This window comes from Georgenia yuyongxinii, from assembly GCF_006352065.1.
Classification (GTDB): Bacteria; Actinomycetota; Actinomycetes; order Actinomycetales; family Actinomycetaceae; genus Georgenia; species Georgenia yuyongxinii.
On the sequence record NZ_CP040915.1, the window covers coordinates 1,310,490 to 1,366,759 of the forward strand.

At 73.3% G+C, this 56,270-nt stretch carries 56 protein-coding genes (2 of these 56 cut by a window edge); 47 read left to right on the forward strand and 9 right to left on the reverse strand.

Annotation, left to right across the window (positions count from 1 at the left end):
* From FE374_RS05970 to FE374_RS05990, 5 genes are all read left to right on the forward strand, one after another.
* Positions 1-1,519, forward strand: the 3' portion of a protein-coding gene (locus tag FE374_RS05970) for a bifunctional folylpolyglutamate synthase/dihydrofolate synthase (protein ID WP_139927675.1). It extends 161 nt beyond the left edge of the window; 1,519 of the gene's 1,680 nt are visible here — the last part of the coding sequence; its start codon lies off the left edge, out of view; it ends in the stop codon at positions 1,517-1,519.
* Positions 1,520-1,831: 312 nt separating this feature from the next.
* Positions 1,832-2,833, forward strand: coding sequence for a dihydroxyacetone kinase subunit DhaK (gene dhaK / locus FE374_RS05975; protein WP_139927676.1), 1,002 nt, complete (start codon positions 1,832-1,834; stop codon positions 2,831-2,833).
* Positions 2,834-2,977: 144 nt separating this feature from the next.
* On the forward strand, positions 2,978-3,613 hold the full coding sequence (dhaL, locus tag FE374_RS05980; RefSeq protein ID WP_139927677.1) for a dihydroxyacetone kinase subunit DhaL: 636 nt from the start codon (positions 2,978-2,980) through the stop codon (positions 3,611-3,613).
* A complete protein-coding gene (gene dhaM, locus FE374_RS05985) occupies positions 3,610-4,359 on the forward strand; it encodes a dihydroxyacetone kinase phosphoryl donor subunit DhaM (protein WP_139927678.1) in 750 nt (249 codons plus the stop codon). Before dhaL ends, dhaM begins: the two co-directional genes overlap by 4 nt.
* 23 nt (positions 4,360-4,382) lie before the next feature.
* Positions 4,383-4,814: a DUF4233 domain-containing protein gene (locus tag FE374_RS05990; protein WP_223173655.1), complete on the forward strand. Its 432-nt coding sequence runs from the start codon at positions 4,383-4,385 to the stop codon at positions 4,812-4,814.
* A gap of 9 nt (positions 4,815-4,823) precedes the next feature.
* Here the strand turns inward: FE374_RS05990 and FE374_RS05995 are convergent, their stop codons facing one another.
* On the reverse strand, positions 4,824-5,525 hold the full coding sequence (locus FE374_RS05995; protein ID WP_139927679.1) for a DUF998 domain-containing protein: 702 nt from the start codon (positions 5,523-5,525) through the stop codon (positions 4,824-4,826).
* 14 nt (positions 5,526-5,539) lie between these two features.
* Positions 5,540-6,304, reverse strand: a complete 765-nt coding sequence (map, locus tag FE374_RS06000) for a type I methionyl aminopeptidase (protein WP_139927680.1) — start codon at positions 6,302-6,304, stop codon at positions 5,540-5,542.
* Between the two features lie 150 nt (positions 6,305-6,454).
* On the opposite strand from map, the gene ndk reads away from it, so the two are divergent.
* Positions 6,455-6,892 carry a nucleoside-diphosphate kinase gene (gene ndk, locus FE374_RS06005; RefSeq protein WP_456319089.1) on the forward strand — a complete coding sequence of 146 codons (438 nt, stop codon included), beginning with the start codon at positions 6,455-6,457 and terminating at the stop codon, positions 6,890-6,892.
* Positions 6,893-6,898: 6 nt separating this feature from the next.
* Here ndk and FE374_RS06010 read toward each other — a convergent pair whose 3' ends face one another.
* Positions 6,899-7,507: a hypothetical protein gene (locus FE374_RS06010; RefSeq protein WP_139927681.1), complete on the reverse strand. Its 609-nt coding sequence runs from the start codon at positions 7,505-7,507 to the stop codon at positions 6,899-6,901.
* A 311-nt stretch (positions 7,508-7,818) separates the two neighbouring features.
* On the opposite strand from FE374_RS06010, the gene smc reads away from it, so the two are divergent.
* The 8 genes from smc to FE374_RS06050 all read left to right on the forward strand — a co-directional run bounded on the left by smc (position 7,819) and on the right by FE374_RS06050 (position 19,953).
* A complete protein-coding gene (gene smc / locus FE374_RS06015; protein ID WP_179957351.1) occupies positions 7,819-11,445 on the forward strand; it encodes a chromosome segregation protein SMC in 3,627 nt (1,208 codons plus the stop codon).
* A 45-nt stretch (positions 11,446-11,490) separates the two neighbouring features.
* Positions 11,491-11,802 (forward strand): hypothetical protein, encoded by a 312-nt coding sequence (locus FE374_RS06020; protein WP_139927683.1) that lies wholly within the window; start codon positions 11,491-11,493, stop codon positions 11,800-11,802.
* Positions 11,803-11,915: 113 nt separating this feature from the next.
* Positions 11,916-13,094 carry a signal recognition particle-docking protein FtsY gene (ftsY, locus tag FE374_RS06025; protein WP_139927684.1) on the forward strand — a complete coding sequence of 393 codons (1,179 nt, stop codon included), beginning with the start codon at positions 11,916-11,918 and terminating at the stop codon, positions 13,092-13,094.
* 227 nt (positions 13,095-13,321) lie between these two features.
* Positions 13,322-14,632, forward strand: a complete 1,311-nt coding sequence (locus tag FE374_RS06030; RefSeq protein ID WP_139927685.1) for an ammonium transporter — start codon at positions 13,322-13,324, stop codon at positions 14,630-14,632.
* Positions 14,629-14,967, forward strand: a complete 339-nt coding sequence (locus FE374_RS06035) for a P-II family nitrogen regulator (RefSeq protein ID WP_139927686.1) — start codon at positions 14,629-14,631, stop codon at positions 14,965-14,967. The genes FE374_RS06030 and FE374_RS06035 overlap by 4 nt, the downstream gene beginning before the upstream one ends.
* A 23-nt stretch (positions 14,968-14,990) precedes the next feature.
* On the forward strand, positions 14,991-16,796 hold the full coding sequence (locus FE374_RS06040; RefSeq protein WP_139927687.1) for a [protein-PII] uridylyltransferase family protein: 1,806 nt from the start codon (positions 14,991-14,993) through the stop codon (positions 16,794-16,796).
* A 42-nt stretch (positions 16,797-16,838) separates the two neighbouring features.
* On the forward strand, positions 16,839-18,389 hold the full coding sequence (gene ffh, locus FE374_RS06045; RefSeq protein ID WP_139927688.1) for a signal recognition particle protein: 1,551 nt from the start codon (positions 16,839-16,841) through the stop codon (positions 18,387-18,389).
* A 469-nt stretch (positions 18,390-18,858) separates the two neighbouring features.
* The gene (locus FE374_RS06050) at positions 18,859-19,953 is read left to right on the forward strand and encodes an amidohydrolase family protein (protein WP_139927689.1); all 1,095 of its coding nucleotides are present in this window, start codon (positions 18,859-18,861) and stop codon (positions 19,951-19,953) included.
* A 6-nt stretch (positions 19,954-19,959) separates the two neighbouring features.
* Here the strand turns inward: FE374_RS06050 and FE374_RS06055 are convergent, their stop codons facing one another.
* Positions 19,960-20,640 carry a GOLPH3/VPS74 family protein gene (locus tag FE374_RS06055; RefSeq protein WP_139927690.1) on the reverse strand — a complete coding sequence of 227 codons (681 nt, stop codon included), beginning with the start codon at positions 20,638-20,640 and terminating at the stop codon, positions 19,960-19,962.
* A gap of 165 nt (positions 20,641-20,805) precedes the next feature.
* Between FE374_RS06055 and FE374_RS06060 the strand changes: the two genes are divergently transcribed.
* The 13 genes from FE374_RS06060 to FE374_RS06120 all read left to right on the forward strand — a co-directional run bounded on the left by FE374_RS06060 (position 20,806) and on the right by FE374_RS06120 (position 30,758).
* Complete coding sequence (locus tag FE374_RS06060; RefSeq protein WP_139927691.1) at positions 20,806-21,177, forward strand: GntR family transcriptional regulator; 372 nt, start codon at positions 20,806-20,808, stop codon at positions 21,175-21,177.
* Entirely contained in the window at positions 21,174-22,076 is a 903-nt protein-coding gene (locus FE374_RS06065) for an ATP-binding cassette domain-containing protein (protein ID WP_139927692.1), read from the forward strand. Before FE374_RS06060 ends, FE374_RS06065 begins: the two co-directional genes overlap by 4 nt.
* Positions 22,073-22,810, forward strand: coding sequence for a hypothetical protein (locus FE374_RS06070; RefSeq protein WP_139927693.1), 738 nt, complete (start codon positions 22,073-22,075; stop codon positions 22,808-22,810). Before FE374_RS06065 ends, FE374_RS06070 begins: the two co-directional genes overlap by 4 nt.
* A 1-nt stretch (position 22,811) precedes the next feature.
* A complete protein-coding gene (locus FE374_RS06075) occupies positions 22,812-23,918 on the forward strand; it encodes an ABC transporter ATP-binding protein (RefSeq protein WP_230978479.1) in 1,107 nt (368 codons plus the stop codon).
* A 3-nt stretch (positions 23,919-23,921) separates the two neighbouring features.
* On the forward strand, positions 23,922-24,539 hold the full coding sequence (locus FE374_RS06080; RefSeq protein ID WP_139927694.1) for an ABC transporter permease: 618 nt from the start codon (positions 23,922-23,924) through the stop codon (positions 24,537-24,539).
* A gap of 220 nt (positions 24,540-24,759) precedes the next feature.
* Positions 24,760-25,224 carry a 30S ribosomal protein S16 gene (rpsP, locus tag FE374_RS06085; RefSeq protein ID WP_139927695.1) on the forward strand — a complete coding sequence of 155 codons (465 nt, stop codon included), beginning with the start codon at positions 24,760-24,762 and terminating at the stop codon, positions 25,222-25,224.
* Positions 25,225-25,229: 5 nt separating this feature from the next.
* A complete protein-coding gene (locus tag FE374_RS06090) occupies positions 25,230-25,469 on the forward strand; it encodes an RNA-binding protein (protein ID WP_098482761.1) in 240 nt (79 codons plus the stop codon).
* Between the two features lie 176 nt (positions 25,470-25,645).
* Positions 25,646-26,269 carry a ribosome maturation factor RimM gene (gene rimM / locus FE374_RS06095; RefSeq protein ID WP_139927696.1) on the forward strand — a complete coding sequence of 208 codons (624 nt, stop codon included), beginning with the start codon at positions 25,646-25,648 and terminating at the stop codon, positions 26,267-26,269.
* A 1-nt stretch (position 26,270) separates the two neighbouring features.
* On the forward strand, positions 26,271-27,752 hold the full coding sequence (gene trmD, locus FE374_RS20385; RefSeq protein WP_139927697.1) for a tRNA (guanosine(37)-N1)-methyltransferase TrmD: 1,482 nt from the start codon (positions 26,271-26,273) through the stop codon (positions 27,750-27,752).
* A 178-nt stretch (positions 27,753-27,930) separates the two neighbouring features.
* Positions 27,931-28,287 (forward strand): 50S ribosomal protein L19, encoded by a 357-nt coding sequence (gene rplS / locus FE374_RS06105; protein ID WP_139927698.1) that lies wholly within the window; start codon positions 27,931-27,933, stop codon positions 28,285-28,287.
* A gap of 136 nt (positions 28,288-28,423) precedes the next feature.
* The gene (gene lepB / locus FE374_RS06110) at positions 28,424-29,389 is read left to right on the forward strand and encodes a signal peptidase I (protein ID WP_230978480.1); all 966 of its coding nucleotides are present in this window, start codon (positions 28,424-28,426) and stop codon (positions 29,387-29,389) included.
* Positions 29,386-30,459, forward strand: coding sequence for a ribonuclease HII (locus FE374_RS20180; protein WP_139927699.1), 1,074 nt, complete (start codon positions 29,386-29,388; stop codon positions 30,457-30,459). Before lepB ends, FE374_RS20180 begins: the two co-directional genes overlap by 4 nt.
* The gene (locus FE374_RS06120) at positions 30,456-30,758 is read left to right on the forward strand and encodes a DUF2469 domain-containing protein (protein ID WP_139927700.1); all 303 of its coding nucleotides are present in this window, start codon (positions 30,456-30,458) and stop codon (positions 30,756-30,758) included. The genes FE374_RS20180 and FE374_RS06120 overlap by 4 nt, the downstream gene beginning before the upstream one ends.
* Before the next feature lie 25 nt (positions 30,759-30,783).
* Here FE374_RS06120 and FE374_RS06125 read toward each other — a convergent pair whose 3' ends face one another.
* Positions 30,784-31,341 (reverse strand): dihydrofolate reductase family protein, encoded by a 558-nt coding sequence (locus FE374_RS06125; RefSeq protein WP_139927701.1) that lies wholly within the window; start codon positions 31,339-31,341, stop codon positions 30,784-30,786.
* 186 nt (positions 31,342-31,527) lie between these two features.
* Between FE374_RS06125 and FE374_RS06130 the strand changes: the two genes are divergently transcribed.
* Genes FE374_RS06130 through FE374_RS06145 form a run of 4 tightly spaced genes read left to right on the forward strand, consistent with a single transcriptional unit; the run spans position 31,528 to position 35,653 of the window.
* A complete protein-coding gene (locus tag FE374_RS06130) occupies positions 31,528-31,890 on the forward strand; it encodes a YraN family protein (RefSeq protein ID WP_139927702.1) in 363 nt (120 codons plus the stop codon).
* Positions 31,891-33,441, forward strand: coding sequence for a YifB family Mg chelatase-like AAA ATPase (locus tag FE374_RS06135; RefSeq protein WP_139927703.1), 1,551 nt, complete (start codon positions 31,891-31,893; stop codon positions 33,439-33,441).
* Entirely contained in the window at positions 33,434-34,654 is a 1,221-nt protein-coding gene (dprA, locus tag FE374_RS06140; protein WP_230978481.1) for a DNA-processing protein DprA, read from the forward strand. The genes FE374_RS06135 and dprA overlap by 8 nt, the downstream gene beginning before the upstream one ends.
* Before the next feature lie 57 nt (positions 34,655-34,711).
* Positions 34,712-35,653, forward strand: coding sequence for a tyrosine recombinase XerC (locus tag FE374_RS06145; protein WP_139927705.1), 942 nt, complete (start codon positions 34,712-34,714; stop codon positions 35,651-35,653).
* A gap of 7 nt (positions 35,654-35,660) precedes the next feature.
* On the opposite strand, the gene FE374_RS06150 is transcribed toward FE374_RS06145, so the two are convergent.
* A complete protein-coding gene (locus tag FE374_RS06150) occupies positions 35,661-36,455 on the reverse strand; it encodes a M23 family metallopeptidase (RefSeq protein ID WP_230978482.1) in 795 nt (264 codons plus the stop codon).
* Between the two features lie 516 nt (positions 36,456-36,971).
* Here FE374_RS06150 and rpsB point away from each other — a divergent pair.
* The 11 genes from rpsB to FE374_RS06205 all read left to right on the forward strand — a co-directional run bounded on the left by rpsB (position 36,972) and on the right by FE374_RS06205 (position 48,341).
* Positions 36,972-37,967: a 30S ribosomal protein S2 gene (gene rpsB / locus FE374_RS06155; protein ID WP_139927706.1), complete on the forward strand. Its 996-nt coding sequence runs from the start codon at positions 36,972-36,974 to the stop codon at positions 37,965-37,967.
* Between the two features lie 30 nt (positions 37,968-37,997).
* The gene (gene tsf, locus FE374_RS06160) at positions 37,998-38,837 is read left to right on the forward strand and encodes a translation elongation factor Ts (RefSeq protein ID WP_139927707.1); all 840 of its coding nucleotides are present in this window, start codon (positions 37,998-38,000) and stop codon (positions 38,835-38,837) included.
* Between the two features lie 198 nt (positions 38,838-39,035).
* A complete protein-coding gene (pyrH, locus tag FE374_RS06165) occupies positions 39,036-39,791 on the forward strand; it encodes a UMP kinase (protein ID WP_139927708.1) in 756 nt (251 codons plus the stop codon).
* Entirely contained in the window at positions 39,788-40,345 is a 558-nt protein-coding gene (gene frr / locus FE374_RS06170) for a ribosome recycling factor (protein ID WP_139927709.1), read from the forward strand. The genes pyrH and frr overlap by 4 nt, the downstream gene beginning before the upstream one ends.
* Before the next feature lie 4 nt (positions 40,346-40,349).
* Complete coding sequence (locus FE374_RS06175) at positions 40,350-41,297, forward strand: phosphatidate cytidylyltransferase (protein ID WP_230978483.1); 948 nt, start codon at positions 40,350-40,352, stop codon at positions 41,295-41,297.
* Positions 41,298-41,313: 16 nt separating this feature from the next.
* Entirely contained in the window at positions 41,314-42,519 is a 1,206-nt protein-coding gene (rlmN, locus tag FE374_RS06180) for a 23S rRNA (adenine(2503)-C(2))-methyltransferase RlmN (protein WP_230978484.1), read from the forward strand.
* Positions 42,516-43,097, forward strand: a complete 582-nt coding sequence (locus FE374_RS06185) for a DivIVA domain-containing protein (RefSeq protein ID WP_139927711.1) — start codon at positions 42,516-42,518, stop codon at positions 43,095-43,097. The genes rlmN and FE374_RS06185 overlap by 4 nt, the downstream gene beginning before the upstream one ends.
* A 35-nt stretch (positions 43,098-43,132) precedes the next feature.
* Positions 43,133-44,557 (forward strand): 1-deoxy-D-xylulose-5-phosphate reductoisomerase, encoded by a 1,425-nt coding sequence (locus tag FE374_RS06190; protein WP_139931418.1) that lies wholly within the window; start codon positions 43,133-43,135, stop codon positions 44,555-44,557.
* Between the two features lie 174 nt (positions 44,558-44,731).
* Positions 44,732-46,048 (forward strand): M50 family metallopeptidase, encoded by a 1,317-nt coding sequence (locus tag FE374_RS06195; protein ID WP_139927712.1) that lies wholly within the window; start codon positions 44,732-44,734, stop codon positions 46,046-46,048.
* A gap of 261 nt (positions 46,049-46,309) precedes the next feature.
* Positions 46,310-47,461 (forward strand): flavodoxin-dependent (E)-4-hydroxy-3-methylbut-2-enyl-diphosphate synthase, encoded by a 1,152-nt coding sequence (gene ispG, locus FE374_RS06200; RefSeq protein ID WP_139931419.1) that lies wholly within the window; start codon positions 46,310-46,312, stop codon positions 47,459-47,461.
* Between the two features lie 43 nt (positions 47,462-47,504).
* Positions 47,505-48,341: a GNAT family N-acetyltransferase gene (locus FE374_RS06205; protein WP_230978485.1), complete on the forward strand. Its 837-nt coding sequence runs from the start codon at positions 47,505-47,507 to the stop codon at positions 48,339-48,341.
* Positions 48,342-48,550: 209 nt separating this feature from the next.
* Here the strand turns inward: FE374_RS06205 and FE374_RS06210 are convergent, their stop codons facing one another.
* Complete coding sequence (locus tag FE374_RS06210; protein WP_139927714.1) at positions 48,551-49,438, reverse strand: DNA-formamidopyrimidine glycosylase family protein; 888 nt, start codon at positions 49,436-49,438, stop codon at positions 48,551-48,553.
* Positions 49,439-49,638: 200 nt separating this feature from the next.
* Here FE374_RS06210 and FE374_RS06215 point away from each other — a divergent pair, with 200 nt between their 5' ends.
* Positions 49,639-51,435 carry a proline--tRNA ligase gene (locus FE374_RS06215; protein ID WP_230978551.1) on the forward strand — a complete coding sequence of 599 codons (1,797 nt, stop codon included), beginning with the start codon at positions 49,639-49,641 and terminating at the stop codon, positions 51,433-51,435.
* On the opposite strand, the gene FE374_RS06220 is transcribed toward FE374_RS06215, so the two are convergent.
* A complete protein-coding gene (locus FE374_RS06220; RefSeq protein ID WP_139927716.1) occupies positions 51,432-51,623 on the reverse strand; it encodes a hypothetical protein in 192 nt (63 codons plus the stop codon). The two genes, FE374_RS06215 and FE374_RS06220, sit on opposite strands and share 4 nt — an antisense overlap.
* Before the next feature lie 175 nt (positions 51,624-51,798).
* Entirely contained in the window at positions 51,799-52,839 is a 1,041-nt protein-coding gene (locus FE374_RS06225) for a DUF4439 domain-containing protein (RefSeq protein WP_139927717.1), read from the reverse strand.
* A 103-nt stretch (positions 52,840-52,942) separates the two neighbouring features.
* Here FE374_RS06225 and FE374_RS06230 point away from each other — a divergent pair, with 103 nt between their 5' ends.
* The 4 genes from FE374_RS06230 to infB form a co-directional block, all read left to right on the forward strand.
* The gene (locus FE374_RS06230) at positions 52,943-53,428 is read left to right on the forward strand and encodes a ribosome maturation factor RimP (RefSeq protein WP_139927718.1); all 486 of its coding nucleotides are present in this window, start codon (positions 52,943-52,945) and stop codon (positions 53,426-53,428) included.
* 10 nt (positions 53,429-53,438) lie between these two features.
* Positions 53,439-54,518 carry a transcription termination factor NusA gene (gene nusA, locus FE374_RS06235; RefSeq protein WP_139927719.1) on the forward strand — a complete coding sequence of 360 codons (1,080 nt, stop codon included), beginning with the start codon at positions 53,439-53,441 and terminating at the stop codon, positions 54,516-54,518.
* Between the two features lie 34 nt (positions 54,519-54,552).
* Positions 54,553-54,918 carry a YlxR family protein gene (locus FE374_RS06240; RefSeq protein WP_230978486.1) on the forward strand — a complete coding sequence of 122 codons (366 nt, stop codon included), beginning with the start codon at positions 54,553-54,555 and terminating at the stop codon, positions 54,916-54,918.
* 72 nt (positions 54,919-54,990) lie between these two features.
* Positions 54,991-56,270, forward strand: the 5' portion of a protein-coding gene (infB, locus tag FE374_RS06245; RefSeq protein WP_139927721.1) for a translation initiation factor IF-2. Its footprint extends 1,711 nt past the window's final position; 1,280 of the gene's 2,991 nt are visible here — the first part of the coding sequence; it begins with the start codon at positions 54,991-54,993; the stop codon falls past the right edge of the window.

The window sequence follows — 56,270 nt, forward strand, 5'->3', positions numbered from 1 at the left end:
CCCAGTCTCGGACACGACCACGGAGGAGGACGAGCACGCGGCCGGCCTGCGGGCCCTCCTCGGCTCCGCCCTGTTCACCGGGCCCGACCCGGACGTGGCGGAGGAGGTGCTGCACGAGGAGGAGGCGGAGCCCTCCGACGCGCAGAAGCACGCCGTCGCCGTCGCCCACGCCCAGGCGGAGGAGCAGGTCCGGGGCATCTACCTCGACATCCTCGCCCGGGCGCCCGAGCACGACGTCCAGCCCAGCCTCCAGCGGGTCGCGGACGTGCTGGAGCTGCTGGGCGACCCGCACCGGGCCTATCCGGTCATCCACCTGACCGGCACCAACGGCAAGACGTCGACCGCGCGCATGATCGAGCGGCTGCTGCGCGAGAAGGGCCTGCGCACGGGCCGGTTCACCTCCCCGCACCTGCACTCGGTGCGCGAGCGCATCGCCCTGGACGGTGCGCCGATCAGCCCCGAGGCCTTCGTGGCCACCTGGGAGGACGTCAAGCCCTACATCGAGATGGTCGACGCCCGGTCCCAGGCCGACGGCGGTCCGCGGCTGAGCTTCTTCGAGGTCTTCACCGTCATGGCCTACGCCGCGTTCGCCGACGCCCCGGTGGACGTCGCCGTCGTCGAGGTCGGCATGGGCGGGCGCTGGGACGCGACCAACGTGGCGGACGGGACCGTGGAGGTCCTCACCCGCATCGACCGCGACCACGAGCGGTGGCTCGGCCACACCCTGGAGGAGATCGCCGGGGAGAAGGTCGGCATCATCACCGACCGGTCCACGGTGCTCTCCGCCGCACAGCAGGAGGAGGTCGAGAGCGTCATCATGTCCGCTGCCGCCCAGCACGGGGCCCGGCTGCTGCGCGACGGGCAGGACCTCGCCGTCGTCGACCGCCAGCTCGGCGTGGGCGGGCAGCTGCTCACCCTGAGCACGCCCGCCGGCGTCTACCAGGACGTCTTCCTCCCGCTGCACGGCGAGCACCAGGCGCACAACGCGCTGCTCGCGCTCGCGGCGGTGGAGACCTTCTTCGGCGGCGCCGCCCTCGACGGCGGGGTCGTCGAGCAGGGCTTCGCCGGGGTCGACTCACCCGGTCGGCTCGAGCTCGTGCGGCGCAGCCCCACGGTGCTGGTCGACGCCGCCCACAACCCGGCCGGCATCGACGCGCTCCGCGCCGCCATCGAGGAGGCATTCCCCTTCTCCCACCTCGTCGGCGTCGTGGGGGTCATGGCCGACAAGGACGCCGAGGGCATCCTCGCCGGCCTAGAGCCGCTGCTCGCCGAGATCGTCGTCACCCGGGCGACCACGGACCGTGCGATGGACGTCGAGGAGCTCGCGGAGATCGCCGCCGACGTGTTCGGCGAGGAGCGGGTCCACGTGGCCGAACGCCTCGACGACGCGATCGACAAGGCCGCCACGCTGGCCGAGGCGGACCCCGAGGAGGTCGTGACGAGCACCGGGATCCTCGTGGCCGGCTCCGTGATCCTGGCTGCGGAGGCCCGGGCGCTGATGGGCAGGAAGACCGCCTGAGGTCGCCCGCCACCTCCTTCTCCTCCTTCCCGTGAGATGTCAGGTTCTCGGCGAGATGTCATGGCGCCCTAGCCGGTCCGTGAAATCTCACCGAGAACTTGACGTCTCGGTGAGGAGTTGACGTCTCACCGCGAACTTGACGTCTCGGTGAGGAGTTGACGTCTCACCGCGAACTTGACATCTCGGCCGCGTTGAAACGAGGCGGCGGTCGGTGATCGGGCGAAACCTGGCCGATCCGGGCGGGAAGGCGCAAGGATGAGCCCGTGGTCCGTGTGCGTCCTGGACCCTCCCGGCTACCGAAGGAGCACGTCGGTGAAGAAGCTCATCAACAACCCCCAGAACGTCGTCGCCGAGTCACTGCGGGGCTTCGGCCTCGCCCACCCCGAGCACGTCCGGGTCAACGAGGACCCGCTCTTCGTCTCCCGCGCCGGCGGCGCCGTCCAGGGCAAGGTCGGCCTGGTCTCCGGCGGCGGCTCCGGGCACGAGCCCCTGCACGCCGGCTACGTCGGCGTAGGCATGCTCGACGCCGCCGTGCCCGGGCCCATGTTCACGTCGCCCACGCCCGAGCCCATCCTCGAGGCCACCAAGGCGGCCGACGGCGGCGCCGGCGTGCTGCACATCGTGAAGAACTACACCGGCGACGTCCTCAACTTCGAGACGGCCGCCGAGCTCGCCGAGGCGGAGGACATCACCGTCAAGGCCGTGATCGTCAACGACGACGTCGCGGTCGAGGACTCCCTCTACACCGCCGGTCGGCGCGGCGTGGCCGGCACCGTGCTGGTCGAGAAGATCGCCGGGGCGGCCGCCGAGCGCGGCGACGACCTCGACGCCGTCGTCGCCGTCGCCCAGAAGGTCATCGACAACGTCCGCTCGATGGGCGTGGCGCTGTCCGCATGCACCGTGCCCCACGCCGGCAAGCCCTCCTTCGACCTCGAGGAGGACGAGATCGAGATCGGCATCGGCATCCACGGCGAACCCGGCCGCCACCGCATCGCCATGGCCGGCGCCGACGAGATCACCGAGCGCCTGCTCACCCCGGTGCTCGAGGACCTCAAGGTGACCGACGGCGAGGAGGTCCTGCTCTTCGTCAACGGCATGGGTGGCACGCCCCTGTCCGAGCTCTACGTGGTCTACAACCACGCCCGGGACCTGCTCGACCAGCGCGGGCTGAAGGTCACCCGCTCGCTGGTGGGCAACTACATCACCTCGCTGGAGATGCAGGGCGCCTCGGTCACCGTGCTGCGCCTGGACGCGGACCTCACCGCGCTGTGGGACGCTCCGGTCGACACCCCCGCGCTGCGGCGCGGGCTCTGAACCACCCGGCCGCGGCGGGACGGTCCCGCCGCGGCCGGCGAGCCCGCACCACGGGCGCCGAGAACCGGCACGCCCAGCCCGCACCACGGGCGTGGAGAAGCCGGCACACCCCGCCCGCTCCACGGGCGCCGAGAAGGAGGACGCATGACCGCCACCCTGGGGACCGAGTGGGCGCTGGACTGGGTGGCCCGCGCGGCCACAGCAGTCTCCGAGCACCGGATCGACCTCATCGAGCTGGACCGGGCGATCGGCGACGGCGACCACGGCGAGAACATGGACCGCGGTTTCACCGCCGTGACGGCCAAGCTCGCGGCGACCCGGCCGGAGTCGGCGGGGGAGGTGCTCAAGACGGTCGCGACCACCCTGATGTCCACGGTGGGCGGGGCCGCCGGGCCGCTCTACGGCACCGCGTTCCTCCGCGGTGCCAAGGCGGCCGACGGCGAGCTCGACGCCGCCGGGGTGGCCGCCGTGCTGGAGGCCGCCCTGGAGGGCATCAAGGCCCGCGGCAAGGCCGAGACGGGGGAGAAGACCATGGTGGACGCCTGGACCCCGGCCGCGGAGGCCGCGCGCGCCGCGGCGGACGCCGGGCGCAGCCCCGTCGAGGCCCTACGCGCCGCCGCGGATGCCGCGGCGGCGGGCGCGGACGCCACCGTGCCGATGGTCGCCACGAAAGGCCGCGCGAGCTACCTCGGCGAGCGCTCCGCCGGTCACCGTGACCCCGGCGCGGAGTCGTCCTCGCTGCTCCTCGCCGCAGCGGCAGAGGCGGCCGAGGCGCGGTGACGGCGAAGGCCGGCCTCGTCGTCGTCTCCCACTCGGTCCGGCTCGCCGAGGGGGTGGTCGAGGTGGCCGCGCAGATGGCGCCCGACGTCCCGATGCGAGCGGCGGGCGGGACCGAGGACGGCCGTGTCGGCACCAGCTTCGACAAGGTCGAGGCTGCGGTCTCCGCGCTGCTGGGGGAGGTGGAGCAGGTGGTCCTGCTCACCGACCTCGGCTCGGCCACGATGACGGCCGAGTCGGTGCTGGACGTGCTCGACGCTGACGTCGCCGACCGTGTGGTCCTCGCGGACGGTCCGCTCGTCGAAGGGGCGGTGGCCGGCGCGGTCGCCGCCCAGTCCGGGGCAGACGCCGCCGCGGTGGCCCGCGCCGTCGCCGAGGCGGCCAGCAGCTTCGCGGGTGCGGCTGGTGGCCCTGGTGACGCCGGGGCGACGGGGCAGCCCGGGACGGCACCGGCGCAGCAGCGGGCCGCAGGGAACGGCGCCGGCGACGGCGAGGCCCTCACCGCCACGCTTACCCTGCGCAACAAGGTCGGTCTGCACGCCCGGCCGGCGGCGCTGCTCGCCCGGCTCGTGGCGGGGTTCGACGCCGAGGTGACCGTCAACGACGTCGAGGCGGCCAGCGTGCTCGCCCTGATGGGACTCGGCCTGGAGCAGGGCGACGAGATGCACGTGCGGGCCCGCGGCGCGCAGGCTTCGGACGCCCTCGAGGCCGTCACCGTGGCGGTCGCGGACGGCTTCGGGGAGGAGTAGCCGCGCCTGGGTAACCTGAGGTGGTGACCGACCAGCCCTCCGCCACCCCGACGCCCCACGCGCCGGCGGCGCCGCCACGCCCCCCCGGGTCCGCCCGGCGCATGTTCGCGATGACCGTCCTCGTCAGCGAGGTCTTCATCGTGCTGTTCGCCTCGCTGGTCGCCCACGGACTGCGGCTGGCCGACCTCGGCCTGATCTGGGGTGTGGGCGGTGCCGCGATGCTCGCCTGCGCGGTGTGCGCCGGTCTGCTGCGCCACCGCGCGGGCTACGTGCTCGGTTCCGTGGTGCAGGTGCTGCTGCTCGCGGCGGGATTCCTGCTGCCGATGATGTTCGTCATCGGGGTGATCTTCGGTGTGCTGTGGGTGGCGTCCGTCCAGCTCGGCGGGCGCATCGACGTCGAGCGCAAGCAGCGATACGCCGCCGAGGTGGAGCACTTCCGCTCGCAGTCGGCCTGAGCCAGGAGCTCACCTGGGCCGAAGTTCCGACTGCGGCGCGTGGTCCACGACCACCCCGCGCAGCCTGGCGGAGACCAGCGCGACCCACACCATCAGCACGAGCGACACGAGCACCAGCCGGACGCTGGTCGCGCCCCACGGCCACCACGCCAGGACGGCGCCGACCACAGCGGTGCCCGAGCAGTAGCCGGCCCAGCCGCGCCGGCCGGACCGCGCGAACCGACGGGCGAGAAGCACGCACGCGACGAGCGCGGCGTTGATCGCCAGGGCGGTCCCGACGTCGTGCAGCACACCCTCCGTGCCGTGCAGCACGCCGTGCGCGCTGTGCAGCACGCGCTCTGCGCCGCCTGGCCGCGCTCCCGCGTCGTGCACGAGACCGGGCGGGAAGTCGCCGTACGCGTCGACCCGGAACATCCCCGCCAGGATCAGGCCGACGCCCGCGGCACCCATCGCCTGGGCAGGTCCGGCCCCGCCCCACCGGTCCGGCGCCAGGTGGAGCCCGACGGCGAGTCCCTCCACGAGCAGGCCTGTCACCACGAAGGTGCTGATCTGGACCCAGCCGAGGTCCCCGTGACTGAGCAGGCTCAGGCCGTGCCGACGCACGTCGAAGCCGTCGCGGAGCAGCATCTGGGCCCCGACGGACCCCAGGAAGAGCGGGCCGGCGACGACGCCGCCCGCCAGGAGCCGGCGGGCAGCCGCCCTCGCACCCATTGGAGCCGCCCGGCCTACCGCCCGGTCAGGACGACCGGGCCGCACTCGGTCACCGCGACCGTGTGCTCGCTGTGCGCCCCCCGCGATCCGTCCGCGCTGCGCAGCGTCCACCCGTCCGCGTCGGTGTAGATCTCGTCGGTGCCGGCCAGGAACCACGGCTCGATCGCGATGACCAAGCCCGGCTGCAGCGGGTAGCCACGGCCCGCGCGACCGTCGTTGGGCACGTGGGGCTCACCGTGCATGGTGCGTCCGACGCCGTGCCCGCCGAACTGGGTGTTGACGAGGTAGCCGTGCTCGCGTGCCACGGCACCGATCGTCGCCGAGATGTCCCCGACCTTGTTGCCGACCACGGCGACCTCGATCGCCCGGGCCAGCGCCTCCTCGGTGGCGGCGATGAGCTGCAGGTCCTGCTCGCGCGGCGTCCCCACCACCAGGCTCAGCGCCGAGTCCGCCACCCATCCGTCGACGCTCGCGGCGAAGTCCACCGACAGCAGGTCGCCGTCACGCAGGCGGTAGTCGGAGGGGAGCCCGTGCAGCACGGCGTCGTTGATCGATGTGCACAGCACGTGACCGAAGGGGCTCCCGCCGAACGAGGGGTGGTAGTCGACGTAGCAGGATTCCGCACCCACCTCGCGGATCATCTGGTGCGCGAGGGTCTCCAGGTCGAGGAGATTGACGCCGACGTCGGCCGCTTCGCCCAGGGCGCGCAGGACGTCGGCAACGAACGCTCCGGCCGGGCGCATCGCGTCGATCTCGGTCGGCGCCTTCAGATCGATCACCGCCTCAGGTTAGAGGTCGAACCCGGCCCGGCACCTTCGCGGCGGTGCGGCGGTGCGGCGGTACGGCGTTAAGGCGGTGAGGTCGGCGGTGGGAGTGCCGCGCTCCGCCGACCGTGGGCGGCCGGCGGTGGGCCGGTAGGGTGCCTGGACGTGACCACATCTGACATCGCCACCGAGCGCACCCTCGTCATCGTCAAGCCCGACGGCGTCGCCCGTCACCTCATCGGTGAGGTGCTGCGCCGCGTCGAGGCGAAGGGGTACCGCACCGTCGCGCTCGAGCTGCGCACCGCGGACGCGGACCTGCTGGCCCAGCACTACGCCGAGCACGAAGGCAAGCCGTTCTTCGCGCCGCTCATTGAGTTCATGATGTCCGGCCCAGTCGTCGCCGCCATCGTGGAAGGGCACGGCGTCATCGAGGGCTTCCGTTCCCTCGCTGGCACGACGAACCCCACGTCCGCGGCCCCGGGCACCATCCGCGGCGACCTCGGGCGCGAGTGGGGCACCGCCGTCGTGCAGAACCTCGTCCACGGCTCGGACTCGCCGGAGTCGGCCGCCCGTGAGATCGGGCTGTGGTTCCCGGGGCTCTGAGCCTGCTCACGACCGTTCCCCGACGCCCGGGTCCGGCCACAGCGGCCGGGCTCGGGCGGCGGCGTCGCGGATGACGTCGGCGTCCAGGTCCCCAACGGTCGTCTCGATGTCGCGTGCCGGCCAGCGGCACACGACCCGCAGTGGCCCCGGCGGAGGCAACGGCCACAGCCAGTAGTCCCGCTCGGCCCGGTCGGCGTGGCTCACCCCGCTGCGGCGCGCGAGGACCGGATGGTCCGGCGCCCAGTCGACGCTCCCGCGGCCGTGCTCGATCAGCTGGCGGTACGGGTCCGGGCCCGCGCTGGTGACGCGGCGCCCGTCCGCCAGCTCCATCTCCCACACCAGCCGCGCCGCGCGCCACTCGGCCGCGGCGGCGGGGCCGGTCGGGCCGTCCACGTCGACGCCGGTTTCGGGCCCGTCCATGTCGAGGAGCGTGTCCGGGCTGTCCGGGCTGCCCGGGCGGTCCGGGCTGTTGCGGGCGCCGCGCGGCGCGTCACGGTGCAAGCGCACACCGACGGCGAGCCCCACTCCGGTCGGGTAAGCCCGCATCTCGGTCAGCACCACGACGGCCTGTGCGGACCGTCCCAGCACCAGCTCCACCGGCACGACGCCCGGCATGAGGTCACCTGGAGGCCATGCCCAGACCGGACGGGGTGCCCGTCCCGCTCGGGGTTCGACGGGCCCGGGCGACTCGGCGGTGGTCGGCATGTACGGCCTCTTTCCGGACGACGTGCCACGAGCCTGGTACTGGGCCGGCCGGGTCCGTCCGATCTTCCCGGGTGGGGTCGTGCGACCACCGTGGATTTGCGGCACCAGGTTTCGTCCGACTCCGGGTGGCCAGCGCGCCAGACTGGTATGTCGGCATTCCGGCGCGCGGCCTGTGGACGACCTGACGTTCACCGTCCTCGCGGGGCCATATGCTGCCGTTCGTGCATCTAAAGACGCTGACGCTGCGAGGGTTCAAGTCCTTCGCGTCTGCGACGACGCTGCACCTCGAGCCGGGCATCACCTGCGTGGTGGGCCCCAACGGCTCCGGCAAGTCCAACGTGGTCGACGCCCTCGCCTGGGTGATGGGGGAGCAGGGCGCCAAGACCCTGCGCGGCGGGTCCATGGCGGACGTCATCTTCGCCGGCACGTCCTCCCGCGCCCCGCTGGGCCGTGCCGAGGTCTCCCTCACCATCGACAACACCGACGGCCTGCTGCCCATCGAGTACACCGAGGTCACCATCTCCCGGACCCTGTTCCGCTCCGGCGGGTCCGAGTACGCCATCAACGGCACCCCGTGCCGGCTGCTGGACATCCAGGAGCTGCTCTCCGACACCGGCATGGGCAAGGAGATGCACGTCATCGTCGGCCAGGGCCGGCTCGACTCCGTCCTGCAGGCCAGCGCGGAGGAACGGCGCGGCTTCATCGAGGAGGCCGCCGGCGTCCTCAAGCACCGCCGCCGCAAGGAGAAGGCGCTGCGCAAGCTGGAGGCGATGCAGGCCAACCTCGCCCGGGTGAACGACCTGTCCGCCGAGATCCGCCGTCAGCTCGGGCCACTGGCCCGGCAGGCCGACGTCGCCCGCCGCGCCCAGGTGGTCCAGGCCGACCTGCGCGACGCCCGCGCCCGCCTCCTCGCCGACGACCTCGTCCAGCTCACCGCCGCCCTCGCCCAGGACGTGGCCGACGAGACGGCGGTGCGTGAGCGCAAGGCGCACGTCGAGGCGGCCCAGGCCGACGCCCGGGCCCGGCTCGCCGTGCTCGAGCAGGCCGCGGCCGCCGCCGCGCCCCGCCTCGGGCAGGTCACCGACGTGTGGTACCAGCTCTCCGGGCTGCGTGAACGGCTGCGCTCGCTGGGGAACGTCGCCTCGGAGCGCTGCCGGCTCCTCGGTGCCCCCTCCACCGCCGAGCCGGCCCCGGGCCGTGACCCCGCCGAGCTCGACGCGCGGGCCGCCGCAGCCCGCGAGGAGGAAGAGGCCCTGCAGGCCCGGCTCGAGGAGGCGCGCGCCGCGCTCGAGGCCCGCACCGCCGAGCGGACCACCGCCGAGGAGGCGGAGCGGGAAGCCGAGCGGGCGCTGGCCGCCGTGCACCGCGGTGTGGCGGACCGCCGCGAGGGGCTGGCCCGGCTCACCGGCCAGGTCAGCGCCCGCCGCTCCCGGCTCGAGGCCGGCGAGGCCGAGCTCGGCCGCCTGCGCGCCACGCTCACCGCCGCCCAGGAGCGCGCGGCCACCGCCCACGCGGAGTTCACCGCGCTCGAGCAGCAGGTGGCCGGCGTCGAGGAGGGCGAGGAAGGGCTGGACGAGGCCCACGAGGCCGCCACCGCCGAGCTGGAGGACGCCGAGCAGGCGGTGACCGCCCTCGTCGAGGCGGAGCGCGCCGCCGAGGCCGAACGGGCCACCGCGGCCGCCCGCCGCGACACCTTCGCCCTGTCGTTGCGCCGCAAGGACGGCACCGGGGCCCTGCTGGACTCGGGCCTGCCCGGCCTGCTCGGCCCGGTGCCCGAGCACGTCAGCGTGACACCCGGGTGGGAGAACGCGCTCGCGGCCGCACTCGGACCGCTCGCCGAGGCAGCGGTCGCCGAGTCAGTGGACGTCGCTGTCGACGCCGTCCGCCAGGCACGTGACCGGGACGGGGGGCAGGTGCGCCTGGTCCTCGCCGGCGCCCCCACGCCCGCGGACGACGGCGCCCCCACGCCCGCGGACGACGGCGAAGCCCCGCCCGCCGGCGCGACGTGGGCCGCCGAGCTCGTCACCGTCCCCGACCCCGCAGTGCGGGCGACGCTGATGCGGCTGCTGGCCGGCGTCGTCGTCGTCGAGGACCTCGCCGACGCCCGTCGGGTGCTCACCGACGCCCCCACCCTCACCGCCGTGACCCGGGCCGGGGACGTCCTCTCGGCGACCGCGGCGCACGGCGGGGCACCCGGGGCACCGAGCGTCCTCGAGCTGCACGCGGCCCATGAGGAGGCCGTCGCCGCGGTCGACGACGCCGCCGCCCGAGTCGAGCGCGCCCGCTTCGCGCTCGGGCCTGCCCGCGAACGGGTGGACGCCGCCCGAACCGGTGCCCGGGCCACCCTGGAGGACCTGCACGCCTCCGACGCGCGGCTCACCGCCGTCGCCGAACGGCTCGGCCGACTGGGCTCCACCCTGCGCGGCGCCGAGGCCGAGGCCGAGCGCACCCGGCCGGCCATCGCCCGCGTCGAGGGGGAGGTCACCGAGCACGCCGCCGAGCTCGCCGCGCTCGCCGAGCGGCTCGAGATCGCCCAGCGTGAGCCCGAGCAGGCCGAGGACGACCTCACCGGTGCCACCGCGGCCCGCGACGCGGCCACCGAGATCGCCCGCTCGGCCCGCACCGCCGAGACCGACGCCCGGCTGGCGCTGCGCACCCTCGAGGAGCAGGCCAAGGCGCTGTCCGGCCGGGCGGCCTCGCTGGCCGCCGCGGCCCGCGCCGAGCGCGAGGCGCGCCGCCGGGCCGCCGAGCGGGAGGCGCGCCGGGTGGCGCAGGCGCGGGTCGCCGCCGAGGTCCGGGAGGGGGCCGGCCGGGCGCTGGCCGCCATCGAGGGGTCCGTGGCCGCCGCGGCCGCGTCGCGCGAGGACGCCGAGCACGAACGCGCCGAGCGTGAGGAGACCCTCACCGCCGTCCGCACCGAGCTCGAGGAGATCGCCGCGGACCTCGCCACGCTCACGGACGCCGCGCACCGCGACGAGGTGGCCCGGGCCGAGCAGCGGCTGCGCATCTCCCAGCTGGAGGAACGCGCCGTCGCCGACCTCGGGCTCGATCCTCAGGTGCTCGTCGACGACTTCGGGCCGGACCGGCCCGTGCCGGCCACCGCTCCCGTGGCAGACGGTGAGGAGCCGGCGGAGGCGCGTCCCTATGTCCGCGCGGAGCAGGAGAAGCGGCTGCGGGCCGCCGAGCGTGACCTGACCCGGCTGGGCAAGGTCAATCCGCTCGCCCTGGAGGAGCACGCCGCCCTGGCCGAACGGCACAAGTTCCTCACCGACCAGCTCGCCGACCTCAAGAAGTCCCGCGCCGACCTCATGCAGATCGTCAGGGAGGTCGACGACCGGGTCGAGCGGGTGTTCGCCGAGGCCTTCGCGGACACCGCGGCCCAGTTCGAGCAGGTCTTCCCCCGGTTGTTCCCCGGCGGCGAGGGACGCCTGGTGCTCACCGACCCCGACGACCTGCTCACCACCGGCATCGAGATCGAGGCCCGCCCGGCCGGCAAGAAGGTCAAGCGGCTCTCGCTGCTCTCCGGCGGGGAGCGGTCGCTGACCGCCGTCGCGCTGCTCGTGTCGATCTTCAAGGCCCGGCCCAGCCCGTTCTACGTCATGGACGAGGTCGAGGCCGCCCTCGACGACGTCAACCTCGGCCGGCTGCTGGAGATCTTCACCGAGCTGCGGGCGAGCTCTCAGCTCATCGTCATCACCCATCAGAAGCGCACGATGGAGGTGGCCGACGCGCTGTACGGCGTGACGATGCGCGGCGACGGCGTCACGACGGTGATCTCCCAGCGTCTCGAGCGGGAGCCCGAGCCGGCCGGCGGTGAGCAACCTCACCGCCATGTGAGCGGATCGTGACCGGCCCCGTCTCGCACCCGGCCGCCGTCCGGCGATACTGGAGGCATGACGGGGGCAATGCTTGCGATGGTCGGGGCCGCGCTGTGCGCGGTCGTAGTTCTTCTGCTCGTGCTCGGCGAGCGCCGACCTGACGGTGGTTGGTACGCCTGGTTGCGCGACAGCGTGCAGGCCTGGCGGTCTGACGAGCTCGCCGCCGCCAAGCTGCAGCCGCAGGGGTCCGCGGTGCGCGACACACCGTTGGAGGACCTGTTCTCCCTGGGGGCCGCCCGGGACCAGCCGGCGTACGCCCGCCCCGAGGAGCTGCGCGACCGGCTCGACCAGGCGCGTCAGCAGGCCCGCTCGCTCGCCCGGCGCTGATCCGGCGCCGACCCGGCGCTGATCCGGCGCTGACCCGGCGCTGAGCCGGCCGGCGGCGACGCCGTGTGCCCCGCCGGTCGTGCCCGCACCGGGGAGTGCGACAGACTAGGGCAGTGACCGACCAAGCCTGGATCCTCATTGCCGTTGCCGTCGTAGTGGTCGTGGTGGCCGTCGTCGGGGTCATCGCCCTGACCAGCGGCCGCCGGGCCTCGCGTGGCCCCAGCACCACCCTCCCGCCCGCCGAGGTCAGCCCCTACGAGGTGGACCAGGCGCCCGGCGCCGGGGCGAGCGCCCCGGAGGCACCTGCCTCGGAGACCGAGGCGCCCGCCGTCGCGACGCCCACGCTCGAGCGCCCCGCCCCGGCGGCCGGCCGCATGCAGCGCCTGCGCGCCCGGCTCGCCCGCTCCGGTGCCCTTGGCCAGACCCTTCTCTCGATCCTGTCCCGCGGTGAGCTCACGGAGAGCGACTGGGAGGAGATCGAGGAGACGCTGCTCCTGGCGGACGTCGGTGTCGGCCCGACCACCGAGCTGATGGACAAGCTGCGCACCGAGACGAAGGTGCTCGGCACCACCGACCCCGAGCACGTCCGCGACGTCCTGCGCCGCGAGCTCCTCCAGCTCGTCGACCCCACCATGGACCGCGAGCTGCACCTGGAGCCGGTGGTCGGCGACGACGGCGAGCCGCACCCCGTGACCATGCTCGTGGTCGGTGTCAACGGCACCGGCAAGACGACCACGGTCGGCAAGCTCGCCCGCGTCCTGGTCGCCGAGGGGCACCACGTCGTCCTCGGTGCCGCCGACACGTTCCGCGCCGCCGCGGCCGACCAGCTCAGCACCTGGGGCTCGCGCGTCGGCGTGCCGGTGGTGCGCTCGGACCGGGAGGGCGCGGACCCCGCCGCCGTCGCATTCGACGCGGTCAAGGAGGGGCGCCGCACCGGTGCCGACGTGGTGCTTGTGGACACCGCCGGCCGCCTGCAGAACAAGGCCGGCCTGATGGACGAGCTCGGCAAGATCAAGCGGGTGATGTCCCGCGAGGCACCCGTGCGCGAGGTGCTGCTCGTCCTGGACGCCACGACGGGCCAGAACGGTATGCGCCAGGCGCAGGTGTTCGCCGAGGCCGTCGACGTCACGGGCATCGTGCTGACCAAGCTGGACGGCACCGCGAAGGGCGGGATCGTCGTCGCCGTCCAGCGCGAGCTGGGTGTGCCGGTGAAGTTCGTGGGCCTGGGGGAGGGGCCGGACGACCTGGCGCCGTTCGTCGCCGAGGAGTTCGTGGACGCGCTGCTGTCCTGACCGGCGGGGCGGCCGCCCCGCCCGGCTGCCACCAGTGGTTCGGGCGCGAAGGCTGACAGTTGGCTGCACGAAAGAGGCACCGAACGGCGTCCGGAAGGCCTCCGCAACACAAACTTCACATCCACGGACCTCTCGTCACACGGGCGAAACACCCGGGTGCACCCGATGAAACGTGCCACGGGGAATCTGGAGCCCGGCCAGCCGATCGAGCTGGTGGAGGAGGAACCATGGAGCTGGATACCGGAGCCACCGCCTGGATGCTGATGTCAGCGTCCCTCGTGCTCCTCATGACACCCGGGCTGGCGCTGTTCTACGGCGGCATGACCCGGTCGAAGTCCGTGCTGAACATGATGATGATGTCCTTCGGTGCGATGGCCGTCATCGGCGTCGTCTACGTGCTGTGGGGCTGGTCGATGTCCTACGGCGGCAGCGTCGGCGGCATCGTCGGTAACCCGTTGGAGCACTTCGGCCTGGCCGGGTCCATCTACGACGCCCAGGGGAACTTCCTCATCGACGACTACGGGGTGCCCACCGTGGTCGGGGTCGCGTTCCAGGTCACCTTCGCCATCATCACCACCGCGCTCATCTCCGGGGCCATCGCCGACCGCACGAAGTTCTCCACCTGGATGGTCTTCGTCGCCCTGTGGGTCACGCTCGCCTACTTCCCCATGGCGCACATGGTCTGGGGCGGCGGTCTGCTCAGCGGGGACGGCCCGTTCGCGTCCATCGCGACCCCGGTCGACTTTGCCGGCGGCACGGTCGTGCACATCAACGCCGGTATGGCGGGCCTCGTGCTCGCCCTGGTCATCGGCAAGCGCAAGGGCTTCGGCAAGGTCCCGATGAAGCCGCACAGCCTGCCGCTGACCATGCTGGGCGCCGCCCTGCTGTGGTTCGGCTGGTTCGGCTTCAACGCCGGCTCGGCATTCACCGCCGACGGCGTCGCCGGCCTCGCGTGGGTCAACACCACCTCCGCCACCGCGGCCGCCGTCCTGGGCTGGCTCGTGACCGAGAAGATCCGCGACGGGCACGCCACCTCGCTCGGAGCCGCATCGGGTGTGGTCGCCGGGCTGGTCGCCATCACTCCGGCGGCCGGTGCGCTCAGCCCCGTCGGCTCACTGATCCTGGGTGCGATCGTCGGCGCGCTGTGCGCCCTGGCGGTCGGCCTGAAGTACCGGCTCGGCTACGACGACTCCCTCGACGTCGTCGGCGTCCACCTCGTCGGCGGCCTCGTCGGCACCGTCGCGATCGGCTTCCTCAGCACCACGACCGGCCTGTTCTACGGCGGCGGCGCCGCCCAGCTGGTCGTCCAGCTCATCATCGCCGCCGTGGCGATGCTCTTCTCCGGCGTGATCACTGCCATGATCGCAACCGTGCTCAAGGCGGTCATGGGCTGGCGCGTCGGCGAGGATGTCGAGGTCGCCGGGATCGACCAGGCCGAGCACGGTGAGTCCGCGTACGAGGCACTCGGCGTGGGCCGGTTCAGCAGCGACACTAGTGTGGGCGGCGCGGTCCGCACCACGACGGAGGCGAAGGCATGAAGCTCGTGACAGCAATCGTCCAGCCGCATCGGCTCGACGACGTCAAGAAGGCTCTGGAGGCGGCCGGGGTGCACGGCATGACCGTCTCGGAGGCCAACGGCTACGGCCGCCAGCACGGCCACACCGAGGTCTACCGCGGCGCCGAGTACACCATCGAGCTGGTGCCCAAGGTGCGGGTCGAGATCGTCGTCGCCGACGAGGACGGACCGGCCGTGGTCGACGCCGTCGTGGGGGCCGCCCACTCGGGGCGCATCGGCGACGGCAAGGTCTGGACCGTCCCCGTGGAGGACGTCGTCCGGGTGCGCACCGGGGAACGCGGGCACGACGCCCTCTGACTCACGGTCCGCAGGAGCACGGCATGACGGGCCTGGCGCCGCCCCCCACGGTGGGGGAGCTGCGTCAGGCTCGTCTGGCCGTCCCGGGGCCGGACGGGCGTGAGCCGGGTGCCGGGGCCCGCTACCGCCGTCGGCTCGCCGACCTCACCGACGCCGCGCTGGCCGGCCTGTGGGCCGACGCCGCCCGCCGCAACGGGCTGGACCTCTCCCACGGCGCCGCCCTGACCGCCGTCGGCAGCCTCGGACGCCGCGACGGCGGCCCGCTCTCCGACCTCGACCTGCTGCTCGTTCACGACGGCCACACCCTCGGTCGGGCCGACGTCGCCGCGCTCGCGGACGCGCTGTGGTACCCGCTCTGGGATGCCCACCTCGACCTCGACCACGCCGTGCGCAGCCTGGCGGAGTGCCGGTCCGTGGCCTCCCGGGACGTGCCGGCCGCGGTCGGGCTGCTGGACGTGCGCGCGGTCGCGGGCGACGCCGCGCTCGCCGAGGCCGCGTCGGCCGCCGTGCTGGCCGACTGGCGCCGCGCCGCCCGCCGGCGCCTGCCCGAGCTCCTGGACTCGGTGACCGAGCGGGCCGAGAGGGCCGGGGAGCTGGCCTACCTGATCGAGCCCGACCTCAAGGAGGCGCGCGGGGGCCTGCGCGACGCCGTCGTCGTCCATGCGCTCGCTGTGTCATGGCTGACCGACCGGCCGCACGGCGAGTTCGACACCGCCTGGGCCCACCTGCTCGACGTGCGCGACGCCCTCTCCCTCGTGACGGGGCGCCGCGCCGCCCGCCTCCTCCTGCCCGAGCAGGACGACGTCGCCCACCGGCTCGGCCTCGGCCACCCCGGCGCCACGGCCGCCGCGGTGGTCTCCGACGCGGCGGACGACCTGCTCGCCTCCCTTGCGCAGGCCGCCCGGGTGGTCTCCGCAGCCCTGGACGCCACCGTGCGCCGCGCCCGGCGCGCCACGCGGCCGTCGCGGTTCGTCCGCCCGCTGGTGGCCGGTGGGCGGGCACTGCCGCCGCGGCTGCCCTCGTTGGGCGAGGGCCTGGCCGAGCACGACGGCGAGCTCGTCCTGGCGGGCGACGCGGACCCGGTGACGGACCCACTGCTGGCGCTGCGGGCCGCTGCTACCGCGGCCCGCACCGGGCTGCCGCTCTCCCCGGTCACCCTGGACAGCCTCGCGGCCACCGCCCCGGTGCCCGAGCCGTGGCCGGCCGAGGCCCGGGCGCTGCTGCTCGACCTGCTCGCCCGGGGGGAGGCGCAGGTGCCGGTGTGGGAGGCGCTCGACCTGGCCGGCGTGGTCACCCGCTGGTTCCCCGAGTGGGCGGCCGTGCGCAACCGGCCCCAGCGCAACGCGCTGCACCGGCACACCGTGGACCGGCACCTGGTGCAGACGGCGGCCCTGGTCCCCGCGACGGCGCCGCCAGCGGGGGGCACGGCCCGGGACGGGGATTCCCGCGAGGACCTCCTGCTCCTCGCCGCCTTCTTCCACGACATCGGCAAGGTGCCCGGCGGGCACGACCACAGCGCCACCGGCGCACGACTGGCCGGCCCGCTGCTGGACCGGCTCGGTCTGGCGCGCGGGGACCGCAACCTCGTGGTCCTGCTCGTGCGCGAGCACCTGCTGCTGCCGGCCGTGGCCACCACGCGGGACATCGCCGACCCGCAGGTGCTGCGGGAGGTGGCCACCGCCGTCGGCTCCCGCGAGGCGCTGGGCCTGCTGCGCCGTCTGACGGAGGCGGACGCCCGCGCGGCCGGTCCGCAGGCATGGACGGCGTGGCGGGCGAGCCTCGTGGACACCCTGACCGCTCGGGTCGCGGCGCTGCTGGCATTACCCTGATCCTCAGTCCCTGCACCTGAACAGCTGAGCTGAGGTACCGCCTTGTTCGCCAACCTGTCCGACCGGCTCACCGCCTCCTTCAAGCAGCTTCGCGGCAAGGGGCGGCTATCCGAGGCCGACATCGACGCGACGGTCGCGGAGATCCGCCGCGCCCTGCTCGACGCCGACGTTGCGCTGCCCGTCGTGCGCACCTTTGCCGCCAACGTGCGCGAGCGGGCCAAGTCCGCCGAGGTGTCCCAGGCGCTGCGCCCGGCGCAGCAGGTCATCAAGATCGTCAACGCCGAGCTCGTCGAGATTCTCGGCGGCGAGGCGCGCGACCTGCGCTTCGCCAAGCACCCGCCGACGGTAATCATGCTCGCCGGTCTGCAGGGTGCCGGTAAGACCACCCTGGCGGCCAAGCTCGGCCGGTGGCTGCGCGAGCAGGGCCACACCCCGCTGCTGGTCGCCTCCGACCTCCAGCGCCCCAACGCCGTCACCCAGCTGCAGGTGGTCGGTGAGCAGGCCGGCGTGCCGGTGTGGGCGCCCGAGCCGGGTAACGGCGTGGGCGACCCGGTCGCCGTCGCCCGTTCCGGCGTCCAGCACGCCCGGGACAAGCAGTACTCCGTGGTGATCGTCGACACTGCCGGCCGTCTCGGCGTGGACGCCGACATGATGCAGCAGGCCGCCGACATCCGCGACGCCACGTCGCCGGACGAGATCCTCTTCGTCCTGGACGCCATGATCGGTCAGGACGCGGTCACCACGGCCAACGCCTTCGCCGAGGGCGTGGGCTTCACCGGTGTCGTCCTGACCAAGCTCGACGGCGACGCCCGCGGTGGCGCGGCGCTGTCCGTGCGCGGGGTGACCGGCAAGCCGGTGATGTTCGCGTCCACCGGCGAGAAGCTCACCGACTTCGAGCGCTTCCACGCCGACCGGATGGCCTCGCGCATCCTGGACATGGGCGACATCCTCACGCTCATCGAGCAGGCCGAGAAGGCCTTCGACGCCGAAGAGGCCGAGGAGATGGCCGCGAAGCTCGCCGGCGACGGCGACTTCACCCTCCAGGACTTCCTCGGCCAGCTCAACCAGCTCAAGAAGATGGGCTCGATGAAGAAGATGCTCGGCATGCTGCCGGGCATGGGCCAGATGCGCGAGCAGCTGGAGAACTTCGACGAGCGCGAGGTCGACCGCGTCGAGGCGATCGTGCACTCGATGACCCCGGCCGAGCGCACCAACCCCAAGATCCTCAACGGCTCCCGGCGCCAGCGCATCGCCAAGGGCTCGGGGACCACGGTCGCCGAGATCAACTCGCTCGTCGAGCGCTTCGACCAGGCCAAGACGATGATGCGGCAGATGGCCCGCGGCGGCGGCAAGGGCATGCCGGGCATGGGCATGATGCCGGGCGGCGGGAAGAAGGCCAAGGGCCGCATGCAGGCCCCGCCCAAGAAGGGCAAGAAGGGCAAGAGCGGCAACCCCGCCAAGCGTGCGCTGCAGGAGCAGCAGTCCGCGAACCGCACCGCGCAGGAGCCGGCCGGCTCGGCGTTCGGTCTCGGCCAGCCGCAGGCGAAGCAGGAGATGCCGGACCTCGAGGAGCTCCAGAAGTACCTCCGCTGACCCGCCGCCGCTCCCCCCAACCCACCCCTCCCCGTGAGATGTCAACTTCTCCGCGAGATGTCATCCCAACGGGCGATGGTCATCCCAACCGGCGCCGGCCTGACGCGAGGAGCCTGATGTTTGCCTCCAGGCCCGAGCTGCTTGCCACGTCCACCCGAGCCCGACGAGCGGCGGACCGGTACCTGGAGGAGCGTGCCGGTCCGGCCCAGGACCGCGCCGACGGGGCTCGCCGACCGGCGGTCTCAGGCGAAGCCGTCGGGGATACCCGGCGCCGACCCGGCCCGCGCGTGGGCTCTGCAGCTCGCCGCGCGTGGCGGGTGAGCCGGGACGGCGGCCGAGCGGCACCGAACCTGCCCGGCCTGGATCCCGCCGCGCCTCGGCGGTTACGACATCTCGCGGAGGAGTTGACATGTCGCGGAGGAGTTGACATCTCGCGGGGGTGACGGGCCGGCGTGAGAACGTAGGCCCCATGACGGACGTGCTGCACCTGACCGGGACGGTCGTCGTCGACGACGCCACCGAGCTGATCGACGCCTGGGTGGTCGACGGCCGCCTCACCCTCACCGCGCCCGCCGGCGCCGACAACGCCCGCACCCTCACCGGTTGGGTGCTCCCGGGCCTGGTCGACGTCCACTGCCACGTCGGCCTCGGCCCGCACGGCGAGGTGGACCACGAGGAGGCGCTCGTCCAGGCGAAGGCCGACCGCGACGCCGGCACCCTCCTGATCCGCGATGCCGGCTCACCCATGGACAACCGGTGGGTCCAGGAGCGCGACGATCTGCCCCGGCTCATCCGCGCCGGCCACCACCTCGCCCGCCCCAAGCGCTACCTGCGCCACTACGGCCTCGAGCTCGACGACGTCGCCGACCTGCCGGAGGCGGTGGCGGAGCAGGCCCGCTTCGGGGACGGCTGGGTGAAGATCGTGGCCGACTGGATCGACCGCTCCGAGGGCGCCGACTCCGACCTCCGGCCCCTGTGGCCGGCCGACGTCCTGACGGACGCCATCGCCGCCGCGCACGAGAACGGCGCCCGGGTCACCGCGCACACCTTTTCCCGCGAGGCCATAGACCCGCTGCTCGACGCCGGTGTCGACGGCATCGAGCACGGCACCGGGATGGACGCCGACCAGATCGCCGAGGTGGCCCGCCGCGGCATCCCCGTCACCCCCACGCTGCTCCAGGTGGGACATTTCGGCACCTTCGCCGAGCAGGCGGGGGAGCGGTACCCCCTCTTCGGCGAGCGCATGCGGCACATGCACACGCGGCGCTACGAGCAGGTCCTCGCCTTCCACGACGCCGGGGTGGCGCTGCTGATGGGTTCTGACGCGGGCGGGACCATCGCGCATGGTTCGCTGCCCGGCGAGCTCAACGAGGTGGTGCGCGCCGGTGTCCCGACCCGCGACGTCGTCGCCGCGGCGAGCTGGCGGGCCCGGCGGATCCTCGGCGTGCCGGGCATCGAGGAAGGGGCGAGCGCCGACGTCGTCGTCTACGACGCCGACCCCCGGACGGACGTGACCGTCACTGCGCGGCCCACCGCCGTCGTCCTGCGTGGACAGCTGGTCTGAGAAGGCTCAGCTCGAGCCCGCGGTGGCCACGGTCGTGGCCGTGATGGCCGCCATCGTCGCGGCGTTGACTGCCTCCACCGCCTTGCGCACCGCCGTCCCGGCGAACTCGCCCTCGGCGATCTCCTTGGCGCGGCGGCGCAGCTGACGGCGGTCGGACCCGGGTCCGCCGACAAGCTTCGGGACCTGGTCGACGGCGTGCAACAGCGAGATCAGTGCGCCCTCCCGGGGCGCCGGCGTGCGCCCGAGGACCAGCACGTCGTGCAGTGCGCGGCGCAGCGACTCCTCGTGCGCGGAGTCGGCCGCCGGCCACGAGCGGGTGGGGAAGATGCCGAGCACTCGCCCTTCTTCGGCCCGCAGGATGCCGCGGCCGACCAGGCGGTCGAGCAGCGTCGCGCGCAGGCCCCTGCCGAGCCCGCCGAGCACGTCCTGCGGCCTGCCCGGCCGGCGCGCGGCGAGGTGGCCGAGCGACTGGTCCAGCACCGGGTCACCGGTCGGTGTCGCGTCGCGGACCACGAGCCGCCCGGCCCGCACTTCCTCGCCCGGCCCGCTCACGTCCACCCGGCCCTCGGTCGCCAGCTCCAGGACGACGGCGCCCGCGAGTGCCAGGGAGAGCTTGGTGCCGTCGGTGGTCGCCTTGCCGGTGTGGTCGTCGGTCAGCAGGAGCAGCAGGTCCTCGGCGAGCAGCATGACGCCACGCTACCCAGGATGCCGCCGGCCCCGGCCCCGATCGCATGGGGTGGCCCGTGGGGCCCGGCCCCGATCGCACCAGAGCCGTGGCGAATGACCTTGCCTCCAACGGAGGTTATATGGTTCATTAGTCGAGTAATGAACCGCAGGACCAGGAGGGGCAGCATGTTCGAGGGACGAGAGCCCATCTACGTGCAGATCGCCCAACGGATCCGTGCCGAGATCCTGGCCGGAACGCTCCCCGAGGAGGGGCAGGTCATGTCCACCACCCAGTACGCCACGACCTTTCGCATCAACCCGGCCACGGCGGCCAAGGCGTTCGCCGAGCTGGTCAACGAGGGCCTGCTCTACAAGCGACGCGGCGTGGGCATGTTCGTCGCCACCGGCGCCCGTGAGCGCCTGCTGGGCCAGCACCGCCACACGTACTTCACCGACGTGCTCGACCCGGCGCTCGCCCAGGCCGACCTGCTCGGCATCGGCGTCGAGGAGCTGATCGAGCACATCACCCGCAACCACCCGAGGGGGACCGCGCGATGAGCGCACCACTGCACACCCGTACGGCCGGGTTCGACGTCGCCGTCCGCGACCTGACCGTGCGCTACGGCCGTACCACCGCGCTCGAGGGCGTCACCTTCGATCTGTCCGCCGGCGGCATCTACGGCCTGCTGGGCCGCAACGGCTCGGGCAAGACCACGCTGCTGTCCGTGCTCGCCGCCATGCGGCGGGGCGCGTCGGGCCTGGTGCGCGTGGACGGGGAGGAGCCCTTCGAGAACGCCCGCGTCATGGGCGGCACCGCCATCGTCCGCGAGGGCGGCGACGTGCTGACCACCGAAAAGGTGGCCGCCAACCTCACGTTCGTCGCCGGCATGCGCCCGGGGTTCGACACCGCCTGGGCCGAGGAGCTCCTCGACGCCTTCGCCCTCGACCGCCGCAAGACCGCGGACAGCCTCTCCCGCGGGCAGCGCTCCGCGCTCGGCGCGGTCATCGGGCTGGCCACGCGGGCGCCGCTGACCATCTTCGACGAGGTCTACCTGGGCATGGACGCACCATCGCGGCAGCGCTTCTACGACGAGCTCCTCGCCGACGTGATCGCCCACCCGCGCACGGTGATCCTCTCCAGCCACCTCATTGGGGAGATCGAGCATCTCCTCGAGCGCGTCGTGATCCTCGACGCCGGCCGTGTGCTCCTGTGCGAGGGGACCGACGCCCTGCGCGCCAAGGGACTGACCATCACCGGCCCCGCCGCACGGGTGGACGCCGTCGTGGCGGGCCTGCAGGTGGTGGGCTCACGCGACCTGGGCCACACACGACAGGTCACCGTCTTCGACGACCTCGACGACGGCACGCTCGCCCGGGCCACCGAGGCCGGCCTCGAGCTCGGCGGCGTCCCGCTGCAGGACCTGTTCATCCACCTGACCGCGAAGGAGTCCCGATGACCGCGCCCACTACCACCTCGCCGGCCCGCGCGCCCTGGCTGCGTGCCGCTCGCTGGTTGCTGCGCGCGCAGGTGACCATCGTCGCGTGGCTGTGGATCACCATGGCCGTGGTCGGCGCGGTCGTCATCACCCTCCTCAACCGCTTCGCCGCGGTCGAGCTCTCGATCTTCCAGTTCAGCCGTCACGGCGCCCTGTGGACCGGTTTCGCGCTGGCCATCATCCTCGTCACGGGCACCCTGGCCGTCCACGTGGCCAACGGACTGACCCGCCGGGCCTTCTTCCGGGCCACCGTCGCCATGGCCGTCGTCGTTGGTGTCGCGTACGCCGTCCTCGCCGCGGTCGGGCTCCAGATCGAAGGGGCCGTGTACCAGGCGAACGGCTGGAGCCACAGCGCGGGTCTCGACGACGGCAGCTTCGATCCGGGTGCCGGGTTCGTGACGACATTTCCCGCGCTCGCCCTGTCCTTCGTGGCTGGTCAGCTCAGCGGGCTGCTGGTGGGGATGGGGTACTACCGGCTGGGCGGCTGGTGGGGCACCCTCGCCCTGCCGCTGACCCTGGCGCCCATCTACCTCGTCGGCTCCCGCAGCCTCGACACCGGCCAGTTCCTGCTGCTCGGGCCGCTGAACCTGTCGGCCCTGGTGACGGCCGTCGTCTCTGTGTCGGTCCTGGCGCTCGCCGCCCTCGCGTACTACCTGCTCGTCCGTGACGTGCCGATCCGAAAGGTGAGCTCCTGACATGGTCCCCGTCGTGGAGGTTCGCAACCTGCGCAAGTCCTACGGCCATGTCGCCGTCGCCGATGTCTCCTTCGCCGTCGAGCGCGGTGAGATCTTCGGGATCCTCGGCCCCAACGGGGCGGGCAAGTCCACGACCGTCGAGATGCTCGCCGGGCTCCGGCAGGCCGACGGCGGCACCGCCGTCGTCCTCGGCGTGGACACCCAGCGCGACCCCGCCGCGGTGCGTCCCCACCTCGGTGTACAGCTCCAGGAGTCCGAGCTGCCCGCGCGCATGACCGTGGGGGAGGCGATGGCGCTCTACGCCTCCTTCTACCCCGACCCCGCGGACGTCGACGAGCTGCTCGCCCTGCTCGGGCTCGCCGAACAACGGCGCACCGCGGCCGGGGACCTCTCCGGCGGGCAGCGGCAGCGCCTGTCGATCGCCCTGGCGCTGGTGGGCAACCCTCAGGTGGCCATCCTCGACGAGCTGACCACCGGGCTCGACCCGCAGGCCCGCCGGGAGACGTGGGCTCTCATCGAGCAGGTCCGCGACGTCGGCGTCACCATCGTCCTCGTCACCCACTTCATGGACGAGGCCGAGCGGCTGTGCGACCGCCTCGTCATCATCGATGCCGGCCGCGTGGTCGCCGCCGGGACTCCCGCGGACCTCATCGCTGCCGGGGAGGACCGCCGCACCTTCCGCATGCGGCTGCCCGCCGGTGCCGACCCGGCGCTGGCCACCGGTCTGGAAGAGCTCGCCGAGGTCGACGCCGTCGTCCCGGCCCACGGCGGCCTCGAGGTCACCGGTGGACGGCGGGTGCTGCCCGCCGTCGTCCTCGCCCTCGCTGAGCGGGACGTCGTGTCGGACGAGATCCGCACCATCTCCCGCTCCCTCGAGGACGTCTTCGCGGACGTCACGGGGCCCGTCCCGCCGAAGGGAGCGCATCATGACCGTGCTCAGCCCCGTCTCGACCCGGCGCCGCGGCGGCGCGTCCGCCCGGGCCTGGCGCACCCTCACGCGCACCGAGGGCCGCCTCTTCCTACGCGACCGCGGCTCGGTGTTCTTCGCCCTCGTCTTCCCGACCGTGCTGATGGTCGGGGTCGGCTTCGCCATCCCCGGCATGCGTGACGTATGACCGGCGTCCCCGAGGCGTGGGGCGGGCTGCGTCCCGTCGACGTGTACGTCCCGGTGGCACTCGCGGCGGCCATCGCCAGCCCCGCGCTGACGACCCTGCCCGTGGCGCTGGCGACGTACCGCCAGCAGGGTGTCTTCCGGCGGCTGTCGACCACGCCCATGCGTCCGCAGGCCGTCCTCACCGCGCACGTGGTCATCAACGTCGCGGCCCTGGCGCTGGCGGCGGTGCTGGCGCTCGCGGTCGCGGGGATGGTGTTCGCCACGCCCGGCCCCGGCCAGGTGGCGACGGCCGTGCTGGCGTTCGGGCTCGGCGCGGCCGCCATGTTCGGCGTCGGCCTGCTGGTCGCGGCGCGGGCGCGCAAGGGTGCCACGGCCGCCTCGATGGGCATGCTGCTGTACTTCCCGATGCTGTTCCTGGCGGGTATGTGGACACCCGGGCCGGCCATGCCCGCCGCCGTCGCCGCCGTGGCCGCCTGGACACCGCTCGGGGCGGCCACCCAGGCCCTGACCGCCGCCTGGTTCACCGACTCCTTCCCCGCGCTGCAGCTGATCGTGCTGGCGGGGTGGGTGGTGGTGCTCTACCCGCTGGCGGCCCGGCTGTTCCGCTGGTCGTGAGCGGGGGAGCGGGTGTGGCGCAGACGTGGCGGACGGCACGCTCACGCCCGGCTCGCCCGGGTTTCGGCGAGGCCCACGGATCTGGCAGAATGACCCGCTGTACTCGGCCCGGCCGGCCCCTCTCACCGACCGACGCCGTGTCCTGCGACCAACCGAGACGCCGAAACCCACCGGGGTCCCGCGCGGTCCAACCCTTTACGAAACCAGGAGCGACCACCTAGTGGCAGTCAAGATCCGTCTCAAGCGCATGGGCAAGATCCGCGCGCCGTACTACCGCGTCGTCGTCATGGACTCGCGCAAGAAGCGCGACGGCCGTGCGATCGAGGAGATCGGCAAGTACCACCCGACCGAGGAGCCTTCGCTCATCGACATCGACTCCGAGCGCGCGCAGTACTGGCTCTCGGTGGGTGCACAGCCCTCCGAGCAGGTTGCCGTGCTGCTCAAGGTCACCGGCGACTGGCAGAAGTTCAAGGGCCTGCCGGGTGCCGAGGGCACGCTGCGCACCAAGGAGACCTCCACCGAGGTCCTCGCCGAGGCGAAGGCCGCTGCGGTGAAGGCCGCCGAGGACGAGGCCGAGAAGCGCAAGGCGCGCGCCGCCGAGGCCAAGGCGTCCGCCGAGGCCGAGGCCCCGCAGGCCGAGGCCGCGGAGTCGGCCGACGCCGAGGCCCCCGCCGAGGAAGCCTGATCTCAGTGCTGGCTGACGCTCTCGAGCACCTCGTGCGCGGCATCGTCGACCACCCGGACGACGTGCGTGTCTCCAGCCGCTCCCTGCGCCGCGGGGAGCTGCTCGAGGTCCGCGTGCATCCCGAGGACCTCGGCCGGGTCATCGGGCGCTCGGGTCGCACCGCGCGCGCCCTGCGCACCGTCATCGGGGCGCTGTCCACCTCCGGCCCGGTCCGGGTCGACGTGGTGGACACCGACCGGCGCTGAGCCCAGCACCACCCGCAGACCCGGTCCGCACCCGCGGGCCGGGTCTGCGTGCACCCGGGCCCGGGCACACGGGTCCACCTCACCCCGGCCCGCATGTGCGGGTCCACCCCACCTGGCCCCACGTGCGGGTCCACCACCGCCCCGGCAACGGGGCCACGACAACCCAAGGAGCCGGCGTGCTGCTGACCGTCGCCATCATCGGAGGGCCCCACGGGCTCAAGGGGGAGGTCCGCCTCGACCTGCGTACCGACGATCCCCAGCGGCGCCTGGCCGAGGGCAGCGTCCTGGAGACCGAGCCCGCCGACGCCGGACCGCTCACCGTGGTACGGGCGCGGCGGTCGGCTGAGGCGACCTACGTGATCTTCGACGAGGCCCGCGACCGCACCGCCGCGGAGTCGCTGCGCGGGGTACGCCTCGTCGTCGAGAGCGATGAGGACGAGGACGACGACGACGAGGGCTGGTACCCGCACCAGCTCGTGGGCCTGCGTGCGGTGCACGTCGACGGCCGTGAGCTGGGCACCGTCGCCGACCTCGAGCACCTGCCCGCCCAGGACGTCCTCGTCATCACCGAGCCCGACGGCGCCGAGGCGCGCGTGCCGTTCGTCGCCGAGCTCGTCCCGGCGGTGGACCCCGACGCCGGCACGGTCACCCTCGACCCGCCCCGCGGGCTCTTCGCTGCCGACCCGGCCGACGAGGACGAGCCGGTCGCGGACGACGCCGGCGAGGACGAGCCGGTCGCGGACGCCGCCGAGGACGAGCCGGTCGCGGACGACGCCGAGGACGCCGGCGGCCGGCCCTGAGATGCGCATCGACGTCCTGACGATCTTCCCCGCCTATCTCGACGCACTCGACCTCTCACTCGTGGGCAAGGCACGCCGGGACGGTCTGCTGGACCTGCGCGTCCACGACCTGCGGGCCTGGACGACCGACCGCCACCGCACCGTCGACGACACACCCTTCGGCGGCGGCGCCGGCATGGTCATGCGGCCAGACATCTGGGGCAAGGCGCTCGACGACGTCCTCGCCACCGGAAGCGTGCCTGCTCCTGCCACCGAGACTCCCGCCGTCGGACTCGACCACCCCGCCCCGGCCGCCGCCGTCACGCTCACCCCCGCCCCTCGTCAGGTGCTGCTCGTGCCCACCCCGTCGGGCGAGCGGTTTACCCAGGCCATGGCGGAGGACCTCGCCCGCGCCGACCAGCTCGTCCTCGCCTGCGGCCGCTACGAGGGCATCGACGCGCGCGTCGCCGAGCACTATGGCGCGTCCTCCTCCGTCGAGGTGCGCGAGGTCTCGCTCGGCGACTACGTGCTCAACGGCGGAGAGGTGGCCGCACTCGTCATCGTCGAGGCCGTCGCCCGTCTCCTGCCCGGTGTCCTCGGCAACCCGGACTCGCTCGTGGAGGAGTCCCACGGTGCGGCCGGCCTGCTCGAGTACCCGGTCTACACGAAGCCACCGGTCTGGGCCGGGCTCGAGGTCCCGGAGGTCCTGACCTCCGGACACCACGGAAAGGTCGCGCGCTGGCGGCGCGACCAGGCCCTGGTCGGGACCGCGCGGCGGCGCCCCGACATGGTGGCCGCCCTCGACCCCCACCAGCTCGACCGCGCCGACCGGGTCGTGCTCGCCGGTCAGGGCTGGTTCGTCCCTGCCGGGGGCCGCCCCGCCCGGGTGACGGTGCGCCACGGGCGCGCCGAGGACGCCGCGGCGCTCGCCGAGCTCGCAGCGTTCACCTTCCCGCTGGCCTGCCCGCCCCACATGGCGGTCCAGGACATCCAGGCCTTCATCAGCGAACACCTCACGTCCGCGCACTTCGACGCGTACCTCGCCGACGCCGCCCGCTACCAGGTGCTGACGGCGGAGTCCGCCGACGGCGTGCTGGTCGGGTACACGCTCACGGTCCTCCCGCTCAGCGCCGACGAGCCGCCGTACGCGGACGACGTGGCCGCGCTCGTGACGGCACGGCCCGCCGCCGAGCTCAGCAAGGTCTACGTCCTGCCCGACTACCAGGGCTCCGGCGTCGCCGGGGTGCTCTTGGAGGCCACCGCCGCGGACCTGGCCGTTCGGGTGGTCGACGGGGTGGCGCCCGCGGCGTTGTGGCTGGGCACGAACAAGGCGAACCGCCGGGCGCAGCGTAGCTACCAGCGGGCCGGGTTCACCGTGGTCGGCACCCGCCGCTTCCGGGTGGGGGACAGCCTCGAGGAGGACCTCGTCATGGTGCGCGACCTGCGCGCCGGCGAGGCGGCGGAGGTGGGGGAGACCACAGGGCCGACGTCCGGCACGCGTTAGGCACGCCGTCGGCGGTGTGGCAGACTAGGACGGCCGCGCGCCGCGGCATCCTGCCCGTCCGACCTGCCTCAGGGGGTCTCCAGGGCTCGCGAGCGCCGAGCACCCACGACCGAACGCGGCGGCATCGAGCCGCCCTGACAGCGCGCGTGACCTGTGGCACGAGCGGGAAGAGATCATCATGCAGACTCTGGACATCGTCGACGTCGCCTCGCTGCGCGACGACATCCCCGCCTTCCGTGCGGGCGACACCGTCAAGGTCAACGTCAAGGTCGTCGAGGGCAACCGCTCCCGCATCCAGGTCTTCCAGGGCATCGTGATCGCCCGCTCCGGCTCCGGCGTCCGCGAGACCTTCAAGGTCCGCAAGGTCAGCTTCGGCGTGGGCGTCGAGCGCACGTTCCCCGTGCACTCCCCGTCGATCGACTCCGTCGAGGTCCTGACCCGCGGTGACGTGCGCCGCGCGAAGCTGTACTTCCTGCGCGAGCTGCGCGGCAAGAAGGCCAAGATCAAGGAGAAGCGCGACACCGTCGCCCGCTGATCGACCTGCGCCTCCACCGTCTGCCCGGCACACTCAGGTGTGCCGGGCAGCGGTGCCTGACGGCGCGGTTAAGGTCGTGCTTGGCCCGTACACGATGCTGGCCCGAGCCGGTATCGACGAACGAGGGAGACGAGGCGTGACCACCCACAGCGCCGGGACGCCCGACCCCGCCACGCCGCTCCCGGCGCACCGGCGGCGCCTTCGTGGCGACGCCGCCAGCACGGCCAACGCCACGCCCGAGGAGATCCTCCCGGCCACCCCGGAGACCCCCACGGCGCACGAGGACCCGCTCCCGCCGAGCTTCCCGCCGTCCGACGGCGTCCGTGCCATGCCCCCGCGGCCGGAGGTCGCCGGCGGTGCCGCGCCGACGGTGCGGGGTGCCGCCACGAAGGGGCACGGCGCGGCCCCGCACTCCAAGGTCACGAAGCCGGTCAAGGGCGGCTGGCTGCGCGAGAGCGTCACCGTGATGGTGTGCGCGCTCGTGCTCTCCATCCTCATCAAGACGTTCCTGGCCCAGGCGTTCTACATCCCCTCGGGCTCCATGGAGAACACCCTCGCCGTGGGTGACCGGGTGATGGTCAACAAGCTCGCGCCGGGCCCCTTCGACCTCGACCGCGGCGACATCGTCGTGTTCGTCGACCCCGGCGGCTGGCTCGGTGACCTGCCGCCGGACGCGCGCCCCGAGTGGCAGCAGACCATGACCGAGGTCCTCACGTTCGTGGGTCTGCTCCCGCAGGACGCCGGGCACCACCTGATCAAGCGGCTCATCGGCCTGCCGGGCGACACCGTCGCGTGCTGCAACGACGCCGGTCAGCTCACCGTCAACGGCCAGGCGATCGAGGAGCCGTACCTCAAGCCCGGCACCGACCCCAGCGACGTGGAGTTTAAGACGACGGTCGACCCGGACAAGATCTGGGTGATGGGGGACAACCGGTCGAACTCCGAAGACTCCCGCGCCCACATGGGGCAGCCCGGCGGGGGGATGGTGCCGATCAAGAACGTCGTCGGGCGGGCCTTCGTGGTCCTGTGGCCGGCCGAGCGCATCAAGATCCTCAACAACCCCGAAACGACCTTCGCCAACGTGCCGGAGCCCGCTCTATGACGAGCCCAGCACGAATCCGCACGACGGGGGAGGGCACCGCGACCGCCCGCACGACGGCGGAGCGCACCGCGACCGCCCGCAAGACCACCGCAAGGGGCCGGACCCGGCCCTCGCGGAGCCTCGAGAACTCGCTGCTGGGCGGGCTCGGCCCCGGCGCGCTGGTGGCCGGGATGGACGAGGTGGGGCGCGGTGCGCTGGCCGGGCCCGTCACGGTGGGCGTCGCCGTCGTCACGGAGCAGACCTCCCGCCGGATGCCGCCCGGGCTGGCCGACTCCAAGCTCCTCACGCCCCAGGCGCGCCAGGATCTCGTCTCGCCCGTACGTGGCTGGTGCACCGGCTGGGCCGTCGGGCACGCCAGCCCGGACGAGATCGACGAGCTCGGCATCATCGCGGCCCTGCGCCTGGCCGGGCGACGCGCGCTCGCCGACCTCGCCGCCGCCGGGCTGTCGCCGGGCGTGATCATTCTCGACGGCGTCCACGACTGGCTGAGCGAGCCGGCCCAAGGTGAGCTGTTTGCGCCGGAGCCGCCGCCGGTGCACATCCCCGGCACGGACCTCGAGCCGGTGGTCCCGCCGGTGCGCACGCAGGTGAAGGCCGACATGACCAGCGCCGTGGTCGCGGCCGCAAGCGTGCTGGCGAAGGTCGAGCGCGACGCGATCATGGTCAAGCTGGACCCGGAGCACCCCGAGTACGGCTGGGCCGCCAACAAGGGGTACAGCTCCGCAGAGCACATCGCCGCCCTGCGCGAGCACGGCGCCTGCGCGCTGCACCGCCGTTCGTGGCACCTGCCGGGCATCGGCGACGACGTCGGCACCGGCGACGACGCGGACGTCGAGGTGACGGTGCACGCCTCGGGCGAGGTCGGCTTCGGGTCCGCGGAGGCGGGGCTCGACCCTGACGGCGGTGGGGTGGGTTCGGACGACCATGACCCCCGCACACAGGACGCGGCCGACCTGTTCGGCGCGTACGACCACGACCCGTACGCCGGGTCTGTCGAGGAGGTCGTCACAGCTCTCGAGCCGGCCGGCGTGGTCGGCCGTCCCCGCGGGCAGGGGATGATGGTCCCGTGAGCGCAGAGGACCTGGAGAACTACGAGACCGAGCTCGAGCTGGACCTGTATCGCGAGTATCGCGACGTCGTGGGCCTGTTCTCGTACGTCGTCGAGACCGAACGGCGGTTCTACCTCGCCAACAACGTCGACGTGCAGGTGCGCTCGACGGGTGGAGAGGTCTTCTTCGAGCTCACCCTCTCCGACGCCTGGGTCTGGGACGTCTACCGCTCGGCCCGGTTCGTGAAGTCGGTGCGGGTCGTGACGTTCAAGGACGTCAACATCGAGGAGCTCGCGAAGCGCGAGCTCGAGCTGCCGTAGCGACGTCGTTCCCGCGGAGGCCGGCTCAAGCGTCTGGGCGGTAGGTCAGCAGCACGTTGCCGTTGCCCAACTGACGCACGTCCGAGCGGCGAAGGCCCACGGGGTCCGCTGCGCCGGCGAAGACCGATCGGCCCGCGCCGAGCACGACCGGGTTGACAACGACGCGCAGCTCGTCGACCACACCGGTGGGGAGCAAGGTGCCGACGAGTGTGGAGCTGCCGAAGATGGCGATGTCCTTGCCGGGCAGGCGCTTGACTGCCGCGAGATGCCCCGCGACGTCGTCGGCCACGAAGGTCGTCGGCCCCCAGGGGTGGGCGGAGAGAGTGCGGGAGGCGACGATCTTGGGTAGGTCGTTCATGAAGCCGACGACCACGGGGTCCTCCCGGGAGGCCTCCTCGGTGGGCCAGTAGCTGGCCATCATCTCGAAGGTGCGGCGGCCCATGACGATCGTGTCGATGGCGTCCGCCTGTCCCCGGGAGTACCGCTCGAGCTCGTCGTCGGTGCGGAACCACTCGAGCCCGCCGTCTGGGTCGGCGTAGTAACCATCGAGACTCGTGAGCAGAAAGGCGTAGATCCGGCGCATCGTCGTGCTCCCCTCAACGACGAGCACGCTACCCCCGCGGCCCCGCGGCCCCGTGCGACTGCGGACCCTCACGGCGCACCTGCTCGCCGCCTTTCTCGGGTTGAGCTGTCCCGCCGTCCACAGGACCGATCCCGTGTCGTGCGACGGCTGCACCGTTCCGGCCACCCTGAGGGTGGAGGTGGTGCCATGCGAGCCAAGGACGCCGTCGGGGCCTACGGGGAGCGGGTCGCGGCGCGGAAGCTGCGCGAGGTGGGCCTGGAGCTGCTCGACCGCAACTGGCGCTGCCAGCTGGGCGAGATCGACCTGGTCGCCCTGGACCGGAGCACCGACGAGGTCGTGTTCGTCGAGGTCAAGACCCGGCGGGGCAGCGCTTTCGGGCACCCCGCCGAGGCCGTCGACCGGCTGAAGCTCGCGCGCCTGCGTCGGTTGGCCGGGCGCTGGCTCAGCGAGCACGAGGTTCGCGCGGGCGGGATGCGGATGGATGTGGTCGCCGTGCGTCCCCAGCCGAGCGGGCCCGCTCAGGTCGAGCATCTCGTGGGGGTGGGCTGAGTGCGGCTCGGCCGGACCTGGACGGTCGCGCTGGTGGGCCTGACCGGGCACCTGGTGGAGGTCGAGGCGCACCGCAGCCCGGGGCTGCCCGCGTTCACCGTCGTCGGGCTGCCGGACGCGTCTGTCAACGAGGCCCGCGAGCGGGTCCGGTCCGCGGTGACGGCCTCCGGGCTGGCGTGGCAGTCGGCGCGGCGCACCGTCAACCTCTCACCCGCCTCCCTGCCCAAGTCCGGCGCGGGGCTCGACCTCGCCCTCGCCGTTGCCGTGCTGGTCGCGGACGACCTGCCCGCCGCCGACGTCGCGGCGCGCACGGTGCACCTCGGCGAGCTCGCGCTCGACGGGCGGGTCCGGCCGGTGCGGGGCGTGCTGCCCGCGGTCGCGGCAGCGGTGGCGGCCGGTCGCAGCGACGTGGTGGTGCCTGCCGCGAACGCCACCGAGGCCGCGCTCGTGCCCGGCGCGCGCGTGCGGGGCGTGCTCCATCTCGCCGAGGTGGTCCGCCTGTACGGCGGCGTCGCGCACGTGCCCGACGTCGCCGCGATGACGACGACCCGGCCGGGCTCACCGGCCACCCCCCGCCCCGAGACGGGGGAGGACCTCGGCGAGGTGGTCGGCCAGGACGAGGCACGCTTCGCCGTCGAGGTCGCGGCGGCGGGCGGGCACCACCTGCTGCTCATGGGGGCGCCCGGCTCGGGAAAGACGATGCTCGCCGCCCGCATGCCCGGGCTGCTGCCCGACCTCGACGACGAGGACGCCGTCGAGGTGACGGCGGTCCACTCCGTCGCGGGAACGTTCGACCCCGTCGGCGGGCTGCTGCGCCGGCCCCCGTTCGAGGACCCGCACCACACCGCCACCCCTGCGGCAGTCATCGGCGGCGGCTCGGGCCTGCCGCGCCCCGGGGCGGCGAGCCGGGCGCACCGCGGGGTGCTGTTCCTCGACGAGGCGCCCGAGTTCTCTCCGCGGGTGCTCCAGACGCTGCGACAGCCCCTCGAGCACGGCGAGCTTGTGCTGCACCGGGCCGCGGGCACGGCCCGGTACCCCGCACGGTTCCAGCTCGTCCTTGCCGCCAACCCATGCCCGTGCGGGATGGCGGTGGGCAAGGGACTGCGGTGCACGTGCACGGCGGTCGAGCGGCGCCGTTACCTCGGGCGGCTGAGCGGGCCGCTCCTGGACCGGATCGACATGCAGGTCGACGTCGAACCGGTCACCCGCGCGATGCTCGCCCTGGCCGCCGCACCCGAGACCACGCAGGTGGTTGGCGGCAGGGTCGCGGCCGCCCGTGCCCGCCAGTCCACGCGGCTCGCCGGGACGCCTTGGCGCACGAACGGTGAGGTCCCCGGGGCCTGGCTGCGCGGCGCGGACAGCCACCTGCCCGACGGCGTGCGCCGCACCCTTGAGCGTGCCCTGGACCGTGGCTCGCTGAGCATGCGTGGCGTGGACCGTGTGCTGCGCGTGGCGTGGACGCTCGCCGACCTCGAGGGGCGGACCCGGCCGAGCGAGGCGGATGTCGGCACCGCGATCGGCCTGCGCACCCGAGGTGGTACCGGTGCGTGACCTGCCGTTCGACATCGACGACCCCCGGCTCGCCGCGGCCGCGTGGAGCCGGTTGCTCGAGCCCGGCGACAAGGTGACCGCCGCGCTCGTCTCCCGGCTCGGCGCCGTGGAGGCGCTCCAGTGGCTGGTGAGCGTCGGCCGTCGCGGGGTCGACGCCGAGGCCGGGCCGTCGGCTCAGGCGGCCGCGCGGCTGGTGCCACGCCTGGAGCATCTGGACATTCGTCTTGAGCTCGACGTGCTCGCCGGGCTGGGCGGTCATCTGGTGCTCCCCGGCGACCAGGGGTGGCCCGCCCAGCTCGACGACCTGGGCGAGGAGCGCCCCTTCGCGCTGTGGGTGCGCGGGCGGCTGCCTGGCGAGGTACCGATGGCGCAGCCGGGATCGGCCCGCGCCGACACGCCCGCCGTCGCCGTCGTCGGGGCCCGGGCCGCCACGGCATACGGGCAACGGGTGGCCGCCGAGCTGGCGGTGGGCCTCACGGAGGCCGGGGTCGCCGTGGTCTCCGGCGGTGCCTACGGCATCGACGCCGCGGCGCACCGCGGCACGCTGACCTCGGGCGGGTACACCGTGGCGATCCTTGCCGGCGGTGTTGACCGCCTCTACCCCGCGGGCAACGCCGCCCTGCTGGAGGCGATCGCGGCCGACGGCGCCCTGCTCGCCGAGGTACCGCCGGGTTGCGCTCCCAGCCGCTCGCGGTTCCTCGCCCGCAACCGGCTCATCGCGGCCCTGGCCGGCGCCACCGTGGTGGTCGAGGCCGCATGGCGCTCGGGGGCGCTGAACACCGCGTCGCACGCCGCCGGCCTGTCCCGCCCGGTCGGCGCGGTCCCCGGACCGGTGACCTCCATGGCCTCGGCCGGTTGCCACCGGCTGATGCGTGAGCAGGGCGCCGTCTGCGTCACGGACGCCGGCGAGGTGCTCGAGCTCGTCATGCCGCTCGGAGCGGTGGCACCGCAGTCGCCACCGGTCCAGCCCAGCCTGCTCGACGATCTTGACCCCGGCGCCGCCCGGGTGCTCGACGCGCTGCCGGCACGTGGCTCGGCCGTCGTGCCGAGCATCGCGCGGGCCGCGGGCCTGTCCCCGGCGGAGGTCCGCTCGGCCCTCGGGCACCTCGAGCTCGGCGGACAGGTGGAGCGCGACGGCGGCGCGTGGCGGCGTGCCCGCGTTGAGCGTGGTGAGCGCGGACGCGACCGCGGTACCAGGCGTGGTTCACCGTGATCGGTCACGCCCGCGCCGTTACGCGCCCTTCATCCGCACCGGCCGTAACGTGGGGGTATGGGTCTGACGGACGCCGGCGAGCGGGAAGCCGCCCGGGAGGAGCTTGTCGAGGCCTTCGCCCGGTTCCTTGCCCTGCAACGCGGTCACAGCCCGCACACGGTGCGCGCCTATCTCACCGACGTCGGTCAGCTGCTCGACCACCTCGCGCAGGGCGCGCCTGCTGGCGACGGCCCGTTGGCCGGACTGGACCTGGCTACCTTGCGCGCGTGGCTGGCCGAGCAGCGTGGGCGCGGCATGTCGCGGGCCACCCTGGCGCGCCGCACCGCCGCGGTGCGCACCTTCTGCGGATGGGCGTTCCGCGCCGGCCATCTCGAGCAGGACGTCGGCGCCCGGCTGCGCAGCCCGCGCCCCGACCGGCACCTGCCCACCGTGCTCGCCGTCGACGACACCGCGCACCTCCTGACGGCCGCGGAGGAGCGCGCCGCGGACGACGACCCCGTGCACCTGCGCGACTGGGCAGCCCTGGAGATGCTCTATGCCACCGGGGTACGCATCAGTGAGCTCGTGGGCATCGACGTGCCCGACGTCGACGCCCGCGAGCGGACCGTGCGCGTCATCGGCAAGGGCGACAAGCAGCGCGTCGTGCCCTTCGGTGTACCCGCCCTGCGGGCACTCACCGCGTGGCTTGACCGGGGCCGTCCGGCCCTCGCCGGGCCGACGTCGGCGCAGGCGTTGTTCCTCGGCGCGCGCGGGGGCCGGGTGGACCCGCGCACGCTGCGCGGTGCCCTCCACCGGCTGACCGCGGCAGCGGGCGTGCGGGACCTGGCCCCGCACGGCCTGCGCCATACCGCTGCCACGCACCTGCTCGCCGGTGGATCGGACCTGCGCACCGTCCAGGAGGTCCTCGGCCACACCTCCCTCGCCACCACGCAGCGTTACACGCACATCACCCCCGAACGGCTCCTCGCCGCGTACAGTCAGGCCCACCCGCGGGCCTGAACGTTGGTCATGGCAGTCCCACGTCGTCCGGTAGCAGGCGGACCACGACCTGGGCGCCGACCAGCCGAAGGGGATCGACGTAGACGTCCCGGCCGCGCCGTGCACCCCAGTGCAGGCAGCCGGGCTGCCACATGAAGCAGTGCCCGGCAGCCAGGTGCCCCAGCACGTCCCCGGCCTGTACCCGTTGTCCCGCCGCCACCACGGGTGTCACCGGCTCGTACGTGGTGCGGATCCCGTCGGCGTGGTCGACCGACACCACCGGCCGGTCCACCACCGTGCCCGCGAACACCACCACACCGTCCGCCGCGGCCAGCACGGGCGCCCCGGTGCCATGGGCGAGGTCGACGCCGCGGTGCCCGGCGTCCCAGGGCCGGTCCGGCGGGTCGAAGGCGCGGACCACCTCGGCCGGATCACCGGTGGGCCACTGGTAGATCACCTCCGCGACCGTGGCCCCGTTCCGCGCGACGGACGGCGTCGCCCCGGCCGAGGCGTCAGCACCACCGCCGGTGATACCGGTGACGGCGCCGCCCACCATGCCTACGTCGGTGAACCTCACCGTCCGGAGTGGCACGGCCGGCCACGCCGGAGCCCGTTGGGGCACGGCGGGCACCGCCACGGTCCGTTCTGGCAGTGCCGACGAGGCCACGACGAGTGACACGCTGGCGTCCGAAAGCATGCCCGGCGGCGACGTGGGCAAGGCGGCCGTCCCGGCGACGGTCGGGAGGGTGCCCACGGCCGCCAAGGACAGCGCCGCAGCCAGTCCGGCGAGCAGGGCGAGACGGGCGAGCGGAATCTGTGCCATGCCCACACGGTGACCCTTGAAGGGACGGCGGCGAGCCAGCGGATTGCCGACCTGTGGAAACCGAGGCACGACGGCTACGGCTGGGCGCCACGCCTGCGCCTGGGCCTGGGCACCACGGCTGTGGCGGTACCTCCACAGGCATGGTCCCGGCTCGGCGCACGGCTGCGCTCGCGACGGCACCGGCGGCCGCGACGTGACCCTCCTCCCACCTGCCGATCTCTGGGCGAGCGAGCCGATCCGCTAGCATGTGTGACGCAACCGGCCTCGGCCGGCTGACATCGCGTGCCCGCACACCGTCGGGTCGCCGGGCCTGCTGGTCCGGCACAAGTCGGCGGGACGCCCGAAGCAGCGGTCCCGTGACTCGTCACGGGTGCTTCGCGTCGCGGGCACCAGGGTCCCGGGCCAACCGGCCACGGGACGGACAACCGGAACACGGGTCACGTAGTGCGCCGACCGAACCTCGGCGCCTCGGGCCCCTCAGTGTGCGGGGCAACCCGCACCGGGAAAGGACGTGCCATGGCCGTCGTCACCATGCGCCAGCTCCTCGAGAGCGGCGTGCACTTCGGGCACCAGACCCGCCGTTGGAACCCGAAGATGAAGCGGTTCATCTTCACCGAGCGCAACGGCATCTACATCATCGACCTGCAGAAGTCCCTCACGGACATCGACCGGGCCTACGAGTTCGTCAAGGAGACCGTCGCCCACGGCGGCAACATCCTCTTCGTCGGCACCAAGAAGCAGGCACAGGAGTCCATCGCCGAGCAGGCGCAGCGCGTGGGCATGCCCTACGTGAACGAGCGCTGGCTGGGTGGCATGCTCACCAACTTCGGCACCGTGCACAAGCGCCTGCAGCGCCTCAAGGAGCTCGAGCAGGTCGACTTCGACGACGTCGCCGGCAGCGCCTTCACCAAGAAGGAGCTCCTCATGCAGCGCCGCGAGCGGGACAAGCTCGCGCGCACCCTCGGCGGTATCCGCGACATGGCGAAGGTCCCCTCCGCCGTGTGGATCGTCGACACCAAGAAGGAGCACCTCGCCGTCGCCGAGGCCCGCAAGCTCAACATCCCCGTCGTCGCCATCCTCGACACCAACTGCGACCCCGACGAGGTCGACTACCCGATCCCGGGCAACGACGACGCCATCCGCGCCGTCTCCCTGCTGACCCGCGTGATCGCCGACGGTGCGGCTGAGGGCCTCGTCGCCCGCCACGGTGGCGGCGCCGGTGCGACCCCGGCCGAGGAGCCCCTGGCCGAGTGGGAGCGCGAGCTCCTCGAGGCGCACGAGGCCGACCAGCCCACCAAGACCGGCCCAGTTGCCGGCGAGGCCCCGGCCGAGGACGTCGCCGCCGCGCAGCAGACCGCCGGTGCCACGCACGACGCCGAGCAGGTGGCCGACGCGGCCGAGTCCACCGAGGAGGCCCCCGGCGTCGACGTCGCGGCCCCCGAGGTCACTCAGGTGGCCGACAGCTCGGTCGCCGCGGAGGACGCCAAGTCCGCCGAGTCCGAGCAGGCCTGAGAACCCCCGAAAGTCTGGAGAGAAGCATCCATGGCGAACTACACCGCCGCTGACATCAAGGCCCTGCGCGAGAAGACCGGCGCGGGCATGCTCGACGTGAAGAAGGCCCTGGACGAGGCCGACGGTGACCAGGCCAAGGCGCTGGAGATCATCCGCGTCAAGGGTCTGAAGGGCGTGGCCAAGCGTGAGGGCCGCACCGTCGCCGAGGGCTTGGTCGCCGCACAGGTGACCGCTGACGGCACCGGCGAGACCGGTGTGATGGTCGAGGTCAACTGCGAGACGGACTTCGTCGCGAAGAACCAGACCTTCATCGACTTCGCGAACAGCGTCCTCGCCGCCGCCGTGGCGTCCGAGGCCGCCGACGTCGACTCGCTCCTCGCCGCCCAGCTGGACGGCGAGACGGTCCAGGCCAAGGTCGAGGGCATCGCCGCGACGATCGGTGAGAAGATCGCCGTCCGTCGTGTCGCCCGCGTGACCGCCGACAAGGTCGCCCTGTACCTGCACCGCACGGCCAAGGACCTGCCGCCGTCGGTGGGTGTGCTCGTGGCCACCGACGCCGCCGGTGGCGAGGTCGCGCACGACCTGGCCATGCACATCGCCGCGTTCTCCCCGCAGTTCCTCACCCGTGAGGACGTCCCGGCCGACGTCGTCGAGAGCGAGCGCCGGATCGCCGAGGAGACCTCGCGCAACGAGGGCAAGCCGGAAGCCGCGCTGCCCAAGATCGTCGAGGGCCGCATGAACGGCTTCTTCAAGGAGAACGTCCTGCTCGACCAGGCGTTCGCCAAGGACAACAAGAAGTCCGTCGGCAAGATCGTGGAGGAGGCCGGCGGCAACGTCCAGGGCTTCGTCCGCTTCCGCGTCGGCAACTGACGTATCCGCTCTGACCGGTGGCCCCGGCCCTCCTCGGGCCGGGGCCACCGGCGCACCCAGGGGCCACCGGCGCACCCAGGGGCCACCGGCGCACCCAGGGGCCACCGGCGCACCCAGGGCACGGGCGCACCAGCTCCCACCTCGCACCGTCGCCACGCCGGCACGCCCTGTCATACCGTCGCTCGCAGGAGGTCCACCATGTCCCAGCCCACTGACGGCGCGCAGCCGCGCCGCGTCCTGCTGAAGCTCTCCGGCGAGGTCTTCGGCGGCGGCCAGGTCGGGCTCGACCCCGACGTCGTCTCCGACGCCGCCCGGCAGATCGCCGCGGCGGTGGCCGACGGCGTCCAGGTCGCCATCGTGGTCGGCGGCGGCAACTTCTTCCGGGGCGCCGAGCTGTCCCAGCGGGGCATCGACCGCTCCCGGGCGGACTACATGGGCATGCTCGGCACCGTCATGAACGCCCTGGCCCTACAGGACTTCCTGGAGCAGGCTGGCGTTCGCACCCGGGTGCAGACGGCGATCGCCATGGGGCAGGTGGCCGAGCCGTACATCCCGCTGCGTGCCATCCGCCACCTGGAGAAGGGCCGCGTGGTTATCTTCGGGGCCGGCGCGGGCCTGCCGTTCTTCTCCACCGACACCGTCTCCGCCCAGCGTGCGCTCGAGACCCACTGTGCCGAGGTGCTCGTCGGCAAGAACGGTGTCGACGGCGTCTACACCGCCGACCCCCGGCTGGACCCGACCGCCGTCAAGCTCGACCACATCACCTATGCCGAAGCCATCCAGCAGGGCCTGCGGGTGGTGGACGCAGCCGCGCTGAGCCTCTGCATGGACAACGGCCTGACCATGCGGGTATTCGGCATGGGCGAGCCCGGCAACGTCACCCGCGCCCTCCGGGGTGAGAAGATCGGAACGCTCGTGACCGCTACCCCACTGAACGAAGGAGTGACGCCGTGATCGACGACGCCCTGCTCGAGGCCGAGGAGAAGATGGAGAAGGCGGTGGAGCGGGCCCGCGAGGACCTCAGCCACATCCGCACCGGGCGCGCGAACGCCGGCATGTTCAACCCCATCTCGGTGGACTACTACGGCGCGCCCACCCCCCTCCAGCAGCTCGGCTCGCTGACCATCCCCGAGGCTCGTACCGTGCTCATCTCCCCGTACGACCGGTCCGCGACGGCGGCGATCGTCAAGGCGCTGCGTGAGTCCGACCTGGGCGTCAACCCCACCGACGACGGCAACGTCATCCGCGTGGTGCTGCCCGCCCTGACCGAGGAGCGGCGCAAGGAGTACGTCAAGCTCGCCCGCACCAAGGGTGAGGACGCCCGCATCTCCATCCGCTCCATCCGCCGCAAGGCCAAGGAGGAGCTGGACCGCATCAAGAAGGACGGCGAGGCCGGCGAGGACGAGGTCGACCGGGCCGAGAAGGAGCTGGAGTCCTTGACCAAGAAGCACGTCGAGGTCGTGGACCACGTGCTCGAGGCCAAGGAGAAAGAGCTGCTCGAGGTCTGAGCCGGTGAGCGAGGCCCCGCACCACCCCGACCCCCTCTCCGGCGCCCTGCGGCGCATGAGCGAGGCGCGCCGTCGTGCCCGCTCCGCCCTCGTGGCCGCGCCGCCGCCGCGACCCAAGGACCCGCTCCCGCCCACCGGCCGCGCCGGTCGGAACCTGCCGGCCGCGATCGGGGTTGGGGTAGGTCTGCTGGTCGTGGTCGCCGGGAGCCTGTTCGTCCCCTACGCCTTCGTCGCCCTGGTGATCGTCGCCTGCGGCGCGGCCCTGTGGGAGCTCGCGCGCGCCGTCGGCCAGCGCGGGATCCGCATCCCGCTGCTGCCCCTGTGGGTCGGCACCGTCGGCATCCTCGTCTCCGCCGCGACCGCCGGGCCCGAGGCCATGCTGGTCGCCTTCACGCTCACCGGGGGCGGGGTCTTCGTCTGGCGGGTGCTCGACGGCGGGGGCCGGGCGGCCGTGCGGGACGCGGCCGCCGGGGTGTTCGCCGCCGCCTACGTGCCCTACCTCGCCGGTTTTGCGGTCCTGCTGCTGCAGCAGACCTACGGCGTCTGGCTGGTGGCGACGTTCATCGTCGTGACCGTCAGCAACGACATCGGCGGGTACGCCGCCGGGATCTTCTTCGGCAAGCACCCCATGGCCCCCTCGATCAGCCCGAAGAAGTCCTGGGAGGGCTTCGCCGGCTCCCTGATCCTGGCCGCGGCCCTTGGCGCCCTGCTCGTGGGCCTGCTGCCGGTCGGGGCCTGGTGGCACGGCGTCCTGCTCGGGGTGGCGGTCGTCGGTGCCGCGACCACCGGTGACCTCGCGGAGTCGCTGCTCAAGCGGGACCTGGGGCTGAAGGACATGGGCTCGCTGCTGCCCGGCCACGGGGGGATCATGGACCGGTTGGACTCGCTCCTAATCTCCGCCCCGGTGTGCTATGTCATCCTCAGCGCGACCACCGGGCAGCTCGCCGTCTGAGAGGATGGTCGGCGTCATGACGCAGCAGACCCCCGCCCCCGTCCAGGTCAAGCCCTCGCACCAGGTGGAGCCGGGCGGCCGGCCCACACTGACGTTCACCGCCAAGCGCCGCGGTAAGCCGCCGCGTCACCTGGCGGATCTCACCACGGCCGAACGCGTCGAGGTCGCCAAGGAGCTGGGCCTGCCCGGGTTCCGCGCCGACCAGCTCTCCCGCCACTACTTCAGCCACCTCACCCGCGACCCGGCGGACATGACCGACCTGCCCGCCGCCGCCCGCGACGAGCTCACCGCGACGCTCATGCCCGAGCTGGTCACGAAGGTGCGCGACATGGTCGCCGACCAGGGCATGACCGTGAAGTCGCTGTGGCGGCTGTTCGACGGCGCGATGGTCGAGTCGGTGCTCATGCGCTACTCCCACCGCACCACCCTGTGCGTCTCCTCCCAGGCCGGCTGCGGGATGGCGTGCCCGTTCTGCGCCACCGGGCAGCAAGGGCTCACGCGCAACCTCTCCACGGCGGAGATCGTCGAGCAGGTGCGCCTGGCCGCGAAGGCCTCGCGCGACGGCGACCTCGCCGGCGGGCCCACCCACCTGCGCAACGTGGTCTTCATGGGCATGGGGGAGCCGCTCGCGAACTACCGCACCGTGGTCAACGCCGTGCGCCGCATGGTCGACCCCGCGCCCGCGGGCCTGGGTCTGTCCGCCCGGAACATCACCGTCTCCACGGTGGGCCTGGTGCCGGCCATCGACAAGCTCGCGAAGGAGGGCCTGCCGGTCACCCTCGCGGTGTCCCTGCACGCCCCCGACGACGAGCTGCGCGACGAGCTCATCCCCATCAACTCACGGTGGAAGGTGGGTGAGCTGCTCGACGCGGCCCGCCGGTACTTCGAGGCGACGGGCCGCCGGGTGAGCATCGAGTACGCCCTCATCAAGGACATGAACGACCACGCCTGGCGCGCTCAGCTCCTGGCCGACGAGCTGAACAAACGCGGGCGCGGCTGGGTGCACGTGAACCCGATCCCGCTCAACCCCACCCCCGGATCGATCTGGACGTGCTCCGACCGTGACGTCGAGCAGAAGTTCGTCGACACGCTGCGCCTGGCCGGAATCCCGACCACGGTGCGCGACACTCGGGGCAGCGACATCGACGGTGCCTGCGGGCAGCTCGCCGCCGAGGTCCTGGTGGAGAAATCAGTTCCGGCGAAGGAGCAGACGCAGGGATGAGCACGATGTTCCCCCCGGCGGGCAAGGCCCGTACGGGCTACGACCGCCCGCAGGTGGAGGAGTTCTTCGCGCGGGCGCGAGCCGCGTACGAGAACGGCCCCGCGCCGACCGGTGCGCCCGGGACCGCAGGCGGGCAGGGCACCTTCGACGAGAAGGACGTGCGCGGCGCGGCGTTCGACCTCGTCCGGGACGGGTACACCACCGCCGCGGTCGATGCGGCCCTGGACCGGCTCGAGGCCGCCTTCGTGCAGCGCCGGCGCACCACGTACGTCGCCGCGCAGGGTGAGGCGGCGTGGATGGACCACATCGCCGAGCTCGCCACCACCCTCTACCCGCGGCTGCTGCGACCCGCCGGGCAGCGGTTCCGCGCCCCCGAGCGCGGCCGCGGCTACGACCGCGCGGCCGTAGACACCCTGCTCGAGCGGCTCGTTGCCTACTTCGACGACGGCGGTGAGCTCACCGCGGCCGAGGTTCGCTCGACCACGTTCCCCGCCGCGCGGGCCTCCCAGGCCTACCACGAGGGCACCGTCGACGCCTTCCTCGACCGCACCGTCGAGGTGCTCGTGGCGGTCGAGTGAGCGCGACCTCCGACGAGGCCGCAGGCACCGGCACGGTGACCGCCGCCGCCACCTGCACCGACGTCGTCCTGCTCGGCTCCACCGGCTCCATCGGCACCCAGGCGCTGCAGGTCATCGACGCCGCCGCCCCCGGCACGTACCGCGTGCGGGCACTCTCGGCCGGCGGTGGCCACCTCGAGCTGCTGGCCGAGCAGGCGATCACGCACGACGTCGAGGTCGTCGCCGTCGCAGACGCGAGCGCCGGCACCGTCCGGCGACTCCGCGAGCTGCTCGCAGACGAGGTCGCACGCGCTGGTGGCACCGGCCCGGGCCCCGAGGTCCTTGCCGGACCCGACGCCGCCACGCAGGTGGCCGGTCTGCTCGCAGTGCCGGGTCGTGCGGCGGCAGCACAGGGCGCGGCCGGGTCGGCTCGACACGGCGGCGCGCGACCGGCGAGCGCAAAGCCCACGCGCGCCGTCGTCCTCAACGGCATCACCGGCTCGGTGGGTCTGGCCCCCACCCTCGCCGCCCTGCGCTCCGGCGCCACGTTGGCGCTGGCGAACAAGGAGTCGTTGGTGGTGGGCGGGGCGTTGGTGCGAGCGGCGCAGCAGCTGCCCGGTCAGGTGGTCCCCGTCGACTCCGAGCACTCCGCCATCGCGCAGGCCCTGCGGGGCGGGCGGCACGAGAAGGGCATGACCAGCCCCGTCGTCACCGGTCGCAGCGAGGTGCGGCGGATCATCCTCACCGCCTCCGGCGGTCCCTTCCGTGGCCGGTCACGCACCGACCTGGCCGGTGTGACACCTGCGCAGGCTCTCGCGCACCCCACCTGGTCGATGGGCCCGGTGGTGACCATCAACTCCTCGACGCTGATCAACAAGGGCCTCGAGCTCATCGAGGCCCATCTGCTCTTCGACGTGCCGGCCGAGGACATCGTCGTCGTCGTCCACCCGCAGTCGGTGGTGCACTCCATGGTCGAGTTCCACGACGGCTCCACCCTCGCGCAGGCCTCGCCGCCGGACATGCGACTGCCGATCGCGCTCGGTCTCACGTGGCCCGAGCGCGCCGAGCAGGTGGCCACCCCGTGCCGGTGGGACGAGGCAACGGCGTGGACGTTCGAGCCGCTCGACGGCAAGGTCTTCCCGGCCGTCCGCCTGGCCCGCGAGGCGGCCGCGGCGTCCGCGACCCACCCCGCGGTGCTCAACGCCGCGAACGAGCAGTGCGTCGCCGCGTTCCTCGCGGGCCGCCTGCCCTACCTCGCGATCGTCGAGGTGGTCGAGAAGGTGCTGGCCGACCATGACGGCCTGGGCGCGCCCGACCTGGCGGACGTGCTGGGTACGGAGGCGTGGGCGCGGCGGCGAGCCGACGAGCTCATCGCCCGCCGGGGCGACGGCGGTGGCGGGGAAATCAGCGTCGCTGGTGGTCGAGCGTCGAGCGGTGCCTCAGGTGGTCGGGCGTCGAGCGGTGCCGCGAGTCGCCGTTGAGGGCGTGGCGCCGTGCCACATGACGCGGCCCTCGGGACCATGACTGTTCCCAGGTTCGCGAGAGATGATGTGGCGAACGAACAACACTTCCTAGTGCCGTGAACCGACCTCGGGCTCTCGCTACGAGAACCAACCTCATGATCCACTTGCCCTGCTGACGACGGAGAGGGACCCATGGACTTTGCCATCGGCGTGCTCATCCTCGCCCTGGGCCTGGTCGTCTCGATTGCGCTGCACGAGATCGGCCACCTCGTTCCTGCCAAGAAGTTCGGCGTCAAGGTGCCTCAGTACATGGTCGGCTTCGGACCGACATTGTGGTCGCGGACCATCCGCGGCACCGAGTACGGCGTCAAGGCCCTCCCGCTCGGGGGTTACGTGCGGCTGCTGGGCATGTACCCGCCCAGCCGAAACGTCGAAACCGCCCGCGCACGTCGTAACGGCCGACCGACCCTGGTGGAGGAGGCCCGGCAAGCGGCGCTGGAGGAGCTCGGTCCGGGGGAGCAGCACCGCGCGTTCTACCGGCTCACCGTGCCGCGCAAGCTCGTGGTGATGCTCGGTGGGCCAGTCATGAACCTCCTCATCGCCGGTGTGCTTCTGGCGGTGATCGTTGTCGGCATCGGTCTGCCGCAGTTCACGAGCACCCTCGGCGCGGTGCAGGAGTGCGTGCCGGCCAATGCGTCACAGACCGAGTGCACCGACGCCGACCCGTCGTCGCCGGGCGCCGCGGCCGGCCTGCGACCCGGCGACGACATTCTCAGGTGGGGCACCACCGAGGTCAACGCCTGGGACGACATCAGCGGCGCCATCGCCGACGGCGGTACCGGCGCCACCACCGTGGTCGTGGACCGCGACGGGGAGCGACTGACCCTCCAGGTCACCCCACAACTGGCCGAGCGGCCGATTGTGGACGAGGCGGGCGACGCCGTCGTCGACCCCAGTGGCGCACCACGGACCGAGCCGCGCCCCTTCGTCGGCATCGGACCCTCGTTCGACCTCGTGCGTCAACCGGTCACCACCGTGCCCGGACTCGTGTGGGACACGTTCACCGGCACGGTCAAGGTGGTGGCCACCCTCCCGCAGCGGCTGGTCGACGTCGGCCAGGCCGCGTTCGGGGCCGAGGAGCGTCAGCCCGGTGTGGTCGGCCTCGTGGGTGTGGGAAGGTTCGCAGGCGAGATCGCCTCCGTCGACGGCGAGGGCTACGGGCTCGTTGAGCGCAGTGCCGACATGCTGTCCCTGCTCGTCTCTCTCAACATGGCTCTGTTCGTGTTCAACCTCATCCCGCTGCTTCCGCTGGACGGCGGCCACATCGCGGGCGCGCTCTGGGAGGGGCTACGCCGCCGCGTCGCTCGCGTCCGCGAACTGCCCGACCCCGGCCCCGTTGATACCGCGAAGATGTTGCCGCTGACCTATGCCGTGGTGGCCGTCATGCTCGGCATGAGCGCGCTGCTGGCGTACGCGGACATCGTCAACCCCTTGAGCCTCACGGGCTGAGAGGTCCGCTCCGGCCCAGGACCTTGGTGCGTCTTCTTGCGCCTCTGCGGCTGGTCGTTCGCCGCTGTCACCAGCCGACCCAGCTACGACCGTGTGGCGAGTGGTCGGGGCGGGGCACGTACTGCTCGCCGCGCGTCGTCGCACGTGGCGCCCGGTGTGGTGCTCCGGACCGATGGACCCTGTCACAGTCCGCACCCGGCGCTGCAGGCGGCGGAAGGCTGATGCGATACTGACTCGGTGACTGCACCGATCTCCCTGGGTATGCCGAAGGTCAAGGAAACCCCGCCCGTGCTGGCCCCGCGCCGTAAGACGCGGAAGATCCGCGTGGGGTCGGTCGAGGTGGGCGGCGACGCCCCCGTCTCCGTGCAGTCGATGACCACCACGAAGACCCACGACATCAACGCCACGCTGCAGCAGATCGCCGAGCTCACCGCCTCAGGCTGCGACATCGTGCGGGTCGCCTGCCCCACGGACAAGGACGCCGAGGCGCTGCCCATCATCGCCATGAAGTCGAAGATCCCGGTGATCGCGGACATCCACTTCCAGCCCAAGTACGTCTTCGCCGCGATCGAGGCGGGCTGTGGCGCCGTGCGCGTCAACCCCGGCAACATTCGCAAGTTCGACGACCAGGTCAAGGAGATCGCCAGGGCGGCCAAGGATGCCGGCGTCTCTCTCCGTATCGGCGTCAACGCCGGTTCGCTCGACAAGCGCCTGCTGGAGAAGTACGGGCGCGCGACCCCCGAGGCCCTCGTGGAGTCGGCCGTCTGGGAGGCCTCGCTCTTCGAGGAGCACGACTTCCACGACTTCAAGATCTCCGTCAAGCACAACGACCCCGTGGTCATGGTGCGCGCCTACCAGATGCTCTCCGAGCGGGGCGACTGGCCGCTGCACCTGGGCGTCACCGAGGCGGGCCCGGCGTTCCAGGGCACGATCAAGTCCGCCACCGCCTTCGGTGCGCTCCTCTCCCAGGGCATCGGCGACACGATCCGCGTCTCCCTCTCCGCCCCGCCGGTCGAGGAGGTCAAGGTCGGCAACCAGATCCTCGAGTCGCTGAACCTGCGCCCGCGCAAGCTCGAGATCGTCTCCTGCCCCTCCTGCGGGCGTGCCCAGGTCGACGTCTACGCCCTGGCCGACTCGGTCACCGCAGGCCTGGAAGGCATGACCGTGCCGCTGCGGGTGGCCGTCATGGGGTGCGTCGTCAACGGCCCGGGCGAGGCCCGCGAGGCCGACCTTGGCGTGGCCTCCGGCAACGGCAAGGGCCAGATCTTCGTCAAGGGCGAGGTCATCAAGACCGTGCCCGAGGATCAGATCGTCGAGACCCTCATCGCCGAGGCCGAGCGGATCGCCGCCGAGATGGGCGAGGGGACGGGGGAGCCCGCCTCCCCGGGGTCGCCGGTCGTCACCGTCAGCTGAAGGACCGCCCGCCGTGCCGTTGTGGCGCCGGACAGTTCCGGCCGTGCGCTCGCTCGGAGGTGACGAGCGCGAGGCTGCCCTGCAGGTCTGTCTGCGCGACCCCGTCGGCTCCGTGCTCGCCGCCGTGCAGGTCGAGCGGCTCGGTAGCCCCGGGCCGCCCGGCACCGAGGTGCTCGGGATCTACGACGGCGTCCCCGCGCAAGAGCCCGTCGCGCTCTGCTGGGCCGGCGCCAACCTGGTGCCCGTCCAGGTCTTCGGCGACGCGCTGGACGAGCTCGTCGAGCACGTGCGACGACGCGGCCGCCGCTGTTCCTCGATCGTCGGCCCGGCCGACCAGGTGCTGCCGCTGTGGGAGCGGCTCGCACCCGTGTGGTCCATCCCGCGAGAAGTGCGGGCGGATCAGCCCTCGATGGTCATCGACCACGATCCGGCCGTGCGACCAGACCCTTACGTGAGGCTGGCGCAGCCCGAGGAGGTCGCTCTCGTGCTGCCCGCGTCGGTGGCCATGTTCACCGAGGAGGTGGGATACGACCCCACCCTCATGGGCGTCTCCTACGCGGCGCGCGTCGCCGAGCTGGTCGCCACCCACAAGACCTACGTGCGCATCGACGACGGCGACGGCGGACCGCGTGTGGTCTTCAAGGCCGACGTGGGGGCACTCGCCGTCGGCGTCGCTCAGATCCAGGGGGTGTGGGTGCACCCGGAGCTGCGCGGCCGCGGCCTGGCGACCGCCGGGATGGCCGCGGTGGTCGCCGACGTTCGTGCCCGCTTGGCGCCGGTGGTCTCCCTCTACGTCAACAGCTACAACACGCCGGCCCTGGCGACGTACCGCCGGGTGGGGTTCCGCGAGGTCGGGGCATACGCGACTGTGCTGTTCTGACTGTCGGCACGTCCCCCGACCGTGGCGCTGCCACTCGCCGTACTGCGCCGAGGCCTGCCTGTTGCGCCGAGGCCTGCCTGTTGCGCTGAGGCCTGCCTGTTGCGCCGAGACCTGCCCGCGGAACTGCAGGTGTCGGTCGGAAAGCGCAGGTCTCGGCGCGGCGACCCGCCATTGCGTCGTCCTCCGCGTCCTCCGCTGCAGCACCGCAGTCACTTCAGCAGCTTCGACATCCGCCGGTCTGCCAGCGGCTTCCCGCCGGTCTGGCAGGTGGGGCAGTACTGCAGCGCCGAGTCGGCGAACGAGACCTCCCGCACCGTGTCGCCGCACACCGGGCAGGGCAGTCCGGTCCGCCCGTGCACCCGCATGCCGCGCCGCTTGGCGTCCTTCAGCTCCGCCGCCGGCCGACCCGCGGCCTCGGCGACGGCGGCGGTGAGCACCTCGCCGATCGCGGCGTGCAGGCGGGCGGAGGCGTCGTCGTCGAACGTCTTGGTGAGCGCGAACGGGCTCATCCTCGCGGCGTGGAGGATCTCGTCGGAGTAGGCGTTCCCGATCCCGGCGATGACCGACTGGTCGCGCAGCAGCCCCTTGATCTGCTGGTTGCGGGCCGCCAGCAGCCCGCGCAGCCCCTCGAGCGTGAGGTCGGCCGGTTCCACGCCAAGGGTGGCCACCTGCGGCACGTCCTGAGGGTCGGCGACCACGTGCACCGCCAGCCGTTTACGGGTGCCCGCCTCGGTGAGGTCGAAGCCGGCGCCGTCGTCGAGCCGCACGCGCAGCGCGATGGGGGAGCGGCCGGGCTTGACCGTCGTCTTGGGCACCTCGTCGTACCAGCGCAGCCAGCCCGCCTTGGCGAGGTGGAAGACCAGGTGCAGCTCGCCGTCGTCCGCCTCCGGGGCCGCGGCGCCCGCGACGGTGGCGATGTCGAGCCACTTGCCGTGCCGGGTGACGTCCCGGACCACGCGTCTCACGAGCGCCGTGGGCGCAGGGGAGAAGGTCTTCAGGGCGCTGATCGCCCCGACCTCGACGGCCGCCACGGCCCGGCCGGCCGTGTGCTCGCGCAGGAACTGGACGAGCCCCTCGACCTCCGGCATCTCCGGCATGGTGCCCATCCTGGCGCACCGGCCGCGGCGACGCCGCAGTGTCGGACGACCCGGTCCTGCTCGAGGGCCTCGGGACGGGGCCACCACTGGCTGACAACTCAACGCGATGAAGAAGGTGGTCTTTGTGCCGCCTGCCGACGGCCGGACCGTGCCGAGCGCGTGGCCGCCCGCCCACTAGGCTGGCCCGCGTGCTGATGAAGATGTCGTCCCTTTTTGTTCGGACCCTGCGCGAGGACCCCGCCGACGCCGAGGTGGCCAGCCACAAGCTGCTCGTGCGGGCCGGCTACATCCGCCGGGCCGCCCCCGGCATCTACTCCTGGCTGCCGCTGGGCCTGAAGGTCCTCGGCAAGGTCGAGCAGATCGTCCGCGAGGAGATGGACGCCATCGGCGCGCAGGAGGTGCACTTCCCGGCGCTGCTGCCCAAGGAGCCCTACGAAGCCACCGGCCGCTGGGTGGAGTACGGGCCGAACATCTTCCGCCTACAGGACCGCAAGAGCGCGGACTACCTCCTCGCACCCACCCACGAGGAGATGTTCACGCTCCTGGTCAAGGACCTGTACTCCTCGTACAAGGACCTGCCGCTCGCGCTGTACCAGATCCAGACCAAGTACCGCGACGAGGCCCGGCCCCGCGCCGGCCTGATCCGCGGCCGCGAGTTCATCATGAAGGACGCCTACTCCTTCGACGTCGACGACGCCGGCCTGGATCGGTCCTACGACCTCCAGCGCCAGGCCTACCAGCGCATCTTCGCCAGGCTCGGCCTGGAGCACGTCATCGTCAAGGCCATGAGCGGGGCGATGGGCGGCTCGCGCAGCGAGGAGTTCCTCCACCCCACCCCCATCGGCGAGGACACCTTCGTCCGCTCACCCGGCGGCTACACCGCCAACGTCGAGGCGGTCACCACCCCGGTGCCCGACCCGATCCCGTTCGACGGTCTGCCCGCCGCAGAGGTCCTCGACACCCCGGACTCGCAGACGATCGAGACCCTCGTCGACGCGGCCAACCGCCTCCACCCGCGCGAGGACCGGCCCTGGGAGGCCGCCGACACCCTCAAGAACGTCGTGCTCGCCCTGGTCCACCCCGACGGGCTGCGCGAGATCATTGCCGTCGGCCTGCCCGGTGACCGCGAGGTGGATCTCAAGCGCCTCCAGGCCGGCGTCGAGCCCGCCGAGGTCCAGCCCGCCACGGAGGACGACCTCAAGGGCCGCACCGAGCTGGTCAAGGGCTACATCGGCCCGGCCGTCCTCGGCCCGAACGGTGCCCCACGCACCCTCGACGACGCCGGGCGCGTCACCGCCGGGGCGATGCGCTACCTCCTCGACCCGCGCGTGGTCCCGGGCACCGCGTGGGTGACCGGCGCCGACGCCGACGGCAAGCACGTGTTCAACCTCGTCGCCGGCCGGGACTTCACCGCCGACGGCACCATCGAGGCCGCCGAGGTCCGGGCGGGCGACCCCGCGCCCGACGGCTCCGGCCCGCTCGAGCTGGCCCGGGGCATCGAGATCGGCCACATCTTCGCCCTCGGCCGCAAGTACGCCCAGGCCCTGGACCTGAAGGTGCTCGACGCCAACGGCAAGGCCGTGGTCGTGACGATGGGTTCCTACGGCATCGGCATCACCCGCGCCCTCGCCGCGCTCGCGGAGGCCAACAACGACGAACACGGCCTCGTCTGGCCCATGCAGGTGGCGCCCGCCCACGTCCACGTGCTCGCCACCGGCAAGGACCAGCAGGTCTTCGAGGTGGCCGAGCGGCTGTCCCGGGAGCTGGAGGCGGCGGGCGTGGAGGTCCTCTACGACGACCGCCCGAAGGTCTCGGCCGGTGTGAAGTTCGCCGACGCCGAGCTGCTGGGCGTCCCGCTCAGCGTGGTCGTCGGCCGGAGCCTGGCCGACGGCGTGGTGGAGGTGCGTACCCGGGCCACCGGCGAGCGGGAGGAGATCGCGCCGGAGCTCGCCGTCGCGCGTGCGCGGGAGCTGGTGGACGCGGCCCTGGCCGGCTAGCCCCTCGCTGCGCCTCGGTCCGCCAGGATGCGGCGGACCGGCAGTGGACCATCGGGGCGTTCTTGCGCGGCCTGCTGCTCGTGGCGCTCGTCGACGCCCTCTTCATCGGCCTCGGCCTGTGGCTGCTCGGCGTACCGCTCGTGCTGCCGCTGGCGGTGCTCGTCCTCTTCGGCTGGCGGGTTGGTCATGGGCATCCTGGGCGCGTTCCTCGGCGTACCCGTGGCGGCGGTGATCGCCCGCATGGTGGACCACTTGCGAGGGCGGGCACCGGCGGCCGGGCCCGCTGCGATGCGCACACGGCCCGAGGTCGCGGAGGCCGCGGTGCCCGGGCCGGGGGCCGTGGTCGGCCGGGGGCCGGTGGGCTCAGCCGATCCCGGGCAGGGCCGGCAGCCGGCCACCCCAGGCACGGACCTGTTCCGCGGCGTCCTCCGCCGCGGCGACCAGCGCCTCGCGTTCGTGAGGGCCGACGAGGCCGAGGCTGAACGTCCAGTGCCGCACGAGTCGTTCCTCCGCGGCGACGGCGACCGCCTGCTCCGCCGTCAGCGCGGGGTCCGTGGTCGCCGCGCCGTCGCCCGGTACCCCACCGGCCGCGTCCCGGCCGACCTCGCCCACGGACAGGTCGTAGGCACCTTCGCGCGGGTCCGGCGCCCCGGCGGCAAGCGCCGTGTCCACGAGCTCCTGCAGGTAGGCCGCCCGCGCCGTCGCCCGCTCCCGGGCTCCGCCATCGCTGCGGGCCGCCACGGTCTCGAGGGCGAAGCGGGCGGAGTCGAGGACCAGCACGGTGGGCCCGTCGGCGCCCCGCGCCAGCAGCGCCTCGGGCGTCAGGGGTGCGGCGGAGGACGCCGGAGCCTCGGCCCCCGTCGCGGCCGCCAGGTCGGCGGCATCGGCCGAGCGGGAGAGCGAGATGGCTAGCATCGCCGCGGCGACCGCGTCGTCGTCCGCGGTCAGGGCCGCCTCACGGGCGCTGCCGGCGCCCGCGGTGAGCAGGGCGAGCACGTCCGAGGCGGTGGGCTCCGCCGTCGGGGCGGCGGTGGAGACCTCGGGGGTGGCGACGTCCTCCGGCGCCCCCTCCGGCCACGCCACCCACACCCCGCCGAGGGCGTCGGTGTGCGCCTCGGCGTGGGCGCGCACCTCCTGCAGCAGGCCCGCGTCGGCGTCGTCGGCCGTGACCTGCAACACGGTCTGCTCGATCGTCGCCGCCCTCACCGCCTCGTCCTGACGCGCCACCTCGGCGGCGTCGGGGCTGGCCGGCAGGGTCGGTGGGGTGTCCAGCCGGACCGCCCCGCAGCCCGCCAGCAGGGCCGCTGCGGCGGCCGCCGCGAGCACGCGCCGACGGCGCCGCGCACCGCCCCGCACAGCAACCGGGACGTGGTCGGCAGGGGAGGTCAGGGCAGGGGTGCGCATCGTCGTGATCCTCCCACGCCGGGCGCGGCGGTCGGGCGCAGGGTGGGTAGTCTGTGGGACCAGCACGACGCCGCGTGCGTTCGCACAAAAGGAGAGAGTCACGATGAGCCCCGCCCGAGCCACCGACCTGCCAGGCCGCCTCCGGGCCGCCCTCGAGCCGGTCGTCGACGCCGCGGGGCTGTTCCTGGAGGATGCGTCGGCCGCCGCGGCCGGCCGCCGCAAGATCGTGCGCGTGGTCATCGACCTGCCCGACGGCCCCGGCGGGGTGGACTCCGACAAGCTCTCCGACGTCTCCCGCGAGATCTCCCGGGTCCTCGACGACGTCGACCTGCTCGAAGGCGCCTACACGCTCGAGGTCTCCACCCCCGGCGCCGACCGCCCGCTGACCGAGCCACGGCACTACCGCCGCGCCGTCGGCCGACTGGTCGCCGTGCACACCACCGGCGGTGGTCAGGTGACCGGGCGGCTGCAGGAGGCGGACGACGGCGGCATCACGCTCGACGTCGACGGGCGCCGGGAGACCCTCGGGTACCCCGCGATCGACCGCGCGCGGGTCGAGATCGAGCTCAACCGCCCCGAGACAGCCTGAGGAGGACGCCATGGACATCGACATGACCGCACTGCGGCTGATCGAGAGCGAACGCGGCATCAGCTTCGACGTGCTCGTCCGGGCGATCGAGGACGCCCTCCTGCTGGCCTACCACCGCAGCCCCGGCGCGATGGACAAGGCCCGGGTGGAGCTGGACCGGCGCAGCGGGCGGGTCACGGTGCTGGCGACCGAGGTGGACGAGGACGGGAACGACGCCGGCGAGTTCGACGACACCCCATCCGACTTCGGCCGCATCGCGACCGCGACGGCACGGTCCGTCATCGTCCAGCGCCTGCGCGACGCCGAGGACGAGCAGGTGATGGGCAACTACCGGGACAAGGCCGGTGAGCTCATCAGCGGCATCGTCCAGCAGGGCCGCGACCCTCGGGTCGTGCTCGTGGACATCGGCGACCTCGAGGCCGTGCTGCCCGCACACGAGCAGGTCCCCACCGAGAAGTACGTCCACGGAGACCGGCTGCGCGCCTACGTGCTCGACGTCACCCGCGGCCCGAAGGGCCCCTCCGTCACTCTCTCGCGCACCCACCCCAACCTCGTGCGCAAGCTGTTCGCGCTCGAGGTGCCCGAGGTCGCCGACGGCAGCGTGGAGATCATGGCCCTCGCCCGCGAGGCGGGGCACCGCACCAAGATCGCCGTCCGAGCGAACGTGCCGGGCCTCAACGCCAAGGGCGCCTGCATCGGCCCCATGGGCCAGCGGGTGCGTGCCGTGATGACCGAGCTGGCCGGCGAGAAGATCGACATCGTGGACTACTCCGACGACCCCGCCAGGTTTGTCGCCAGCGCGCTCTCGCCCTCACGGGTGAGCAGCGTCGAGGTGGTCGACGCCGACGCCCGCGCCGCCCGCGTCGTCGTGCCCGACTACCAGCTCTCCCTGGCCATCGGCAAGGAGGGGCAGAACGCCCGGCTCGCCGCCCGCCTGACGGGATGGCGCATCGACATCCACGCCGACACCGAGGCCGACGAGGCCGCCGCCGGGGCCGACAGCGAGGCCGACGCGGCCGCCGCGGAGATCCCGGGTGCCGCCGAGTCGACTTCGACACAGGATGAGCGGCCCTCCGGCGCGCAGGGGTAGAGTGTCCCCTGGGCACGCGCCCGGAAATCCCCACATGAGTACAAGCAGCGAGACACCTACGCCCTTCACCGGGCCGGTGCGCACCTGCGTGGGGTGCCGGGAACGGGCCCCGAGGTCGGCCCTGGTCCGCCTCGTCCTCGACACCGCCACCCACGTGGCGACGGTGGACGTAGGGCGCAGCGCTCCAGGGCGGGGCGCCTGGCTCCACCCGAGCCGGGACTGCCTGGACCTCGCCCTCAGGCGCCGGGCAATCCCGCGGGCCCTGCGTGCAGCAGGCCCGGTGGACACCGGCCCGGCGGGTGAGTGGTTCGACCAGAACGCCCGTGCGGCGCAAGATGCGCCCACGGGGAACGAGTCATCGAAGAAGAAAGCGGGTTGGAAGCCGATGGGCACCCGATGAGTACCCAGCGATGAGCTGCCAGCGTTAAACAGCGGTCCTCCCTGTCCCGGGACGGACCGAGACAGGAGAGTTGTGGCAAAGGTCCGCGTCCACGAGCTTGCGAAAGAGCTCGGCGTCGACAGCAAGACGGTGCTCGCGAAGCTTCGCGAGCAAGGGGAGTTCGTGAAGTCGGCGTCGTCGACGATCGAAGCCCCCGTCATCCGTCGGCTGCGCGAGGCATTCCCCGCCAAGGCGGCGGAAGAGCCCGCATCCAAGAGCGGCGCTCCCGCCGCCAAGCCCACGAGCAAGGCCGCCCCCACCCCGGGGCCCGCCAAGCCCGAGACCCCAGCACCGGCCGCCCCGGCCCCAGCCGCTCCGGCCCCGGCCCCGGCCGCTCCCGCGGTCGCGCCCGCGGCTCCGGCAGCAGAGGCCGCACCCGCGGCCCCGGCCGTCCCCGCGGCCCCCGCACCCCAGGCGCCAGCAGCCCAGGCGCCGGCACCGCAGAGCCCGGCCGCGCCGGACGCTGCTGCGCCCAGCCCGGCTGCGCCGACGCCGGCCGCCGCCCAGGCGGCCCCGGAACGCCCCGCGGCGCGCACCGACGCGCCGAAGCCGGGCGGTGCCCGGCCGGCCCCCGAGCAGAGCCGCCCCCAGGCGGCCCGCCCCGGTGCCGCATCCCGACCCGATGAGAAGGCTCCCCGCACGAGCGCGCGTCCGGGCAACAACCCGTTCGCGCCCTCGCAGGGCATGCCGCGGCCCGGTGGCGGCGCTGGCCCGCGTCCCGGCGGTCCGCGTCCGGGTAACAACCCGTTCGCGGCCTCGCAGGGCATGCCCCGGCCGGGTGGCACCGGCGGTCCGCGCCCCGGCGCGCCCCGACCCGGTGGCACCGGTGGCCCGCGTCCCGCGGCAGCGCCCCGTCCGGGCGGTCCCCGCCCGAACCCGGGCATGATGCCCGGTCAGAGCTCGGTGGGACGCCCCGGCGCACCCGCCCGCGCAGGCGGCGGCCGCGGCCGTCCCGGTGCCGGTGGCCCCGGTGGCGGTCGTCCGGGTGCCGGTGGTGGCTTCGCCGGCCGTCCCGGCGGCGGTGCTCCCGGTGGTGGCGGCGGTTTCGCCGGCCGTCCCGGTGGTGGCGGCGGCCGTGGTGGTCGTGGTGGCACGCAGGGCGCCTTCGGGCGCGCCGGTGGCCGCCCGGTGCGCGGACGGAAGTCGAAGCGCGCGAAGCGCCAAGAGTTCGAGCAGCAGTCCGCGCCGTCGATCGGCGGCGTGCAGGTCCCGCGCGGTGACGGCTCCACGATCGTGCGCATCCGCGCCGGCGCCTCGCTGGCGGACTTCGCGGACAAGATCGACGCCAACCCCGCGAGCCTGGTGACGGTGCT

What these genes read in the sequence shown, in the direction of transcription:
- dhaL (WP_139927677.1), top strand. Translation starts at nt 2,978, where the DNA reads ATGACCGCCACCCTGGGGACCGAGTGGGCGCTGGACTGGGTGGCCCGC.
- FE374_RS05995 (WP_139927679.1), bottom strand. Translation starts at nt 5,525, where the DNA reads ATGGGTGCGAGGGCGGCTGCCCGCCGGCTCCTGGCGGGCGGCGTCGTC.
- FE374_RS06010 (WP_139927681.1), bottom strand. Translation starts at nt 7,507, where the DNA reads ATGCCGGGCGTCGTGCCGGTGGAGCTGGTGCTGGGACGGTCCGCACAG.
- FE374_RS06020 (WP_139927683.1), top strand. Translation starts at nt 11,491, where the DNA reads ATGACGGGGGCAATGCTTGCGATGGTCGGGGCCGCGCTGTGCGCGGTC.
- FE374_RS06030 (WP_139927685.1), top strand. Translation starts at nt 13,322, where the DNA reads ATGGAGCTGGATACCGGAGCCACCGCCTGGATGCTGATGTCAGCGTCC.
- FE374_RS06035 (WP_139927686.1), top strand. Translation starts at nt 14,629, where the DNA reads ATGAAGCTCGTGACAGCAATCGTCCAGCCGCATCGGCTCGACGACGTC.
- FE374_RS06040 (WP_139927687.1), top strand. Translation starts at nt 14,991, where the DNA reads ATGACGGGCCTGGCGCCGCCCCCCACGGTGGGGGAGCTGCGTCAGGCT.
- FE374_RS06050 (WP_139927689.1), top strand. Translation starts at nt 18,859, where the DNA reads ATGACGGACGTGCTGCACCTGACCGGGACGGTCGTCGTCGACGACGCC.
- FE374_RS06055 (WP_139927690.1), bottom strand. Translation starts at nt 20,640, where the DNA reads ATGCTGCTCGCCGAGGACCTGCTGCTCCTGCTGACCGACGACCACACC.
- FE374_RS06060 (WP_139927691.1), top strand. Translation starts at nt 20,806, where the DNA reads ATGTTCGAGGGACGAGAGCCCATCTACGTGCAGATCGCCCAACGGATC.
- FE374_RS06065 (WP_139927692.1), top strand. Translation starts at nt 21,174, where the DNA reads ATGAGCGCACCACTGCACACCCGTACGGCCGGGTTCGACGTCGCCGTC.
- FE374_RS06070 (WP_139927693.1), top strand. Translation starts at nt 22,073, where the DNA reads ATGACCGCGCCCACTACCACCTCGCCGGCCCGCGCGCCCTGGCTGCGT.
- FE374_RS06075 (WP_230978479.1), top strand. Translation starts at nt 22,812, where the DNA reads ATGGTCCCCGTCGTGGAGGTTCGCAACCTGCGCAAGTCCTACGGCCAT.
- FE374_RS06080 (WP_139927694.1), top strand. Translation starts at nt 23,922, where the DNA reads ATGACCGGCGTCCCCGAGGCGTGGGGCGGGCTGCGTCCCGTCGACGTG.
- trmD (WP_139927697.1), top strand. Translation starts at nt 26,271, where the DNA reads ATGCGCATCGACGTCCTGACGATCTTCCCCGCCTATCTCGACGCACTC.
- rplS (WP_139927698.1), top strand. Translation starts at nt 27,931, where the DNA reads ATGCAGACTCTGGACATCGTCGACGTCGCCTCGCTGCGCGACGACATC.
- FE374_RS20180 (WP_139927699.1), top strand. Translation starts at nt 29,386, where the DNA reads ATGACGAGCCCAGCACGAATCCGCACGACGGGGGAGGGCACCGCGACC.
- FE374_RS06125 (WP_139927701.1), bottom strand. Translation starts at nt 31,341, where the DNA reads ATGCGCCGGATCTACGCCTTTCTGCTCACGAGTCTCGATGGTTACTAC.
- FE374_RS06130 (WP_139927702.1), top strand. Translation starts at nt 31,528, where the DNA reads ATGCGAGCCAAGGACGCCGTCGGGGCCTACGGGGAGCGGGTCGCGGCG.
- FE374_RS06145 (WP_139927705.1), top strand. Translation starts at nt 34,712, where the DNA reads ATGGGTCTGACGGACGCCGGCGAGCGGGAAGCCGCCCGGGAGGAGCTT.
- FE374_RS06150 (WP_230978482.1), bottom strand. Translation starts at nt 36,455, where the DNA reads ATGGCACAGATTCCGCTCGCCCGTCTCGCCCTGCTCGCCGGACTGGCT.
- rpsB (WP_139927706.1), top strand. Translation starts at nt 36,972, where the DNA reads ATGGCCGTCGTCACCATGCGCCAGCTCCTCGAGAGCGGCGTGCACTTC.
- tsf (WP_139927707.1), top strand. Translation starts at nt 37,998, where the DNA reads ATGGCGAACTACACCGCCGCTGACATCAAGGCCCTGCGCGAGAAGACC.
- pyrH (WP_139927708.1), top strand. Translation starts at nt 39,036, where the DNA reads ATGTCCCAGCCCACTGACGGCGCGCAGCCGCGCCGCGTCCTGCTGAAG.
- rlmN (WP_230978484.1), top strand. Translation starts at nt 41,314, where the DNA reads ATGACGCAGCAGACCCCCGCCCCCGTCCAGGTCAAGCCCTCGCACCAG.
- FE374_RS06185 (WP_139927711.1), top strand. Translation starts at nt 42,516, where the DNA reads ATGAGCACGATGTTCCCCCCGGCGGGCAAGGCCCGTACGGGCTACGAC.
- FE374_RS06195 (WP_139927712.1), top strand. Translation starts at nt 44,732, where the DNA reads ATGGACTTTGCCATCGGCGTGCTCATCCTCGCCCTGGGCCTGGTCGTC.
- ispG (WP_139931419.1), top strand. Translation starts at nt 46,310, where the DNA reads ATGCCGAAGGTCAAGGAAACCCCGCCCGTGCTGGCCCCGCGCCGTAAG.
- FE374_RS06210 (WP_139927714.1), bottom strand. Translation starts at nt 49,438, where the DNA reads ATGCCGGAGATGCCGGAGGTCGAGGGGCTCGTCCAGTTCCTGCGCGAG.
- FE374_RS06215 (WP_230978551.1), top strand. Translation starts at nt 49,639, where the DNA reads ATGTCGTCCCTTTTTGTTCGGACCCTGCGCGAGGACCCCGCCGACGCC.
- FE374_RS06220 (WP_139927716.1), bottom strand. Translation starts at nt 51,623, where the DNA reads ATGACCAACCCGCCAGCCGAAGAGGACGAGCACCGCCAGCGGCAGCAC.
- FE374_RS06225 (WP_139927717.1), bottom strand. Translation starts at nt 52,839, where the DNA reads ATGCGCACCCCTGCCCTGACCTCCCCTGCCGACCACGTCCCGGTTGCT.
- FE374_RS06230 (WP_139927718.1), top strand. Translation starts at nt 52,943, where the DNA reads ATGAGCCCCGCCCGAGCCACCGACCTGCCAGGCCGCCTCCGGGCCGCC.
- nusA (WP_139927719.1), top strand. Translation starts at nt 53,439, where the DNA reads ATGGACATCGACATGACCGCACTGCGGCTGATCGAGAGCGAACGCGGC.
- FE374_RS06240 (WP_230978486.1), top strand. Translation starts at nt 54,553, where the DNA reads ATGAGTACAAGCAGCGAGACACCTACGCCCTTCACCGGGCCGGTGCGC.